This is a genomic window from Austwickia sp., from assembly GCA_016699675.1.
GTDB lineage: Bacteria > Actinomycetota > Actinomycetes > Actinomycetales > Dermatophilaceae > Austwickia.
This window is the reverse complement of record CP064985.1, coordinates 3,740,977-3,797,435: the sequence shown is the minus strand read 5'-3', so window position 1 is coordinate 3,797,435 and position 56,459 is coordinate 3,740,977. Positions and strand designations below refer to the sequence as shown.

57 protein-coding genes, 1 tRNA gene and 1 riboswitch (2 of these 59 only partly in view) are annotated in these 56,459 nt (G+C 71.9%); of the genes, 27 read left to right on the top strand and 31 right to left on the bottom strand.

What is annotated here, in order from left to right; translation table 11 throughout:
- On the top strand, positions 1-413 hold the 3' portion of the coding sequence (locus IPK37_17360; protein ID QQS00565.1) for a hypothetical protein. 25 nt of this gene lie to the left of the window's left edge; 413 of the gene's 438 nt are visible here — the last part of the coding sequence; the start codon falls outside the window, past its left edge; the stop codon is at positions 411-413.
- A 22-nt stretch (positions 414-435) separates the two neighbouring features.
- Positions 436-642: a hypothetical protein gene (locus tag IPK37_17355; protein ID QQS00564.1), complete on the top strand. Its 207-nt coding sequence runs from the start codon at positions 436-438 to the stop codon at positions 640-642.
- Between the two features lie 85 nt (positions 643-727).
- Here the strand turns inward: IPK37_17355 and IPK37_17350 are convergent, their stop codons facing one another.
- Positions 728-1,852 (bottom strand): alpha/beta hydrolase, encoded by a 1,125-nt coding sequence (locus tag IPK37_17350; protein ID QQS00563.1) that lies wholly within the window; start codon positions 1,850-1,852, stop codon positions 728-730.
- Positions 1,852-2,712, bottom strand: coding sequence for a class I SAM-dependent methyltransferase (locus tag IPK37_17345; protein QQS00562.1), 861 nt, complete (start codon positions 2,710-2,712; stop codon positions 1,852-1,854). Before IPK37_17345 ends, IPK37_17350 begins: the two co-directional genes overlap by 1 nt.
- A gap of 195 nt (positions 2,713-2,907) precedes the next feature.
- Between IPK37_17345 and IPK37_17340 the strand changes: the two genes are divergently transcribed.
- The 13 genes from IPK37_17340 (at position 2,908) to IPK37_17280 (ending at position 17,457) form a co-directional block, all read left to right on the top strand.
- A complete protein-coding gene (locus IPK37_17340; protein ID QQS00561.1) occupies positions 2,908-4,482 on the top strand; it encodes a proteasome accessory factor PafA2 in 1,575 nt (524 codons plus the stop codon).
- An 862-nt stretch (positions 4,483-5,344) separates the two neighbouring features.
- On the top strand, positions 5,345-5,617 hold the full coding sequence (locus tag IPK37_17335; protein QQS00560.1) for a hypothetical protein: 273 nt from the start codon (positions 5,345-5,347) through the stop codon (positions 5,615-5,617).
- Positions 5,618-5,780: 163 nt separating this feature from the next.
- Positions 5,781-5,987 carry a ubiquitin-like protein Pup gene (locus tag IPK37_17330; GenBank protein ID QQS00559.1) on the top strand — a complete coding sequence of 69 codons (207 nt, stop codon included), beginning with the start codon at positions 5,781-5,783 and terminating at the stop codon, positions 5,985-5,987.
- A 5-nt stretch (positions 5,988-5,992) separates the two neighbouring features.
- On the top strand, positions 5,993-6,937 hold the full coding sequence (prcB, locus tag IPK37_17325; GenBank protein ID QQS02976.1) for a proteasome subunit beta: 945 nt from the start codon (positions 5,993-5,995) through the stop codon (positions 6,935-6,937).
- Positions 6,934-7,710: a proteasome subunit alpha gene (gene prcA / locus IPK37_17320; GenBank protein ID QQS00558.1), complete on the top strand. Its 777-nt coding sequence runs from the start codon at positions 6,934-6,936 to the stop codon at positions 7,708-7,710. Before prcB ends, prcA begins: the two co-directional genes overlap by 4 nt.
- Position 7,711: 1 nt before the next feature.
- Entirely contained in the window at positions 7,712-9,091 is a 1,380-nt protein-coding gene (gene pafA, locus IPK37_17315) for a Pup--protein ligase (GenBank protein ID QQS00557.1), read from the top strand.
- A gap of 173 nt (positions 9,092-9,264) precedes the next feature.
- Entirely contained in the window at positions 9,265-10,311 is a 1,047-nt protein-coding gene (locus tag IPK37_17310) for an FKBP-type peptidyl-prolyl cis-trans isomerase (protein ID QQS00556.1), read from the top strand.
- Positions 10,312-10,405: 94 nt separating this feature from the next.
- Positions 10,406-10,798 (top strand): FKBP-type peptidyl-prolyl cis-trans isomerase, encoded by a 393-nt coding sequence (locus tag IPK37_17305; GenBank protein QQS00555.1) that lies wholly within the window; start codon positions 10,406-10,408, stop codon positions 10,796-10,798.
- Positions 10,799-10,870: 72 nt separating this feature from the next.
- A complete protein-coding gene (locus IPK37_17300) occupies positions 10,871-11,905 on the top strand; it encodes a WYL domain-containing protein (GenBank protein QQS02975.1) in 1,035 nt (344 codons plus the stop codon).
- 83 nt (positions 11,906-11,988) lie between these two features.
- On the top strand, positions 11,989-12,972 hold the full coding sequence (locus tag IPK37_17295; GenBank protein QQS02974.1) for a WYL domain-containing protein: 984 nt from the start codon (positions 11,989-11,991) through the stop codon (positions 12,970-12,972).
- A 60-nt stretch (positions 12,973-13,032) separates the two neighbouring features.
- Positions 13,033-13,518, top strand: a complete 486-nt coding sequence (tatA, locus tag IPK37_17290) for a Sec-independent protein translocase subunit TatA (GenBank protein ID QQS00554.1) — start codon at positions 13,033-13,035, stop codon at positions 13,516-13,518.
- 64 nt (positions 13,519-13,582) lie between these two features.
- Positions 13,583-14,335: a twin-arginine translocase subunit TatC gene (gene tatC, locus IPK37_17285; protein ID QQS02973.1), complete on the top strand. Its 753-nt coding sequence runs from the start codon at positions 13,583-13,585 to the stop codon at positions 14,333-14,335.
- A 137-nt stretch (positions 14,336-14,472) separates the two neighbouring features.
- Positions 14,473-17,457 (top strand): DEAD/DEAH box helicase, encoded by a 2,985-nt coding sequence (locus IPK37_17280; protein QQS00553.1) that lies wholly within the window; start codon positions 14,473-14,475, stop codon positions 17,455-17,457.
- Between the two features lie 65 nt (positions 17,458-17,522).
- Here the strand turns inward: IPK37_17280 and IPK37_17275 are convergent, their stop codons facing one another.
- Positions 17,523-18,449 (bottom strand): 5'-3' exonuclease, encoded by a 927-nt coding sequence (locus IPK37_17275; protein QQS02972.1) that lies wholly within the window; start codon positions 18,447-18,449, stop codon positions 17,523-17,525.
- Between the two features lie 81 nt (positions 18,450-18,530).
- Positions 18,531-19,013: a Cys-tRNA(Pro) deacylase gene (gene ybaK / locus IPK37_17270; protein QQS00552.1), complete on the bottom strand. Its 483-nt coding sequence runs from the start codon at positions 19,011-19,013 to the stop codon at positions 18,531-18,533.
- A 423-nt stretch (positions 19,014-19,436) separates the two neighbouring features.
- Here ybaK and lnt point away from each other — a divergent pair, with 423 nt between their 5' ends.
- Genes lnt through IPK37_17255 form a run of 3 tightly spaced genes read left to right on the top strand, consistent with a single transcriptional unit; the run spans position 19,437 to position 22,478 of the window.
- Positions 19,437-21,062: an apolipoprotein N-acyltransferase gene (gene lnt / locus IPK37_17265; GenBank protein ID QQS00551.1), complete on the top strand. Its 1,626-nt coding sequence runs from the start codon at positions 19,437-19,439 to the stop codon at positions 21,060-21,062.
- A 37-nt stretch (positions 21,063-21,099) separates the two neighbouring features.
- Entirely contained in the window at positions 21,100-21,942 is an 843-nt protein-coding gene (locus tag IPK37_17260; GenBank protein QQS00550.1) for a polyprenol monophosphomannose synthase, read from the top strand.
- On the top strand, positions 21,942-22,478 hold the full coding sequence (locus tag IPK37_17255; protein QQS00549.1) for an FxsA family protein: 537 nt from the start codon (positions 21,942-21,944) through the stop codon (positions 22,476-22,478). The genes IPK37_17260 and IPK37_17255 overlap by 1 nt, the downstream gene beginning before the upstream one ends.
- Positions 22,479-22,560: 82 nt before the next feature.
- Here the strand turns inward: IPK37_17255 and IPK37_17250 are convergent, their stop codons facing one another.
- Positions 22,561-22,920 carry an RNA polymerase-binding protein RbpA gene (locus IPK37_17250; GenBank protein ID QQS00548.1) on the bottom strand — a complete coding sequence of 120 codons (360 nt, stop codon included), beginning with the start codon at positions 22,918-22,920 and terminating at the stop codon, positions 22,561-22,563.
- Positions 22,921-23,225: 305 nt separating this feature from the next.
- Here IPK37_17250 and IPK37_17245 point away from each other — a divergent pair, with 305 nt between their 5' ends.
- Positions 23,226-23,399, top strand: a complete 174-nt coding sequence (locus IPK37_17245; GenBank protein ID QQS00547.1) for a CsbD family protein — start codon at positions 23,226-23,228, stop codon at positions 23,397-23,399.
- Positions 23,400-23,634: 235 nt separating this feature from the next.
- Positions 23,635-24,054, top strand: coding sequence for an acyl-CoA thioesterase (locus tag IPK37_17240; GenBank protein ID QQS00546.1), 420 nt, complete (start codon positions 23,635-23,637; stop codon positions 24,052-24,054).
- On the opposite strand, the gene IPK37_17235 is transcribed toward IPK37_17240, so the two are convergent.
- Positions 24,051-24,404 carry a VOC family protein gene (locus IPK37_17235; protein ID QQS00545.1) on the bottom strand — a complete coding sequence of 118 codons (354 nt, stop codon included), beginning with the start codon at positions 24,402-24,404 and terminating at the stop codon, positions 24,051-24,053. The two genes, IPK37_17240 and IPK37_17235, sit on opposite strands and share 4 nt — an antisense overlap.
- A 17-nt stretch (positions 24,405-24,421) precedes the next feature.
- The gene (locus IPK37_17230) at positions 24,422-25,186 is read right to left on the bottom strand and encodes a maleylpyruvate isomerase family mycothiol-dependent enzyme (GenBank protein QQS00544.1); all 765 of its coding nucleotides are present in this window, start codon (positions 25,184-25,186) and stop codon (positions 24,422-24,424) included.
- 93 nt (positions 25,187-25,279) lie between these two features.
- On the opposite strand from IPK37_17230, the gene IPK37_17225 reads away from it, so the two are divergent.
- From IPK37_17225 to IPK37_17210, 4 genes are all read left to right on the top strand, one after another.
- Positions 25,280-25,519, top strand: a complete 240-nt coding sequence (locus tag IPK37_17225) for an AbrB/MazE/SpoVT family DNA-binding domain-containing protein (GenBank protein QQS00543.1) — start codon at positions 25,280-25,282, stop codon at positions 25,517-25,519.
- On the top strand, positions 25,516-25,662 hold the full coding sequence (locus IPK37_17220) for a hypothetical protein (GenBank protein QQS00542.1): 147 nt from the start codon (positions 25,516-25,518) through the stop codon (positions 25,660-25,662). The genes IPK37_17225 and IPK37_17220 overlap by 4 nt, the downstream gene beginning before the upstream one ends.
- Positions 25,663-26,132: 470 nt before the next feature.
- Complete coding sequence (locus tag IPK37_17215; GenBank protein ID QQS00541.1) at positions 26,133-27,065, top strand: GNAT family N-acetyltransferase; 933 nt, start codon at positions 26,133-26,135, stop codon at positions 27,063-27,065.
- Between the two features lie 175 nt (positions 27,066-27,240).
- Positions 27,241-27,990 carry a DUF1275 domain-containing protein gene (locus IPK37_17210; protein QQS00540.1) on the top strand — a complete coding sequence of 250 codons (750 nt, stop codon included), beginning with the start codon at positions 27,241-27,243 and terminating at the stop codon, positions 27,988-27,990.
- A gap of 610 nt (positions 27,991-28,600) precedes the next feature.
- On the opposite strand, the gene IPK37_17205 is transcribed toward IPK37_17210, so the two are convergent.
- From IPK37_17205 to IPK37_17195, 3 genes are all read right to left on the bottom strand, one after another.
- Complete coding sequence (locus tag IPK37_17205; GenBank protein ID QQS00539.1) at positions 28,601-28,939, bottom strand: type II toxin-antitoxin system PemK/MazF family toxin; 339 nt, start codon at positions 28,937-28,939, stop codon at positions 28,601-28,603.
- Positions 28,936-29,136: a hypothetical protein gene (locus tag IPK37_17200; GenBank protein ID QQS00538.1), complete on the bottom strand. Its 201-nt coding sequence runs from the start codon at positions 29,134-29,136 to the stop codon at positions 28,936-28,938. Before IPK37_17200 ends, IPK37_17205 begins: the two co-directional genes overlap by 4 nt.
- Positions 29,137-29,393: 257 nt before the next feature.
- The gene (locus IPK37_17195) at positions 29,394-29,783 is read right to left on the bottom strand and encodes a DUF2695 domain-containing protein (protein ID QQS00537.1); all 390 of its coding nucleotides are present in this window, start codon (positions 29,781-29,783) and stop codon (positions 29,394-29,396) included.
- A 265-nt stretch (positions 29,784-30,048) separates the two neighbouring features.
- Here IPK37_17195 and IPK37_17190 point away from each other — a divergent pair, with 265 nt between their 5' ends.
- Positions 30,049-30,534 carry a hypothetical protein gene (locus tag IPK37_17190; GenBank protein ID QQS00536.1) on the top strand — a complete coding sequence of 162 codons (486 nt, stop codon included), beginning with the start codon at positions 30,049-30,051 and terminating at the stop codon, positions 30,532-30,534.
- Between the two features lie 2 nt (positions 30,535-30,536).
- Here the strand turns inward: IPK37_17190 and IPK37_17185 are convergent, their stop codons facing one another.
- Positions 30,537-31,202 carry a phosphatase PAP2 family protein gene (locus IPK37_17185; protein QQS00535.1) on the bottom strand — a complete coding sequence of 222 codons (666 nt, stop codon included), beginning with the start codon at positions 31,200-31,202 and terminating at the stop codon, positions 30,537-30,539.
- Positions 31,203-31,345: 143 nt separating this feature from the next.
- On the opposite strand from IPK37_17185, the gene IPK37_17180 reads away from it, so the two are divergent.
- Positions 31,346-32,860, top strand: a complete 1,515-nt coding sequence (locus tag IPK37_17180; protein ID QQS00534.1) for an Hsp70 family protein — start codon at positions 31,346-31,348, stop codon at positions 32,858-32,860.
- Positions 32,861-32,864: 4 nt separating this feature from the next.
- Here the strand turns inward: IPK37_17180 and IPK37_17175 are convergent, their stop codons facing one another.
- From IPK37_17175 to xerD, 20 genes are all read right to left on the bottom strand, one after another.
- The gene (locus IPK37_17175) at positions 32,865-33,854 is read right to left on the bottom strand and encodes a cation transporter (protein QQS00533.1); all 990 of its coding nucleotides are present in this window, start codon (positions 33,852-33,854) and stop codon (positions 32,865-32,867) included.
- Between the two features lie 160 nt (positions 33,855-34,014).
- On the bottom strand, positions 34,015-36,036 hold the full coding sequence (locus tag IPK37_17170; protein QQS00532.1) for an N-acetylmuramoyl-L-alanine amidase: 2,022 nt from the start codon (positions 36,034-36,036) through the stop codon (positions 34,015-34,017).
- A gap of 400 nt (positions 36,037-36,436) precedes the next feature.
- Complete coding sequence (locus tag IPK37_17165; protein QQS00531.1) at positions 36,437-37,669, bottom strand: pyrophosphate--fructose-6-phosphate 1-phosphotransferase; 1,233 nt, start codon at positions 37,667-37,669, stop codon at positions 36,437-36,439.
- A gap of 224 nt (positions 37,670-37,893) precedes the next feature.
- The gene (locus IPK37_17160; protein ID QQS00530.1) at positions 37,894-39,387 is read right to left on the bottom strand and encodes a glutamate--cysteine ligase; all 1,494 of its coding nucleotides are present in this window, start codon (positions 39,385-39,387) and stop codon (positions 37,894-37,896) included.
- 189 nt (positions 39,388-39,576) lie between these two features.
- On the bottom strand, positions 39,577-42,456 hold the full coding sequence (gene gcvP, locus IPK37_17155) for an aminomethyl-transferring glycine dehydrogenase (protein QQS00529.1): 2,880 nt from the start codon (positions 42,454-42,456) through the stop codon (positions 39,577-39,579).
- 82 nt (positions 42,457-42,538) lie between these two features.
- Positions 42,539-42,637: riboswitch (glycine riboswitch) on the bottom strand.
- Positions 42,638-42,706: 69 nt separating this feature from the next.
- Positions 42,707-43,297, bottom strand: a complete 591-nt coding sequence (locus IPK37_17150) for a MerR family transcriptional regulator (GenBank protein ID QQS00528.1) — start codon at positions 43,295-43,297, stop codon at positions 42,707-42,709.
- A gap of 257 nt (positions 43,298-43,554) precedes the next feature.
- On the bottom strand, positions 43,555-44,055 hold the full coding sequence (locus IPK37_17145; GenBank protein QQS00527.1) for a bifunctional nuclease family protein: 501 nt from the start codon (positions 44,053-44,055) through the stop codon (positions 43,555-43,557).
- 111 nt (positions 44,056-44,166) lie between these two features.
- Entirely contained in the window at positions 44,167-44,877 is a 711-nt protein-coding gene (locus tag IPK37_17140) for a MerR family transcriptional regulator (protein QQS00526.1), read from the bottom strand.
- A gap of 3 nt (positions 44,878-44,880) precedes the next feature.
- Complete coding sequence (locus IPK37_17135) at positions 44,881-45,282, bottom strand: FHA domain-containing protein (protein QQS02971.1); 402 nt, start codon at positions 45,280-45,282, stop codon at positions 44,881-44,883.
- Positions 45,283-45,560: 278 nt separating this feature from the next.
- A complete protein-coding gene (gcvH, locus tag IPK37_17130; GenBank protein ID QQS00525.1) occupies positions 45,561-45,950 on the bottom strand; it encodes a glycine cleavage system protein GcvH in 390 nt (129 codons plus the stop codon).
- Positions 45,951-46,089: 139 nt separating this feature from the next.
- Complete coding sequence (locus IPK37_17125) at positions 46,090-46,698, bottom strand: CDP-alcohol phosphatidyltransferase family protein (GenBank protein ID QQS00524.1); 609 nt, start codon at positions 46,696-46,698, stop codon at positions 46,090-46,092.
- Between the two features lie 83 nt (positions 46,699-46,781).
- Positions 46,782-46,855: transfer RNA gene (locus IPK37_17120), tRNA-Pro, on the bottom strand.
- 102 nt (positions 46,856-46,957) lie between these two features.
- Positions 46,958-48,478: a ribosome biogenesis GTPase Der gene (gene der, locus IPK37_17115; GenBank protein ID QQS00523.1), complete on the bottom strand. Its 1,521-nt coding sequence runs from the start codon at positions 48,476-48,478 to the stop codon at positions 46,958-46,960.
- A gap of 80 nt (positions 48,479-48,558) precedes the next feature.
- Positions 48,559-49,362, bottom strand: coding sequence for a (d)CMP kinase (gene cmk, locus IPK37_17110; protein ID QQS00522.1), 804 nt, complete (start codon positions 49,360-49,362; stop codon positions 48,559-48,561).
- 11 nt (positions 49,363-49,373) lie between these two features.
- Positions 49,374-50,492 (bottom strand): prephenate dehydrogenase, encoded by a 1,119-nt coding sequence (locus tag IPK37_17105; GenBank protein ID QQS00521.1) that lies wholly within the window; start codon positions 50,490-50,492, stop codon positions 49,374-49,376.
- 35 nt (positions 50,493-50,527) lie between these two features.
- Positions 50,528-51,418 carry an rRNA pseudouridine synthase gene (locus IPK37_17100; protein QQS00520.1) on the bottom strand — a complete coding sequence of 297 codons (891 nt, stop codon included), beginning with the start codon at positions 51,416-51,418 and terminating at the stop codon, positions 50,528-50,530.
- A gap of 404 nt (positions 51,419-51,822) precedes the next feature.
- Positions 51,823-52,338 carry an SMC-Scp complex subunit ScpB gene (gene scpB, locus IPK37_17095; GenBank protein QQS02970.1) on the bottom strand — a complete coding sequence of 172 codons (516 nt, stop codon included), beginning with the start codon at positions 52,336-52,338 and terminating at the stop codon, positions 51,823-51,825.
- Positions 52,339-52,541: 203 nt separating this feature from the next.
- The gene (locus IPK37_17090; protein ID QQS00519.1) at positions 52,542-53,375 is read right to left on the bottom strand and encodes a segregation/condensation protein A; all 834 of its coding nucleotides are present in this window, start codon (positions 53,373-53,375) and stop codon (positions 52,542-52,544) included.
- Between the two features lie 95 nt (positions 53,376-53,470).
- Positions 53,471-54,400, bottom strand: coding sequence for a ParA family protein (locus IPK37_17085; protein QQS00518.1), 930 nt, complete (start codon positions 54,398-54,400; stop codon positions 53,471-53,473).
- An 88-nt stretch (positions 54,401-54,488) separates the two neighbouring features.
- Positions 54,489-55,430 (bottom strand): site-specific tyrosine recombinase XerD, encoded by a 942-nt coding sequence (gene xerD, locus IPK37_17080; protein ID QQS00517.1) that lies wholly within the window; start codon positions 55,428-55,430, stop codon positions 54,489-54,491.
- 453 nt (positions 55,431-55,883) lie between these two features.
- Between xerD and IPK37_17075 the strand changes: the two genes are divergently transcribed.
- Positions 55,884-56,459 carry the 5' portion of a hypothetical protein gene (locus IPK37_17075; protein QQS00516.1) on the top strand. It continues 39 nt past the right edge of the window, so only the first 576 of its 615 coding nucleotides appear in the window; its start codon is at positions 55,884-55,886; the stop codon falls past the right edge of the window.

Below are 56,459 nucleotides of genomic sequence, written 5' to 3'. Positions count from 1 at the left end.
ACATCCGGGAGATCCTGGGCGCGACGCTGGGGGATGCGGGAGCCGCCGGCCTGCCGATCCCGGAGCCCACGTACGTCGACGCCTATCTGCAGTGGACGAAGAATCTCGGCGATCTCGTGCTGTTTCTCGTCGTGGTGCTGCTCGCGGGCGTGGTCGCGGGGGAGTGCCGGGCGGGTACGGCGGTGCTGGTGCTCACCAAGCCCTTGCCGCGCGCGGCGTTCGTGCTCACCAAGGCGGCCACCCACGCGGTCGTCCTCGCCGTGGCCGTCGCGGTCGGCACTGCGCTGACGTGGGTCGTGACGCGGCTGCTGTTCCCCGCCGCACCCGTCGGCCGCTGGCCGCGGCGGTCGCGGCCTGGCTGGCCCTCGGCAGCCTGTACGTGGCCCTCATGGTCCTCGCCTCCACCTGCGTGAACTCCACGGGGCCGCCGCAGGCGTGGGCCTCGCCGCCCACCTGCTGCTCACCCTGGCCGCTCTCTGGGCGCCGCTGAGGCGCGTCAGCCCGGCCGGGATGCGCGACCTGCCGGCGGCGCTGGCCGCGGGCCGCCCCGCGGAGGCGCTGGGCCCGGTCCTGTCGACCCTCGCGCTGGTGGTTCTGCTGTGCGCGGCCGCCGTCCTGGTCTTCCGGCGCCGCGAACTCTGAATCCGTGCTGTCCTCGCGCGGATCAATACCCCTACGGCAGGGGCCCGCCTCGGCGAATCAGCCAGCGCCCCGATGACGTTGCGGGTCAGGCGAGCAGGTAGCGGCCGATCTCGCGGGTGAGTTCCGCCCGGTGCCGGAACCCGCCGGGCGCCCCGGCGGGGAAGGACGCGAACCCGTGCACCGCGCCGGCGTACGTCGTGCTCACCACCGGCACCCCGGCCGCCTCGAGGGCCTCGCCGTAGGCGATGGCCTCGTCCCGCAGCGGGTCGAACTCGGCGGACTGGATGAGCGTCGGCGGCAGCCCGTCGAGTCGGCCGAGGGCGGGGGAGACGCGGATGTCGTACGCCGAGAGCGCGCCCTCCCCGAGCCCCAGGTAGTGCGCCAGATAGGTGTCGGTATCACTCCGGGTCATGATCGGGCCGCGCGCCCGGGCCATCTTCGAGGGGGTCAGCCGGGTCGAGTCCACGGAGGGGTAGATGAGGGCCTGGTGGCGCAGCCGCGGGCCGGCCGCCCCCGCCGTACCCGCCGTGCCCGCGCCGGACTCCGCCCGGTCGCGCAGCGCTTGGGCCACGACCGTCGCCAGGTTCCCGCCGGCCGAGTCGCCGCACACGGCCATCCGGTCCGGGTCGCCGCCGACCTCGGCGGCGTGCTCCCACAGCCACAGCGTCGCCGCCAAGGCGTCGTCGGCCGCCGCCGGGGCCGGGTGGTGCGGCGCGAGCCGGTAGTCGACGCTGGCGACCAGGGCGGACAGGCTGTCGGCGAGGTAGCTGCACAGCGGGTCGTACCCGCTCACGCTGCCCATCGCCCAGCCCCCGCCGTGGAAGAACACGACCATCGGGAGGGCGTCCGGGGTGGGGAGGCGGGCGCGCAGGTGCCGGCGCGGCCGGTACCGCCGGATCCCGATCTCGCGGCTGCCGCGTGGCCGGGTCTCCTCGTCCGGTCGGCCCGGGTCGCTCGGCCGCTCCGGATCGCCCGGGGGGCCACCGCCACCTAGCCGATCCGCGTCGTCGACCGTGGCCGTGCGGGCGTCGATGCGCACCGACGGCAGCACCGCCCCGGTGACCCAGGACACCGGGGGCCGCGGGGGCCGGACGTGGCCGCGGGCAGCCTCGATGGCGTCGTGGTCCATGGCCGTGACCGAGTCCCCGGTCCGGCGCGCGATCGCGTCGATGAGCCGCACCCGCCACGGCAAGTGCCGCGGTTCAAGCATCACCGGCGTCCAAACAACCCACGCAGCCCGCGCAGGCCGCCGCGGCTGGGCTGGTCGCTCCCGTCGCCGGCGATGAGCGGCTCCCGGGGCCTCGTGATGCGCCCGGCGGGCAGCATGCCCGCGTCGTCGCTGGATCCGGCCTGGTCGGCCGCGTCGCGGGGCGGCGGCGGGGTCACCAGGCGGTGCACCGACACGGCGTACGTCGCGTCGTTGGCGAAGGGTTCCCGACCCCACCCGGCGTACCGCTCCGCCGGCTCCAGCCCGGCGGCCGCCGCCGCGGCGTCGTACTCGGCCACCCCGACCACCGGCAGCCCCGCCGGCAGGTCGGTGGGGTGGATGCCGAAGCCGGCCACGACGAGACCGCCGCGCCTGGTCACCCGGGCGAGTTCGGCGAGGACGGCCGGCAGGGTGCCGTCGGCCAGGTACGGCACGACGTTGCCGGCCAGCACCACGACGTCGAAGCCGCCGGCGATGGCGGCCTGGGGCACGTCGAGTTCGGCCAGGTCGGAGAGCCAGAACGGGATCTTGGGGGCCACCTCGGCCGCCACCCGCAGCATGGACAGGTCGGCGTCGATGCCCATCACGGGGTGGCCCATCGCGTGCAGGGCGATCGCGACCCGGCCGGTGCCGCAGCCCGCGTCGAGCACGCGGGCGGTCGGCCGGTCCAGCGCGCGCTCGGCGAGGGCGTGCACGAAGCGCGCCTCCCCGTGGGCGTCCCGGCCGGCGGCCTCGGCGTCGGCGCTGGCCTGCGTCATCCGCCGCGCGTAGTCCTCGCCCGCCTCGCCGCCGGTGGCCCGCGCCCAGCGGGTCTGCGGCGCGACGGGCTCGTGGGTCCCCTGCTCGGAGAGATGCTCGGACATGGCGCTCACTCTAGGCGGGTGCTCCGACACCGCATGCTGAGCCCGGGCCACCGCCCGGTGACCCGATGCCGGCGTGCGTAGGCTGGCCGGCATGAGCGGCGAGGAAGCGCGGGTACGGCGGGTGCCGCTGACGATGCGGCGAGCCGGGGAAGCGCGACGAGCGCGACGGTCGAGCATGAGCAGGGGCGAACAACCATGACCGGGGTCGGCCGGGTGATGGGGACGGAGACCGAGTTCGGGATTTCCGTGCCGGGTCGGCCCGACGCGAACCCGATGGTGAACTCGGGGCGGGTCGTGCAGGCGTACGCGCAGGCCCACGGACACCGGCACCTGGCCCACCAGTGGGACTACGTGGGGGAGAGCCCGCTGATCGACGCGCGCGGCTGGGCGCTGAACCGCCGGGTGGCGCACCCCAGCATGCTCACCGACGAGTGGGCGGACGACCCGACGGTCGCGAACGTGATCCTCACCAACGGGGCGCGCTTGTATGTCGATCACGCCCACCCGGAGTACAGCGCGCCCGAGGTCACGAACCCCCGCGACGCCGTGGTCTTCGACCGCGCGGGCGAGCTGGTCGCGGCGTACGCCATGGATCTGCTCGCGGGCGAGGCGCCCGAGCAGGCTCCGGCGAACGACCCGCGGCACGGCGACCCGGTGGTGCTCTACAAGAACAACACCGACGGCAAGGGCGCCAGCTACGGCTTCCACGAGAACTACCTGATGACGCGGGAGACCCCGTTCGAGCGGATCGTCACGGACCTCACGCCGTTCTTCGTGGCCCGGCCGCTGATCTGCGGGGCGGGCCGGGTGGGGATCGGCGCGGAGTCCGGGGTGGCCGGTTTTCAGATCTCCTCCCGGGCCGACTTCTTCGAGCAGCGGGTCGGGCTGGAGACGACGTTCCGCCGGCCGATCATCAACACCCGGGACGAGCCGCACGCGACCGCGGAGCGGTATCGCCGCCTGCACGTCATCGTCGGCGACGCCACGTTCGCGGACGTGGCCGGCCTGGTGCGGATGGGCGCGACCAGCCTGGTGTTGGGGATGATCGAGGCGGGCGGGCTCGCGGCGTACGGCGTCCGCGGTGCCGACCTCATGCCGCACGATCCGGTGGCCGCGATGCACGTGCTGTCGCATGATCCGACCTTGCGGGCCACGGTGCGCACCGAGAGCGGCCGGACGATCACCGGGCTGCAGCTGCAGTGGGCCTACTACCAGCTCGTTCAGGGCCACCTCGCGCGGAGCACCGGCGGCGAGGTGGACCCCGCCACGGCCGAGGTGCTGCTGCGCTGGGAGGACCTGCTGACCCGGCTGGAGGCCGACCCGATGAGCGCGGCGTCGCTGGTGGACTGGGTGGCCAAGCTCAAGCTGCTGCAGGGCTATCGGGATCGCGACGGGCTGGCCTGGGACGATCCGCGGCTGGCGGCCATCGACATCCAGTGGTCGGACCTGCGCCCCGGCAAGGGCCTCGCGCGCCGGTTGGAGGCGGCGGGGCGGATCGAGCGGCTGGTCGGCGACGACGACGTACGGCGTGCGGTCGACACCCCGCCCGCGGACACGCGGGCCTGGTTCCGGGGGGAGTGCCTGCGGCGGTACGGCGACGCGGTCGTCGCCGCCTCCTGGGACAGCCTGGTGTTCGACGTGCCGGGGCGCGGGGCGCTGCAGCGGGTGTCGACGCTGGAGCCGCTGCGCGGGACTCGCGAGCGTACGGCGGCGCTGCTGGACCGCTGCCCCGACGTGGCCGCCCTGCTCGACGAGCTGACCGCGCACTGAGCCCTGCCGGAGCGGCCGGCCAGGTCAGCGTTCGAGCACCTTTCCTGTGGCGGCGCCGGGTACCGACACCGACACTCACTTCAGCGGGCGTTTCGTCGGGAACCGGCGTCGTCGGCGGCAACCGTCCACACCCCCGACGTGATCAGCGCCCATCCACAGGCCAACTGGCCTCCCGCCCGCCACCTTGCCGGGGGCGCCACCGTGACGTCATGACGACGACGGAGATCCTCGAGGAGCTGGGCCGGGTTGGTGTGATCTCGACCAGCTCGGCCATGTCGGCGGGGCTGACCGAGCGGGATCTGCGCACCGCCATACGCACCGGGGCACTGACCCGGCTCACGCGGGGGCGTTACGCGCTCCCCGTCACACCGACCGATAGCCCGGCGGCCGACCGGGCCCTGGCGCATCTGCGTCGGGCGGAGGCGATTCGGGACCGCTATGAAGGTCGAGCCGTGCTGAGTCACACGTCGGCCCTGGCGGGTCACGGCCTGCCCCTGTACGGCGTACAGCTCGGCACGGCGCATCTGACGTCGCGCGCAGGCCGGACGTACCGGCGTCGCCGCGACCACATCCTGCACCCCTGCGACACCTCCACAGCGGACCTGGCGACGAGCTCCCGGCTCGTTGTGCCGGCGGATGCGCTGATCCAGTCGGGCCGCTCTGCCGGGCCGAAGACCCTGCTCGTGGCCGGCGACGCCGCCCTGCACCGGAGGCTGGTCACGCCCGCGGACCTGGCGGCCGCCGCAGCCCCCGCGGCAGGGGGATTGCCGCCGTACGCGCGACGTTGGCCCGACTCGACGGACGCAGCGAGTCGCCGGGGGAGTCCCTGCTGCGGTGGCAGATCCAGTCATGGGGGATGGCTGTGGACCTGCAGGTCGAGGTGGTCACGCAGCATGGGCGGTACCGCCTGGACATGGTGCTCCGCGGCACTCGGGTAGCGGTGGAGTTCGATGGACTGGGTAAATACCCGGACCACCGGGCGCTGCGAGCCGAGAAGGAGCGCGAGGAGGACCTACACGCTGACGGGTGGTACTTCGTCCGGTTCATCTGGGCGGACCTCGGGCGGCCCACCCTGATCCGCGACCGGCTTCGGCAGGGCGTGCGCCTCGCCGGGGCAACCGTCGAGCAGCTTTGAGCCGGTTGCGCCGGCTAGCGACGCCAACACTCACTGCTGCGGGTGCTTTCGTCGGAACCCGGCGTCATCGGCGACAACCGGCGTCGTCGGCGGGTGCCGGGACCTCCACAGGGGTGACCGTGGGGCAACTAGGGTGGGCTGCAGCATCCGTCAGGAGGATTTCATGGCAGGCCAGGAGCAGATTCGCCCGCAACACGACCGCCCGGCGCCCGAGCCGCCGGTCGACCCCGGCCCGCCCGCCCCGCAGGCCGCGGCCCGCAAGGCCGAGCTGGACGCCGACATCGACGCGGTCCTCGACGACATCGACGCGGTCCTGGAGGCCAACGCAGAGGAGTTCGTGCGCGGCTTTGTGCAGAAGGGCGGCCAGTGAGGCCTTTGCCCACCGGCGCTGAGGGAGGGACCGGCCGAGGCGCGCAGGCAGGCCTGCCCCCGGCGTACCTCTCCGCGACCACCAGCAGCTTCGCCGCCTTCCTCGCCGAGCACGCCCCCGAGCTGCTGCCGGTCTCGCAGGCCGACGTCACGGACCTGCCCGGCCTGGCTGGACTGACCGGAGTGACCGGACCCGCGGAACTCACCGGCGCCGTCGGCGCCTTGGGCGCGGCGCACGGCACGACGATCGTGGCCGTCGCCTTCAACGGCGGGGTGGTGATGGCGGGGGACCGCCGGGCGACCGCCGGGCACCTCATCGCGAACCGCACCATCGACAAGGTCTTCGTCGCCGACGAGACCTCCCTGGTCGGCATCGCCGGGGTCGCGGGCGTGGCCACCGAGCTCGTCGCGCTCTACCAGGTCGAGCTCGAGCACTACGAGAAGATCGAGGGCGCCCCGCTCTCGCTGGAGGGTCGCGCCAACCGGTTGCGGACGATGATCCGGGCCAACCTCGGGCTCGCGCTGCGGGGGCTGCCGGTGGTCCCGCTGTTCGCGGGGTACGCCGACGCGCGCCCGGAGTCCGGCACCCCGGGCGGGGGCCGGATCTTCAGCTACGACGTGGCCGGCGGCTGCTACGAGGAGCACGCGTACGCCGGGGTCGGCTCGGGGGCCCTTTTCGCCCGCGGCGCCCTGAAGAAGCTGTGGCGGCCCGGCCTCGAGGCCGACGCGGCGCTGCGGATCGCGGTCGAGGCCCTGTACGACGCCGCCGACGACGACACCGGCACCGGCGGCCCGGACCTGGCTCGGCGCATCTACCCGACCTGCGGGATCGCCGACGCCGACGGCGCCCGCCTCGTCGGCGACGCCCAGCTCGCGGAGCTCGTCGCGCGGCTCGTCGAGGACCGCCGCCACCTCGAGGACGGCCGCGCCACTCCGGGAGCCGCCCGATGAGCATCCCGTTCTACGTCAGCCCGGAGCAGCTCACCAAGGACCGCGCGGAGTTCGCCCGCAAGGGCATCGCGCGGGGCCGCCCGGTCCTCGTCGCGAGCTGCGCGGAGGGCGTCCTGTTCGTCGCGGAGAACCCCAGCCCGAGCCTGCACAAGATCGCCGAGATCCACGACCGGATCGGGTTCGCGGGGGTGGGCAAGTACCACGAGTTCGAGACCCTGCGCGTCGCCGGCGTCCGGTACGCCGACCTGCGCGGCTACGCCTACGACCGCGCCGACGTGGCCGCCCGGGCGTTGGCCGGCGCCTACGCCCAGACGCTCGGGGCGACGTTCGCGCAGGAGAGCAAGCCGTTCGAGGTCGAGATCCTGCTGGCGCAGGTGGGCCGCGAGCCGGGCGCCGACGAGATCTATCGGGTCGGCTACGACGGGTCGGTGTTGGACGAACCCGGGTACGCCGTCGCCGCCGGCGCCCACGACCAGGTCAGCGCGGCGCTGCGCGACGAGCTGCGCCCCGACCTGCCGCTGGCGCAGACGCTGGCCCTGGCGGCGCGGGCGCTGCGCCGCGACGACGTACCGCCTGCGCCGCTGGAGGCGGCCCTGCTCGACCGCAGCCGCCCGCGGCGGACGTTCCGGCGACTGACGACCGACCTCACCGGCGACGCGGCCGGTGACCAGGCGGGTGGGGCGACCGGGCCCGCCACAGCACGTGGCGGCGCGGCCGATCACGAGGACCGCCGCCCGCGCAGCACCAATCCGCAGACCCAGCGGGGGAGTTGAGATGGACCGACGGATCTACGGGCTGGAGACGGAGTACGGGGTCACCTGCACCAAGGATGGCAGCAAGGCCCTGACGCCCGACGAGGTGGCCCGCTACCTTTTCCGCGGCATCGTGGCGGCCAGCCGCAGCAGCAACGTCTTCCTGCCCAACGGCGGCCGGCTCTACCTCGACGTGGGCAACCACCCGGAGTACGCCACCGCCGAATGCGACACCCTGCCCGACCTGCTGGCCCAGGACCGCGCCGGGACCGCGATGATGGTTGACCTGATCGGGCAGGCCCAGCAGCGGATGGCGCAGGACGGGGTCGTCGGCGACGTCTTCCTGTTCCGCAACAACGTCGACTCGGCGGGCAACTCCTACGGCTGCCACGAGAACTACCTCGTCTCCCGCACCTCGGACCTGCACGTGCTGGCGGACGCCCTGGTCGGCTTCCTGGTCACGCGCCAGCTGGTCTGCGGCGCCGGGCGCATCGTGCTCACCAAGGAGGGCCGGCCGGAATACTGCCTGTCCCAGCGCGCCGACGTGATGTGGGAGGGCGCCTCGAGCGCCACTACCCGCAGCCGGCCGATGATCAACACCCGGGACGAACCGCACGCCGACGCGGCTCGGCACCGCCGCCTGCACGTCATCGTCGGCGACTCGAACATGGCCGAGTCCAGCACGCTGCTGAAGGTCGCCGCGGCGGACTTGGTGCTGCGGGCGCTCGAGGCCGGCGCCCCGCCGCCGCCCGTCGCCCCGGCCAACACCGCGAGCGCGATCCGCGCCGCCGCCCGGGACCTGACCGGCCGCGCGACGTACGCCACCGTCGACGGCCGCACGATCACCGCGGTGGAGGCCCAACGCGCCTACTACGCGCTCGCCGCGGACCACCTCGCCCGGCACGGGGCGACCCGCCCCTGGGACGGCGACTGCCTCGCCCTCTGGGATGAGATCCTCACGGCGCTCGAGGACGGCGAACCGGGCCGCGTCGCCCGGCACGTCGACTGGATCGCCAAGCACGCCCTGCTCCGCCGGCAGGCCGAGCGTCACGGCCTGGCCTGGGACGATCCGCGGATGCTGCAGCTCGACATGCTCTATCACGACATCGACCCGGCCCGCGGGCTGGCGCTGCGGCTCGAGGCGGCCGGGGCGCTGCACCGCTGGACCAGCCCGGATGCGGTGGCCCACGCCGTACGCCGTCCGCCCGCCACCACCCGCGCTGCCCTGCGTGGGGCGTTCGTCGCGGCCGCGCAGGAGCATCGGCGCGAGTACACCGTCGACTGGACCCACCTGCGCCTCGACGGCAACGAGGGCCGTACGGCGATCTGCAAGGACCCGTTCGCCACGACCGACGACCGGGTCGACGCCTTGCTGGAGCTGATGGCCCGGGGCCGGAGCTGACGCCGCGCCAGCACGCAGGGGATCCACCGCGGCTCGCCGGTGATCCCCGCGTTCGGGTGCACCCGCACGCACGGGTTAGGCTGAGCCAACTCGTCATTGGCCCGGTAGGGCTGTGCCCACGTCGTCCCCCGAGCGTGCCCCGTATCCCTGGCGTCCCCCGAGAAGGTCATCCCGTGTCTGCCCAGACTCCCGTTTCCCGTCGCGTTCCCACCAGCAGCCGCAGCAAGCTGCTCGCCGCGGGCGTCCTGCCCCTGACCCTGCTGATCGGCTCGCTGGCCGGCTGCGCGGACGCCCCCACCCCTGCGGCCAGCGGCACGACAAGCTCCGGGGCCAGTGCGAGCAGCGACACCGAGCTGGCCAAGGTCACGGTCACGCCCGGCAAGGACGCCAAGACCGCACCCACCATCACGCTGCCCACCAAGCCGTTCCGGGTGAAGGAGACCAAGAGCCGCATCCTCAAGGCGGGCACCGGAGCGCCCATCACCGACCCCGGCATCGTGACCGCCAACTGGGCCCGGTTCTCCGGCGTCGACGGATCGACGATGGGCTCCTCCTACGGTGGCCAGCCCGCGGCCGTGCAGATCGCCAAGGACTCCGCCACGGTGCCGGGATTCGTGGACGCCCTCAAGGATCAGAAGGTCGGCGTGCAGGCGCTGCTCGCAATCCCCGCGAACAAGATCCTCAACGAGTCCCAGCTCACCCAGGGGATGACCCTGGACGACACGGTGCTCTTCGTGCTCGACACGCTCTCGGTCCAGCCTCTCCTCGACAAGGCCACCGGCACCGCGGTGCCCCCGAAGGCGGGCCTGCCCACCGTGCAGGTGCCCGACGACCCGAAGCAGCCCGCGAAGTTCACGGTGCCCAGCCCGACGCCGGTGAAGGAGACGGTGGTCCAGCCGCTGATCACGGGGGCCGGCCCGAAGGTCGGCAAGGGGCAGACCATCCTCGTCCGCTACACCGGAGCCACCTGGCGCACCCCGGACCAGCCCTTCGACTACTCCGGCAAGAGCGCCAAGACGACGGCGGAGTTCCCGATCGGCGCCGGCCAGCTCATCAAGGCCTGGGACAACAACATCCCCGGCCAGACCGTCGGGTCGCGGCTGCTCATCATCGCCCAGCCGGCGGACGGCTACGGCGCCAACGGCAACCCCGACGCCCAGATCAAGGGCGACGACGTGCTCATCTTCGTCATGGACATCCTGGGCGCCTGGACCCCCTAAGGTCGCCCGGATCCCGAGGTCGTCGGGCAGGCGCCCGGCAGCGGCCTGTGCCAGGCTGAAACCCCGCACCGCCAATCCCGCAGAGGAGCACCGCGTGACGACGTCCGACGCCTTCGGCCGCAGCAAGCCCGAGATCGACTTCCCCGGCGAGACCCCGCCGGCCGAGCTGGTCATCGAGGACCTCATCGAGGGAGACGGCGAGCAGGCCCGCGCCGGACACACCGTCGACACGCACTACGTCGGGGTGGCCTGGTCGACCGGCGAGGAGTTCGACGCCTCCTGGAATCGCGGGCAGACGCTGGAGTTCCCGCTCGGGGCCGGCCGCGTGATCCGCGGCTGGGACGAGGGCATCGCCGGCATGAAGGTCGGCGGTCGGCGCAAGCTGGTCATCCCGCCCCACCTGGCGTACGGCGACCGCGGCGCGGGCGGGGCCATCGCGCCGGGGGAGACCCTGATCTTCGTCGTCGACCTGATGGGCGTGCGCTGAGCGGCCGCGCTCGCGTGCTGGTTCCGATCGTACGTGTGATCGGGTAACGTCGGTGCCATGAAGGCCCCGCCGATGGTCGCGGCGAAGACCGAGCGGCTGCTCAACCTCGTGATCTGCCTGCTCTACACGCGTCGGCCGCTCACCCGCGCGCAGATCCGCTCGTCCGTGGCGCAGTACGCCGAGACGCCCTCCGACGATGCCTTCGAGCGGATGTTCGAGCGCGACAAGGAGGAACTGCGCGAGCTCGGGATCCCGCTGGTCACCGAGCAGCTCGACAGCTTCTTCGAGGACGAGCCGGGCTATCGGATCGACCGCCGGGAGTACGCCGTACCCGAGCTGCGCCTCGCCCCCGACGAGCTGGCCGTGCTGTCGCTGGCCAGCCGGACGTGGGCGCAGGCGAGCCTCGGCGGACCTGCGGCGCAGGCGCTGCGCAAGCTCGCCGCCGACGGGGTGGAGCGCGACGAGTCCTCGATCATCGGCATCGAGGCCAGGGTCCGCACGGTGGAGCCCGCGTTCGACGCCGTCCGGGCGGCGGTGGTCGACACCTGCCCGATCGCCTTCACCTACCGAACGAACCGGTCCGGCGAGGTCCGCGAGCGGCACGTCCAGCCATGGGGGTTGGCCAGCTGGCACGGTCGGTGGTACCTCACCGGTTACGACATCGATCGCGCCGACACCCGGGTCTTCCGGGTGGGCCGGATCGAGGGGGAGGTCCGCCGCGACGGGCCCCCCGGGTCGTACGTCGTGCCCGCCGGCCACCAGCCCCGCGCCCTGATCCGGCTGCAGGCCCGCGACGGGGAGCCGGTGACGGTCACCTGCCGGGTGCGCGCGGGTGCGGGGCACGCGCTGCGCCGCCGTGCCGAGTCGATCGCGCCTGCCCAGGGCGCCGCCCCCGCTTCCTCGGCGGAGCCCATGCCGGCTATGCCCTCCGCGGAGGCCGGCTGGGACCGGCTCACGTTGATCACGACCGATGTCGAGGCGCTGGCGGACGAGCTGGCCGGCTACGGCCCGGACGTCGTGGCCGAGTCGCCCGAGCCACTGGTGGCGGGCGTCGTGCGGCGGCTCCGCGGCGCGTTCGAGGCGCACGGCGCCGGGAGTACGTCGTGAGCCCGCGCGCCGCCAAGCCACGCGCTCCCCGCAAGCGCCCGCCCGCGGAGAGCGCCACGGACCGCCTGGCCCGGTTGCTCACGATGGTGCCCTGGCTGCTGCACCGCCAGGGGATCGACATCGAGCAGGCCGCGGCCGAGCTGCAGGTCAGCCGCGAACAGCTGGAGGCCGATCTGGCCCTGCTGTTCCTGTGCGGGACGCCCGGGGGCATGCCGGACGACCTCATCGAGGCGGACTGGGAGGACGGCCGCGTCTACCTCGGCAACGCCGAGGCCATTGCGCGGCCGTTGCGCCTGGGCCGCGACGAGGCACTCGCGCTCATCGTCGCCCTGCGCACCTTGGCAGACATCCCGGGCCTCACCGAACGGGACGCCCTCGACCGCACCCTCGCCAAGCTCGAGGACGCCATCTCCTCGGCCGCCGCCCCGACCGTGCAGGCGGCGAGCGAACGGATTCAGGTGGACATGGCCGAGGGCACCGAGGCCGCGACCCTCGCGGCCTTGCGCGACGCCCTCGCCCGCAAGCGCCGCGTCCACCTGCGCTATCTCGTGCCCGCGCGCGACGAGTCGACGGCGCGCGACGTCGACCCGATGCGGCTGACCAGCGCCGAAGGGCGCTGGTACTTCGAGGGCTGGTGCCACCGCAGCGACGCCGTACGACTCTTCCGGCTGGACCGCATCGAGGAGGTGAGCGTCCTCGACGAGCCCGGCGTGCCGCCCGACGGGGCCCGCCCCCGCGACCTGGACGCCGGCATCTTCCAGCCCGGACCGGACGACCTGCTGGTATCCCTGCGACTCGCGCCGTCCGCGGCATGGGTCGCCGACTACTACCCACACGTCTCCCACCAGCCGGACGACCAGGCCGGCAGCGGCAGCGGCGGCGGCGGGGTCAGCGAGCGCGGCACGATTCTGCGGCTGCACACCGCGGACACCGCGTGGTTGCGGCGGCTCCTGTGGCGCCTCGGGGGCCAGGCGATGGTCCAGGAGCCGGCCTGGTTGGCGGAAGAGGTGGCGCAGGGAGCTGCGGCGGCGCTGTCAGCCTATGGTCATGCCGAGCCCGTACACTGACGCCCGGACAGGAGCCGAGGTCGCGCCCCGTGGCGCCCTCGCCGACACGGAAGGTGTGCCATGCCGCAGTGGCTCGGAGGACCCGAACTCATCGTCATCCTCCTCATCGTGGTGGTCCTGTTCGGCTGGAAGAAGCTGCCGGATGCGGCGCGCAGCCTGGGTCGATCGATGCGCATCTTCAAGGCCGAGGTCGAGGAGATGAAGCGCGACGACGCGCCGAGCGCCGCCAGCCAGGACACCGTCCGCGGCGCCACCGTCGTGCCGCCTCCTGCCGCGTCCGCACCGACCACCACGCCAGCCGCCACCACGCAGCAACCCGCCGCGGGCGGCACCGAGACGCCCGCGGAGCGCGACGCCCGCCTGCGCGCCGAGGCCGAGGCGCGGATCGATGCGGAGGACGCCGCCCGCGCGCGCATCGAGGCGGAGGTCCGCGCCGAACGCGCAGCCCGCGCCGCCCGCGAGAGCGGCGTAGGGCCCGGCGACGACATGGCGCGCGGCCCGCACGACGACATGGCGCGCGGCCCGCACGACGACGCCGCGCGCTGAGCCCGTCGCGGTGGCCCGCAACCCCCTGCCGAGGCGACGCAAGAAGCGCGACCCCGAGGGTCGGATGGCCCTCGTCGAACACCTGCGGGAGCTGCGCAACCGGTTCCTGATCGCGGTGATCGCCATCGTCATCGCCACCGTCCCGGGGTGGAACCTCTACAACCCGGTGATGAGCGCGCTCATGGAGCCGATCCGAGCCCGCGGCGGCCAGGTCAACTTCCAGGGCCTCACCGATCCGTTCGCGCTGCAACTGCAGATCGCGATCTTCATCGCCCTGTTCATCTCCAGCCCGATCTGGCTCTACCAGATCTGGGCGTTCGTCGTGCCCGGGCTCACCAAGAAAGAGAAGCGCACCGCGGCGGCGTTCATCCTCACCGCGGTGCCGCTGTTCCTCGGCGGGACCTACCTGGCCTACCTCACGCTGCCCAAGGCCGTCGAAATCCTGCTCGGCTTCACCCCCGAGCTGGGCAGCAACATCATCGCCGCGGACCTCTACCTCAACTTCACGAGCAAATTCCTGCTCGCGTTCGGGCTGGCGTTCCTCTTGCCGATCTTCCTGGTCGCGTTCAACCTGATCGGGATCCTCCCCGCGGCGGCCATGTTGCGCGTCTGGCGTTTTGCCGTCGTCGGGATCTTCATCTTCGCCGCCGTGATGACCCCGACGCCGGACCCGTTCACGATGTTCTCGCTGGCGCTGCCGATGTGCGCCCTGTACCTCCTCGCCTACGGCATCGCCGCCCTCAACGACAAGCGCCGCCACCGCAATCGTCCCGACTGGGCGGACTCGCTCGGCGACGACGAGGCCAGCCCGCTCTGAGGCGTCGGCTGCGACCGCACCGAACCACGACGGGCCCGACTTATCCACAGCCCGACCGTTCACGACCTGCCCTTTTGGTGCCATGGCACCCTTTGCGCAGGTCACGAACGGTCACGCCCATGACGTAGCCTGGGCCCATGCCCAGCCCCGCCGAGCGGTACGCCGCGGCACGTGCTCGGAGCTCCTCGGTAGTCTTCGCCGATTTCCAGGCCGGCTTCGACTTTGCGCTCGACGACTTCCAGGTGCGCGCCTGCACCGCACTGGAGGCGGGCCGGGGCGTCCTCGTCGCCGCCCCGACCGGCTCCGGCAAGACGGTGGTCGGCGAGTTCGCCGTCCACCTAGCCCTCGCGCGCGGCCAGAAGGCGTTCTACACGGCGCCGATCAAGGCCCTCTCGAACCAGAAGTACGCCGACCTGTCGCGCCGCTATGGCGCCGCGAACGTCGGCCTGCTGACCGGTGATTCGGCCATCAACGGGCACGCCCCCGTCGTCGTCATGACGACCGAGGTGCTGCGCAACATGCTCTATGTCGGCAGCCCCACCCTGGACGGCCTGGCCTACGTGGTCATGGACGAGGTGCACTACCTCGCCGATCGGTTCCGCGGACCCGTCTGGGAGGAGGTCATCATCCACCTGCCGCCGCACGTCACCGTGGTCTCGCTGTCGGCCACGGTCAGCAACGCCGAGGAGTTCGGGGCGTGGCTGGGCGAGGTCCGCGGCACGGTCGAGGTGGTGGTGGAGGAGCACCGGCCGGTGCCGCTGTGGCAGCACATGATGGTGGGCCGCGACCTCTACGACCTGTTCGTGGAGCGCCGCGGGTCCAACGCCGACCGTGGCTCGACCGCACAGGTCAACCCCGATCTCGTCGCGGCCATCGAACGCTACCGCCGTGGCACCGACCGACGCGGCCGCCTGCTCGACGACGGTGGCCCCCGGGGCCGCCGGGGCACCCCGCGCGGGGGAGCGCGGGCTCTGGACGAGGCGACGTACGGCGGCGGCACTCGCCGTACGAAGGGACGCTCCCGAGGAGGCGGCGGCGACCGCCGCGAGCAGCGGTACGACGGCCGGGGCGAGCGGCGCGACGCGACGTACGCCGTACGGGGGGGAGACGCCCGCGCCGATGCGCCGGTGCCGGGTCCGGTACGCCGAGGCCCGGTGGCCTCCCGCGCCGAGGTGATCGACCGGCTCGACCGGGAGGGCCTGCTGCCGGCCATCACGTTCATCTTCAGCCGGGCCGGCTGCGACGCCGCGGTGGCGCAGCTGCTGGCGTGGGGGACCAGCCTGATCCCGGCCGAGGAGTCGGACCGGATTCGCCGCATCGTCGAGGAGCGGGTCTCGGGGCTCGCACCGGAGGACCTCGACGTGCTCGGCTACTGGGACTTCCTCGGCGGGCTGACCCGCGGGTTCGCGGCCCACCACGCCGGGATGCTGCCCACGTTCCGGGAGATCGTCGAGGAGCTGTTCACGGCCGGCCGGGTCAAGGCGGTGTTCGCCACGGAGACCCTGGCGCTCGGGATCAACATGCCCGCGCGCAGCGTGGTGCTGGAGAAACTGGTCAAGTTCAACGGCGAGGCCCACGTCGAGGTGACGCCGGCGGAATACACGCAGCTCACCGGCCGGGCGGGGCGCCGCGGCATCGACGTCGAGGGGCACGCGGTCGTGCTCTGGAACCCCAAGCTCGACCCGATCGCGGTGGGCGGGCTGGCGTCGACGCGCACCTACCCCCTGCGCAGCAGCTTCCGCCCCAACCCCAACATGGCGGCCAACCTCGTGGCGACCGTCGGCCGGGACCGCGCCCGCAGCGTGCTGGAGACGAGCTTCGCCCAGTTCCAGGCGGACCGGGCCGTGGTCGGGCTGACCCGCTCGATCCGGCGCAACGAGGAGGCGCTGGCGGGGTACGCCGAGTCGATGACCTGTCACCTCGGCGACTTCGGTGAGTACGCCGCGATCCGGCGGGAGATCTCCGACGTCGAGAAGGACGCGGTCCGGGCCCGCACGGCGTCCCGGCGTGCCGAGGTCGCGCTCGCTCTGGAGACGCTGCGGGCCGGCGACGTCGTGCTGCTGCCGGAGGGCCGCCAGGCGGGCCGGGCGCTGGTGATCGCCGCGGCCGCCACGCGGGGCCGGGACCCGGTCGTCACGGCGCTGACGGAGGACGCCCGGGTGCGCCGCATCCAGCCGGCGGACCTCGTCGAGCCGCTCGAACCCGTCGGCCGGGTCACCATCCCCAAGGCGTTCCACGCCCGATCGGCCAAGGACCGCCGGGATCTCGCCGCGACGATGCGGGCCCGGATCTCGCCGGACGCGCGACCCCTGCCGGGGTCCGGGCCCACCGAGGACGACGACGTTCCGGCCCAGCCGAACCGGGCCGTCGCGGCCTCCGCCGTCGAACGCCGCGTCGCGGAGCTGCGCCGCCGGCTGCGCGACCACCCCTGCCACCGCTGCCCCGACCGGGAGCACCACGCCCGCTGGGCCGAGCGCTGGTGGCAGCTGCGCCGCGAGACCGACGGGCTGCGGCGCAAGGTGGAGGGCCGCACCAGCTCGGTGGCCCGCACCTTCGACCGGATCTGCGACGTTTTGGCCGACCTGGGCTATCTCGACGCCGACGGGGCCGCCATCACGCCCGCGGGGCAGCGGCTGCGGCGGATCTACAGCGAGCGCGACCTGCTCGTCGCCGAGTGCTTGCGCCAGGGGCACTGGGCGGGGCTGACGCCGCAGGAGTTGGCCGCGATCGTCTCGGCGCTGATCCACGAGCCACGCCGCGAGGACGTCGGCAGCGCCTTCCCCCAGATGCCGAGCGGTGCCGTGGCCACGGCGTACGAGGCGATGCTGCGCTCCTGGAGCGACCTCGACGACCGGATGACGGAGCGGCACCTGCCGACCACCCCGGCGCCGGACGCCGGGATCGCCTGGATGACGCACCGCTGGGCGGCCGGGGCGCGCCTGGAGACCGTACTGCGGGACAGCGACCTGGCGGCGGGCGACTTCGTGCGCCGCTGCAAGCAGCTTGTCGACCTGCTCGATCAGATCGCCGTGGTGGCCCCGCAGCCGGCGCTCGCCGCCACGGCCCGCAAGGCCGTCGACGCGGTCATGCGCGGCGTGGTCGCGGCCGACCGCCTCGACTGATCCGGCATGGCCCCGACGATCCCGGCGGCAGGTTCACCGGGTGGTCCGACGGCTGGCCCACCCAACTAGTCCAGGCGCAGCGCCGCCAGCAGCCGGTTGAAGTTGGCCGTCAGCCGGTAGTCGACCGCGAGCTGCGACAGCAGCCGCGGATCCGCGACGGCCGTCGGCAGGGCGCTCGTCAGAGCGTCGATGTCGGCGGGCAGCGGGCAGTCCCGCGCCACCCGCACCACGGCCGGTGCAACGTCGAGGTAGCCTCGCGCGGCCAGCAGCTTCTTCGCGACGGCGCCCTTGAGCCGGATGTCCACGGCGTCGATGGCGGCGATCAGCCCCGCCAGATCCCCGAACGTCGCCAGCAGCGTCGCCCCGGTCTTCTCCCCGACGCCCGGCACGCCGGGTAGCCCGTCCGAGGGATCGCCGCGCAGCACCGCCAGGTCGGCGTAGGCGTCGCCGGTCGCCACGCCGTACGCCGTGCGCAGGTAGCCCTGATCCACCACCGTGGCGTCCCGGACCCCGCCGCGCGCCGTGTACAGCACCCGGACCCGCGCCGCGTCGTCGACGAGCTGGAACAGGTCCCGGTCGCCGGTGACGATGTCGACCGGCCGGCCGGCGGCGACCGCCCGCGTCGCCAGGGTGCCGATGACGTCGTCGGCCTCGTAGCCCGCCGCGCCCACCCGCGGCAGCCCCACCGCCGCCAGCGCCGAGACGATGACCGGCACCTGCGGCGCCAGATCGTCGGGGGTCTCCTCCGCCTCGGTGCTCCCGTCGGCGAGGCGGTGGGTCTTGTACGTCGGGATCGCCGCCACCCGAAACTCCGGGCGCCAATCGTCGTCCCAGCAGGCCACCAAGCCCGACGGGCGGTGCGCCGAGATGAGCGTGGCGAGCATGTCGAGGAAGCCGCGCACGGCGTTGTTCGGCGCTTGGCCGGGGTCCTCGCGCCGGTCGGGCACGCCGTAGAAGGCGCGGAAGTACAGGCTCGCCGCATCGATGAGCATGAGCGGGCCGACCGGACCTGCAGGCGGGTCGGCCGCGGGGGAGGGGAGCGTCGGGGACATGGGCGACACCTTCCGGGGCGGTCAGCGGGCGATCGGGGCGAAGGTCGCCGAGGTCAGGCGGGCGAGATCGGCGGGGGCGAGGGAGACGTCGAAGCCTCGACGGCCGCCGGAGACGTACGCCGTGTCCAGCGACCGCATCGACGCATCCAGCACGGTCGGCAGGCGACGGCGCTGCCCCAGCGGGCTGATCCCCCCCACGACATAACCGCTGCTCCGCTCGGCCGCCGCCGGATCGGCCATCGTCACGCTCTTCACCCCGAGGGCGCTCGCCATTGCCTTCAGATCGAGCTGGCGATCGACCGGGACGACCCCCACGGCGAGGCCCGCCGGCCCGGCGACGATCAGCGTCTTGAAGACCACCGCGGGGTCGAGCCCGAGCGTCGCGGCGGCCTCGGGGCCATAGGCGGGGGCGGCCGGATCGTGGTCGTAGGCATGCTGCCCGAACGCCACCCCGGCCGCGGCGAGCGCCACGGTGGCGGGGGTGCCCCGGTGGTCCTTCGGCATGCCCCCATGGTGGCAGGGCCGTGGCAGGACTGCGGAAGTTCGGGGCGCTACAGCGTGGAGCCGCGCGGGCCGGTGCGCCGCCGACCGCAGCAGGGGGAGTCGTGACGTCGGCCCCCCGACGCGCGCCCGGGCCGTTATGCCATCAACTCGTCGCCGGGCGAACTGAAGAACCGATCGGTCACCGGACAGCCCGTGGACATACGCGGTGAGCTGGGGTTTCATCGCTGCGGGGGATTACGGCCGGGAGTGACACGGAGCCGCAGCGGGCTAGGTTGAAACGAGTCGCGCGGCGAGCAAGCGCGCTGCGTGGCTGGACTCGAGGCTTCGGCGCCCAGTAGAAAACACCCCGGTTCGGGGGAAGGTACCCTCGGCGCCGTTAGCCAGGCCCTGTCCGGGGTCCCACGCCCCGGGCAGGGTTCGTCCATGTCGGGCCCCAGCACGCGAGGTAGCCTGACCGTCGTGCCGGCTCGCCTCCTGCTCAGCCTGCTCGGCGGGCTGCTGCTGTGGGGGGCCCAGCCGGGCTTCGACGTGTGGCCGGCGGCGCCGGTGGGGGTCGCCCTGCTGGCGTTGGCCTGCCGGGGCGCCGGCTGGCGGACGGGCGCATGGTGCGGCCTCGCCGCCGGCCTGGCCTGCTTCACCCCGCTGTTGTCCTGGACCGGCATCTACGTCGGACCGCTGCCCTGGCTGGCGCTGTGCGTGCTCGAGTCCCTGTACGTCGCCCTCGTCGGTGCCCTCCTAGGGGGGTTCCCGGTCCGGCCGGGCGCGTACCCCTGGCTGGTCGGCGCGGCCTGGGTCACCTCCGAGTTCCTGCGGAGCACCACGCCGTACGGCGGGTTCCCCTGGGCCCGCCTCGCCTTCGGGGTGGTGGACGCCCCGTTCGCGCAGGTCGCGGCCCTGCTCGGCGCCCCCGGCGTGACCTTCGCCGTCGCCCTGTGCGGCGGCTACCTCGCGGTGGCTGTGCTGCGGTGCTGGCAGGAGTTTGCACCCACCCGCCTGCGCACCCCGGCTGAGGCCTCGATGGGTGCCGGCGGTCGACGTACCGCTCCGATCCTGACGGCGCTCGCGGGGGCCGCCGCCGCCGTCTTACTGCCCCTGCTCATCCCCCGGGCGATCCCGGCCGGCGACGACCACCCCACGGCGCGCATCGTGGCCATCCAGGGCGACGTCCCCCAGGCGGGGCTCGACTTCAACGCCCAGCGCCGCGCAGTCCTCGACAACCACGCCCGCGTCACCGCGCGCGCCGCCGCCGACCTGCGGGCCCGCGGCGAGAGCCCGCCCGACCTGGTCGTCTGGCCCGAGAACGCCTCCGACATCGACCCGCTGCGCAACCCGGACGCCGCAGACGTCATCCGCGCCGCGGTCAGCGACATCGACGCGCCCACCCTCGTGGGGGCCGTGCTGTCCGAGCCGGTGGGGCACGTGACCAACGCCGCGCTGCTCTACGAGCCGGGGTCACGGCTGCCCAGCCAGCGCTACGACAAGCGCCACCCCGTGCCGTTCGCGGAGTACATCCCGCAGCGGTCGTTCTGGCGCACCTTCTCCGACAAGGTCGACCTCGTCGAGCGCGACTTCGTCGGCGGCGACGAGGTCGGCGTCATCCGGGTGCCCCGAGCGGGCGGCGACCCTGGCATCGCGGCGGGCGCGAACATCTGCTTCGAGGTGGCCTACGACGACCTGGTCCGCGACGGCGTGACCGCGGGCGCCAACCTCATCGTGGTGCAGACCAACAACGCCACCTTCGGCGAGACCCACGAGTCGGTGCAGCAGCTCGCGATCTCCCGGCTGCGGGCGATCGAGCACGGCCGCAGCGTGGTGCACATCAGCAACGTCGGGGTGAGCGCGCTGATCACGCCGGACGGGGCGGCGCACGGCCGGACCCCACTGTTCGAACCCGCCGTCCTGGCGCGCGACCTGCCGTTGCGATCCGTGCAGACCCCGGCGACCCGCCTGGGGGACTGGCCGGCGCTGCTCACCACCGGCGGAACACTGCTCGCGGCCCTTGCCACCGCACTCGGCCGCACTCGTAGCCGGACCAAGTCGGCCCCGTAGGATGAGCTGACCGGACTGCCCCCGAGCCGAGGACGAGATGCCCACCTTCTCCCGATTCCGCCAGGCCACCCCGTCGATGCCGGAGTGGGACCGCGCCCCGCTGGCGAAGATCGTCGTGCTGATCCCGACGTACAACGAGCGTGAGAACCTGCCGCTGATCACCGAGCGCATCCGGGCCTCCGTCCCGCAGTGCGACGTCCTGATCCTGGAGGACAACTCCCCGGACGGCACCGGCGAGGTGGCGGACAAGCTCGCCGCGAAGGACGAGAAGATCCAGGTGCTGCACCGGGCCGGCAAGGACGGGCTGGGGAAGGCCTACCTGGCGGGTTTCGAGTGGGCGCTGGAGCGCGGGTACGACGCGGTCGTCGAGATCGACGCCGACGGTTCGCACCGCCCGGAACACCTGCCGGCGCTGCTCGCCGCCGCCGAGAACGCCGACGTCGTGATCGGATCCCGTTGGGTCCCAGGCGGTTCCGTCGTCAACTGGCCGGCCCACCGCAAGGCGCTCTCGGTCTATGGCAACCTCTACATCTCCGTGCTGCTGGGGATGCCGGTGCGCGACGCGACCGCCGGCTACCGCGTCTACCGCACCGACGCGCTGCGCATCATGGGGCTGGACCAGGTCGAGTCGCATGGCTACTGCTTCCAGACGGACCTCACCTGGAAGGCGGTCAAGGCGGGCCTCAAGATCGTCGAGGTGCCGATCACGTTCGTGGAGCGGGAGATCGGCGACTCGAAGATGAGCGGCGACATCTTCCGCGAGTCGCTGCTCAATGTCACGTCGTGGGGCGTGAAATACCGCGCCCGGCAGGCCCGCGATTTCGCCCGCAAGGTCGCCGCGGGTCGCCGCGAGGGCCGCTGGCAGTCCCTGGACCAGTGATGGCGACCGCACCGCGCGGCGGCGGCGGTGGTCGCCGACGTCGTGGTCCGGGCCTGTCGGCCCTCCTCGTGGTGGCGCTGATCGTCGTACCGCTCGCCGAGATCGCCGTCATCTTCGCGGTGGGGCGGGCCATCGGAGGCTGGCCCACGTTCGGCCTGCTGCTGGCGGAGTCGCTCCTCGGGGCGTGGTTGGTCAAACGCGAAGGCCGTACGGCGTGGCGCGCGCTCACCGACGCCCTGCGGACGGGGCGCATGCCCGCCCGCGAACTCGCGGACGGCGCCCTGTTGCTGGTCGGTGGCACCCTGCTGCTCACCCCCGGCTTCCTCACCGACTTGGCGGGCTTCTTCTTCGTGGCCCCGCCCACCCGTCCGGTGGCGCGCCGGTTGCTGCAGGGCGCCGTCGAGCGCCGTCTGCTCGCCGGCACCGGGGGAGGGGGACCGTTCGGCGGGGGATCGGGTGGCCCCTTCGGTGGCGGCGGCTATGGCGGTGGCTCCGGCCAGGGCGGGCCTGACGTCATCCCGGGCGAGGTCCGCTGACCGAGTCGGACGTTCGACCCACAACAAAGGTGCCCCAGCGGCGAGCCGGGGCACCTCGGGTGCGGACGGAGGAGGTGGGCGGTCAGGCGGTCTGCTTGCCTGGGGTCGTCTCCCCGCGCGAGGCGCGCAGCAGTGCGAGGCGCTCTTCGAGCAGCTCCTCCAGCTCGGCGATGCTGCGTCGCTCGAGCAGCATGTCCCAGTGCGTGCGGGCCACCTTCGTCGGCTTGTCCTCGGGGGTGGGCCCGTCGACGAGCTTTGCCACTTGACCACAGCGGCACTCCCAGGTAGCGGGGATCTCCGCTTCGATGGAGAAGGGGAGCTCGCTCACGTGGTCGTTGGCGCAGACGTAACGTACGAGTTGACGCTCGGAGAGCACGACGTTTTCGTCGGTCTCCATGCTGAGGGCGGAAAGGTTGGTACCGCGCAGCGATCGTTCTGCCATGACTCCTCCGTCGGGCTGGCGTGATTGAGACGTGAATCAGCGTCTTGTCTCGGCGACGTTGCCGAGGCCGGAGCGGGGTCGTTCCCGGTGCTCACGGCGGGGTCCCCACCGGCGGACCAGTTGCGCGCCCGGGGACCTACGAAGAGTAGCGGCGGGAGGTCCTCCAGGGCGAACGACCTGAAGCGGCGATCCGTTCCCGGTGGACTCGACTGCGCCCGCGTGATGTAGGCGACGTTTCGTCGCGTTGGTTGCGGGTACGGGTCAGGCACCATCACGCACCATCCACCGACCGTAGGAGAAGCGACATGGGTCTGGACGACAAGATCAGCAACGCCGCCGAGGACCTGGGCGGCAAGGCCAAGGAAACCGCAGGTCAGGCGACCGGCGACCGCGACCTTGAGGCCGAGGGCAAGGGCGACCAGATCGCCTCCGACGTCAAGGGCGCCGGCGAGAAGATCAAGGACGCCTTCAAGCACTGAGGCCCGCGCAAGCACCCGCCACGGGGCTTTGCCGTCGTCAACATCGACGGTGAGCACTGAACACGCCAGCGCGTGACCGGGTGCTTGCTGGAGCAAGCGGAGGGGTCGGTCCCGACGGGACCGGCCCCTTCCGCGCGCCGGGCGAGAAACCGGCGCGGGCGGCGCGGGAGCGGCGCACGCATTTGCCCGGCGCCGCCGGTCCCCTCACCGGGTCGCGCAGGCCAGAATCGGGGACGTGGAGCACCGAATCGCGTTCAAGGTCTACTACGAGGACACCGACAGCCTCGGGGTCGTGTACTACGCCAACTACTTCAAGTACTTCGAGCGGGGCCGCTCCGAGTTCATCGGCACGTCGGGGCGCGAGATCTCGGACTGGAACGCGGCGGGATACGTCTTCGTCGTGCACTCCCTGGAGGCGCAGTTCCGCCGCTCGCTGGCGTTGGGGGAGACCTTCGACGTGGTGACGACCCTGGAGGTGCCCTCGCCGTACCGGTGTCGGTTCCAGCAGCGCATCGAGCGGCAGGGCGAGCTGTGTGTGAAGGCGCAGATCGACATCGCCTGCCTCGACGCGGCCGGGGGACTGATCGAGGTGCCGGCGCAGTTCCGCGCCATGGCGGTCGAGCCGGCGGCGCCGCTGCGCCGACCGGGCGGCTAGCGCTTCAGGGGGCTGTAGAACACCAGCCCGTTGCCCGTGGCGTCGTAGACGACCGCGCGCCGTTCATGCGCGTCGTCGTACGGGGCCTTGACGATCCCGCCGCCGCCCTCCTCGGCCGCCCGGGCCGCGGCGTCGACGTCATCGGTCTTGATCGCGACGACGACCTGGCCGGGGAGGGGGTGGTCCAGCGCGGTGGCGAGAGCGATCGTCACGGAGCCGCCGTCGATGGCGGCGAAGTGCGACCCGTCGCGAAACTTCAGCGCCATCCCCAGGGTCTCGGTGTAAAACCTGATCGAGGCGTCCAGGTCGTCCGTGCTCAGCATGATCATGCGTACGTCGTGCGTGCCCATCAGTGTCTCCGGCTTCGTTAGGTGACGTGGATCAGGTCCAGGATCTCCCGAGCCCGGCCCTCGTCGCCGATGGTCTCGATCGAACCCGGCGCGGCCCGATGCCAGGCGGTCAGGAGGAGGTCGGCGGCGGCACCCCGCAGGGCGGCATCGCCCCGGGCGTGCCCGCGTTCCACGGTGCAGCCCGTCTCGCGCAGGCGCAGCATCCATTCGCCCAGGCCGCCCAGGGTGTCGGTCGGCTCGGTGGCGTGCAGGTGCAGGCTGGCGCCGACAAAGTCCGGGGGAGTGCCGCTGCCCTTGGTGGTGAGGAACCGACCGACGAACACCTCCAGCCATTCGTCGATCCCGTCGGCGGCCAGGGCGGCGTCGACGGGGTCGATGGTGGCCGGGTCGATGGCGTGCTGGGCGTCCCACCGGTGCACGAGCACCTCGTGGGCTTGGCGGCGGAACCAGAAGGCGGCCGGGGCCGGCCCGTCGAACGACCGGCTCGGCTCGTCCGGGTCGTGGTGCGCAAGCTCGTCGAGCAGCGTCTGCAGGCACTCGGCGTACCAGGGCAGGATCGCCTGCCCCTGCGGCGGCCGCGGACCGGCGTCCGCCGGCCCACCCTCGGGGCCCTCGCGCAGGAACGAGGCGGCCCACGCGTGCACCCGTCCGACGTGCCCGATCAGCCGTTCCACCGTCCAGCCGGGGCACGCGTCGACCGGTCGCTGGAGCCCGTCTGGGGGTACGGCGGCGAGCAGCTCGCCTTCGCGACGGAGCCAATCCACATGTACGGCGGGATCCATGCTCGGCACCCTAGCCTGGCTGGTCGCGGCGGGTCGAGAAGGGCTTGATGGCCCCACACATGTCGCCTTACCATGAGGTAAGGAGGTCAAGCCATGAGTGTCGGAACCATGACGAGCAAGGGTCAAATCACGATTCCCAAGGATGTGCGTCAAGCGCTGGGCCTACGCGCCGGGGTCACGGTGAGCTTCACCCGGAACGCCGACGGAGACTATGTCATGAGAGCCGCGCATCAGTCCGCCGCCGATTTGGCTGGCGCCTTGCCGTATTCGGGTCCAAACCTGAGCGTTGCTGACATGGCCGACGCCGTAGCTCTCGGTGCCCTGGGGCGATGATCGGACTCGACACCAACGTCGTTGTGCGGCACCTGGTGCACGACGATCCGCACCAGAGCGAGACGGCAACGCGGGCATTCCAGCCCCTGACGCCCGGCGAACCAGGCTTCTTGACCACCGTCGTGTTGGTCGAGACCTACTAGGTTCTTACCCGGGGGTATCACCTCGAGGTATCGGCCGTGTTGAGGACGTTGGAGTCGCTGGTCGACAGCGGCGACATCACGACACAGGACGTGGATTGTGTCCGCGCCGCGTTGTCCGATGCGCGTCAGGGCGCGGACTTCGCCGATGCGCTGATCGGTCGGGCCTGCCGAGCCCATGGCTGCACCGCCGTCCTCAGCTTCGACCGAACCGCCCCAATCACGCAGCGCGACCCCAGCGGCGAACGGGATGGTCGCCCCACTGCAGCGCGTTTTCTGTAGCGCCGATAATCTACATTATGTCATATCTCAGTCGGTGTAATCCCGCATCAGATGGACCACCGGCCTGAGCGCCCAGCCCCACCGCCCGGCACCCGATCCCCGTTCACCAGAGCGTTCAGCGCGACCCGTGACTGTCGCCTTTGAGCGATAACGGTTTTGCTTGTGTTGGGTTGGCCGGGGATGCTCGCGCCATGCGAATCGCCAGGCCCTCGGCCGTGCAGCTGGCGTCTTCGGCGGTGTTGAGCGTCCTTCCGCTCACCGGTCCACCGGCCGGCGAGGTCGTAGCAGAGATCGAGGCGGGCCGTATGCGGCCTGAGTGGTCAGTCCTGGCGATCGACGAGTCCGGCGCAATCATCGGGCGAGCGATGTGGTGGGGCCGAGACGCGGTCGTACCGATCGCGTTGGACGTGTGGGACGTCGATGTGCACGTGCCCGATCGCGGGCGCCTGGCCAGGGATCTTCTCAAGGCGGGACACGAAGCCCTGTCGGGTGCAGGGGTTGCCGTCCCGCTGCCGCACACGATGCGACTGCCGATCGGCTGGCGGGACGATCCGACCCTCGTCGCCGAGGTCGACCTGAAGGCTCACGCCGCCGCGGCAGCAGGCCTGACGCGTATCAACGAGCGACTCCAGTTCCAGTGGGACGCGGATCGACCATTGCCGCCCAAACCCGACTCACTCGAGTTCGCGCCGGCCGGCGACGACATGTTTCGACAACTTTTTGCCGCCGCCGCCACGGGCTCGCTGGACGTCATGACCCGCCGCGAGCTCGAGACCAGCAGCCCCGACGAGATGGCCCGCGCCGAAGTCGTTTACTACCGGGCCTGCCCTGGTGACCGCGCTTGGTGGCACACAGCCGCCACCGTCGACGGCACCGTTGTCGGCGTCGCTATCCCGTCGGCAACCCCGAGAAACCGCAATGTCGGGTTTCTCGCTGTGCTCCCTGAGTACCGCGGCCGGGGGTACGTCAACGAGATCCTCGCGTTCATCACCCGCTTCCACGCCGAGCGGGGCGCCTCTTGCATCACCGCAACCACGGATGCCACCAACGCACCCATGGCTGCGGCCTTCCACCGAGCCGGCTACCGCTGCATCGAGACGCGCGTCGAGCTTGAAGGCCCTTGACGTCATCACTACCGAGGACCTAAGCCGAGGACTGATGCCTGCTGTTCGCCGGGCTCAGGCGTGCCTATACGTGCGCTCTTGATACGCAGGCTGTCCAATATCGCGTGACGGGATGCCTGCTCCCGACGGGGAAGGAATGGGCATCGGGTCTGCCGGCGGGTGAGAGGATCCTCCCGTGCCTCTCGACCTGTGGCGGCGCCTCCGGGAGGTGACAGGCCCGGACCGCACGCCCGAACGCAACTTCCACCTGGCCAATCTGCTCGCGTTGCATGCTGGCGTCCTCAACTCCGTTGGTTTCGTGGCGACCTCGACCTACACCTCGCACATGACAGGCCTGACCGCCGCGGTGGCCGATCACCTCGTCCGCGGTGATGTCCGCCTGGTCGGCCTCGGCCTGCTGGCGATCGCGACCTTCGTTGCGGGCGCCGCCACCTGCGCGCTGGTCTTCAATTGGAACCGTCGGCGCGGGCTGCGGAGCAAATACGCGGGAGTGCTGGTCCTGGAATGCACGATGGTGCTGCTCTTCGGGATGCTGGCGGATAGAGTCACGTGGGAGCATCGGATCTGGCTGTTCATCCCGGTGCTCTGTTTCACGATGGGGTTGCAGAACGCCGTCGTGACCAAAGCCTCCGACGCACAGATCCGGACCACCCACGTCACCGGCATGGTCACCGACATTGGCATCGAAGTCGGCAAGCTAATGTTTCGCTCGCGCCGGGCGGACCTGTCCCCCGTGGTCGCCAACACGACGCGGTTGCGGCATCACCTGGCCATCGTCGGATTGTTCTTTGCCGGTGGCGTGCTCGGCGCGTTCGGCTATCTCACGATCGGCTTCTACGCCCTGATCCCGGCCGCGATATGGCTCCTGGTGCTCGCGCTGCCCCCGCTGATTGCGGACCTGCGTGACGTCCGGCGGCGGCACTGATTCACGCCGAGTAGCCGTCCGCCCATCCGGCGTACCGCGGGCGTCGCGACCTGACCCACTGCCCCGCTGGCCGGACTGCAAACCAGCCCTGACCAGCCGAAACGCAGCATCGAACGTTGTCGTAGCGGCGCCAAGACCGTACGTGGCGGCGGAACGAGCAGCCCATCACGCCTGAGTCTCTCGGGCTTCGCATCGACTATGGCGGCGAGATCGGGATCTTATTGCAGCGTGCTGCGTCCGCTAATCACCGCGTGCGGATCCTGTCGCTGCCGACGACGCACGCCATGCACCTCGAAGCCCCGGAGAGCATGGCGGACATATCCGCGCCGCGTCCGACCCGTCTCGCTGGTAGCTCGTGTCGGCGCTCGGTTGAATTGCACCGTTTCGTGAGCGACGGCGATTTAGCCAACAATCTGGTGGCCAAATTGGCGCCAGATTGAGTCGCTCACGTAGAGCGATGTCTGCAGATGGATCGCTGCGAACCGGGGAATTCGCCTGATCTTGATACGCAGGGTGTCCAGTAGCCAAGCGGGCCCGCCTCTGAGGCCTTTCCGGCCTACTGCCTCGGCAGGTGTGAATTCGGTCCAGCATCGCTGGCGTGCCCTTCCTTCTAGCCCAGACGCCTCTGCGCGTCATGAACGCCGAGGTAGTGCGCGAGAGCCAATTCGACCTGTCCCAACTCAACGGGCACCAGGTAGTCAACGGGCTCCCCGACGATGTAGCGGACATCGATCGAGCGAACCTGGTCCACCAGCAAACGGGTGGGTTCGCCAGCCACCATCAGTTGGGGGCGGTGGACAGACGGTCCGGCCGAGGTGGACGTCGGCACCACAGTGGCGACAGACAGTGGCGAGTCTGAAGGCGAGACCACCAGCCCAAAACGCCTTCCTCCCTGCTCGTGGCCGCGTGGGCGACCCAGATCGATGCGATAGACGGCACCTCGGATCACCAGGCGTCGATCTCATTGCTGAGATCTTCTTCCTTCAACGTCTCGGCGTCGGCGCGGAACTGCATCAGCCACCGTTCGTGATCGAGGAGCCGAAGCGCCCGTCGCAAGGTGTCTGTGGTTGACTCGCCGGGTCGCGCTGCTTCGCGCAGGATGCGCTCATCCTCTTGGGTGGGGCGAAACCCAATACTGGTAGCCATTCCCCCAACTTACCTGCGTGTTTAACAATTGTCGAACGAGGCGCGGTCGGTGCTGCGCAGCGACTCCGACCCCCGGCGGCCCACCCGTGGGGTCGGCCGCTGGCGACCCAGGCGTCGATGTCGTGCCCAAGGCGGCGGCGGGAGTCGGCAATCCATATGGCGAGATCGCGGGGTGGGGGCTTGACGCCGTCAGCCTGGCAGCACGCGCGGACCGCCCACCACCTCAGGTCGTCGGCCGCCGGTTCCGGTCAGGGACATCACGCCGAGTAGCCGTCCGCCCATCCGGCGTACCGCGGGCGTCGTGACCACAGCGCGCACGGTTGGGTCGAGCCGGGCCGGACCCCGCGGCACGGCCCCAGCTCCGGCGGCGCGGCTGCCGGCTCGGCGAGGCACGCCAGCGGAACGTACGCGTTCATCAGCACCTCGCAGTCGCAGTAGCCGCCCATCGTGCCGAGCCGCCGCTCCAGGCCCGTCGCCCGGGGCGCCATCAGGTCGCGGTAGCGCCCGGCCCAGCGCAGCTCGCCGGTGCAGCCGTGCTGCATCATCCGATCGAGATAGCAGGCGAGGCATTCGCCCCGCCGCGGCCACGTGAGCGCCACCGACAACTGCCGCAACTCGACCTCTACCGCGTTCACAATGCTCTCCATCTCGTCCGCCTCCCGCCTGCTCCGACTCGCCCACCGGCGTCCGCCGGCCGTCCCCACCGTCCTACCCGGGGCCACCGACAACGCTGCGACCTGGGCAGACTCCTCCGTACGGCGCCGGCCGCTCGTCACGGCCTCCAGGGGCGCCCCAGGGGCGCCCCAGGGGGGCCTCAGGGGCGGGTCAGGGACTTCTCAGGGCCACGCCGGACGCGCGGACGAGCGCTCCCCTTCTAGCGTGAAGTCATCCCACCCCGTCAAGGAGCACCCGATGACCAGCACCGTCGCACCCGAGCCCGCAGTCGTGGCCTCCTCCACCGACCACGTCACCCGCTGGGTCGGACCGGGGGTCGACGGCAGCACCGATGCCGCTGCCCCGCGTCGCCTGGCCACCCCACCCCCCGTCCGCGTCGACCCACTGGTCCGCCAAGGAAACGCCTTCTACGTCCTGGTCCACGGCCTCCTGCACGTCGCGGCGGCCGCGGTCGCCTGGGGCAGCCTCGACCTCGGCATTCCCCTCATCACCATGCCGTCGCTCTCCCCCGCTCTCGCCACAGTCGTCCTGGCCGCGCTCGGGGTCGCCTTCGTCGGATCGGCGGTCCTGCTTACGCTCGGGCGCGGCTGGCGGACGCTGCTCACGGTGGCGACCCTCGGGTCCGCTGCCCTGTGTCTCGTCGCGCTGCCCGAGGCGGCCATCGCCCTGGGTGTCAACGGGCTCATCGCGGTGGGGCTCATCGCGAGCCGACCGCGCCGGTGACCCTATCCGACGCCTGACCCCACCCGGCGTACCGTTCGGTGGCTCCACACGCCCACGGCGACCCCGACGACCACGTCCGAGGGATGGTGCATCCCGCGGTACAACCGCGACCAACCCACCAGTGGGGGCACCCCGAAACGAATCGCTAGGGCAGCCAATTCCGTTGCCCGCGTGGCACGTTCAGCCACAAGATCCGCGATCGTGAGATGCAGGGCCGTCGTCGCCCCGGTGTGCCCGCTCGGGAAACTGGACGTCGGCGCCGGGCGATCCATCCGCACCACGTCCGGACGGCCGCGCCCCACCACGGCTGCGGCGGACATGAAGACCGCCGTCTCCAGCGCGATCGCGGCGAGCGGCCGGGCCGCCTGCCACGGACCTCCCCGAGCGCCCGCACTCCCCCGGCGCGCCGCCGTCAGCGCGGTCGCGGTCAATGCCGACGCGGTCAGGATCGTCGGAACGGTGTCGGAGTACGTCGACAGGGCCCAGGTCACGCGATCCAGAGTCGGAGTCCTACGCCCCTGCAGCCACCGGTTCACCCCGTCCTCGGCCGGCAGGCCACCCAGCGGACCGACGATCACCCGGCCCGCCACGGCGACCGTCGCGGTCACCCCCAACGCCTGCAGAGCTGCGCGGGTCAGGGCTGCGGAGCGAGGTTCGGGCGAGGCCACGGCCCTGACTGTACCGGCCCGGGCCCCGGGCGGAACCCGCGCGCGCTGCGACGGTCGAAAACGCTGGCCCACCTGGCGATTCGCCGATTCGAGCGACCGACCGGTCAGGGCAGCAGCGGGTCCCGAATTGTTAGGCTCGCCCCATGAATCTCGGCATCGACTTCGGGACTACTCGCACGATCGTGGCGTACGCCGACCGTGGCAACTACCCCGTCGTTTCGTTCTTCGACGCCGACGACGACACCCACGACTTCTACCCCTCGGTGGTCTCGACGCGTAGCGGACGGCTGGTGTGCGGTTTCGATGCCCTGGCCGCGGCGGCCGAAGGCGGGCCGCTAGTGCGCTCGTTCAAGCGGCACCTGGCCGCACCCGATGTCAGCGGGGATACCCCGGTCGTCGTCGGCGACGACACGTACCGTCTCCTCGATGTGCTCATCGCCTACCTCGGCAGTGTGCGCGAGGCCCTCTGCGAGCGCAGCAGCGTCGCCGACCATCTCCGGCGTTCCGGGGCCGGCCCAGTGGTCGTCGCCGTGCCCGCCCACGCGCACGGCGCCCAACGCTTCCTCACGTTGGAGGCCTTCCGCCGGGCGGGTTTCGACGTCACCGGCATGATCAACGAACCCTCCGCCGCCGGCTTCGAATACACCCACCATCGGGCGAAGACGGTGACCGCGCGACGGACCCGGGTCATCGTCTACGACCTTGGCGGGGGCACCTTCGACGCCTCGCTCGTGGCCGTCGACGGCACCAACCACGACGTGCTCGGTTCGCTCGGTGTCAACCAGCTCGGTGGGGACGACTTCGACGCGGTGCTCGTCGACTGTGCCCTCGCCACCGGCAAGCTCACCCGCGAGACGATGACCCGGCGGGCCTACCGGCAACTGGTGGACGAGTGCCGAGAGGCCAAGGAACACCTCTCCCCCCAGTCCAAGCGGATAGCCCTGGAGGTCGCGGGCGCGGATGTCGTCGTCCGCACCGAAGACTTCTACGACCGCGCCACCGAGTTGGTGGAGGCCAGCATCGACGCGATGGCTCCCCTGATCAGCGGCCTCGACAACGGCGAGCCCGATCTCACCGACATCGCCGGCATCTACCTCGTGGGAGGCGCAAGCGGCCTGCCCCTCGTTCCCCGCCTGCTGCGGGAACGCTTCGGCCGCCGGGTGCATCGCTCCCCCTACCCCGCCGCGTCCACGGCGATCGGACTCGCCATCGCCGCCGACGAGAACGCCGGGTATTCCCTGCACGACCGCCTCTCCCGGGGCTTCGGCGTGTTCCGCGAGGCCGTCGGGGGCCGCCAGCTGGCGTTCGACCCGATCCTGGACCGCGAGGAGGAGGTGCCCTCCACCGGAGAGCTGTCGATCACCCGGCAATACCGCGCCGCTCACAACATCGGGTGGTTCCGCTTCGTCGAATACAGCGACGTCGATGACTCCGGTCAGCCGCGGGGCGACATCATGCCGTTCGCCGAAGTCCTGTTCCCGTTCGATCCGGCGCTTCAGGAGCGCCAGGACCTGCGCGACGTCGCCGTCGTACGGCGTGAGCCCGGGCCACTCATCCAGGAGACCTACACCATCGATCAGCACGGGATCGTGCAGGTGCGACTCGCCGACCTGGACACCGGCTTCGAGGCGTCCTACCGCCTCGAAGCCACGCACTGACGGGTCATGCCCTGTCCGAGGTCTCGTCCCGGGGCGGCGTGTCCGGCCCCGTCGCGCCGATGGGCTGGTGGATCATGACCTCGGTGGGGAAGTCGTCATAGGCGCGAGGATCCTCCAGGGGCTCCAGGTGCACGATGAGCTGTACGTCGGGGAACGAGCGGCGCGATTCCTCCTCCACGTCCTCGACGACGTCGTGGCCACGCCGTACCGTCCACTCCCCCGGCACCAGCATGTGCACCTCCGCGAACTTCTGATGGCCTGCCTCCCGCGTGCGCAGCGCATGGAAGCGCACCTCCGCGCCGGCGAACCGCGCCAGCATGGCCGCAAAGGCCTCGTTCTCCTGAGCCGGCCACGCCGAATCCATCAGCCCGACCGTCGAGGTCATCAGCAGCCGATAGCCGGTGAGCACGATGTTGACACCGACCAGGATCGCGATGATCGGATCGAGGCGCTCCCAGCCCGTCAGCGCCACGAGCAGCACCCCGAGCACCACCCCTGCCGAGGTCCACACGTCGGTGAGCAGGTGCTTTCCGTCGGCGGTGAGGGTCAGCGACCGATACGTCCGACCGGCGCGCAGGAGGACGACCGCCACCGCCCCGTTGATCGCCGAGGCGAACACGCTGACGCCGAGGCCGATCCCCACGTTCTCCAGGGGCTGCGGCTCGAGCAGGCGCTGCACGGCCGAGTAGATGATGAAGGCCGCAGCCAGCACGATCATGCCGCCCTCGACGGCGGCCGAGAAGTACTCGGCCTTCGCATGACCGAACTGGTGCTGCTCGTCGGCCGGACGGGCGGCGACCGCGAGCACGTAGAGCGCCACAACGGCCGCGACGAGGTTGACCACCGATTCCGCTGCGTCGGACAGGAGCCCGACCGACCCGGTCAGCAGGTAGGCGCCCGACTTCAGTCCGATCGTCAGCAGCGCCGCCGCCACCGAGAGCCACGCGAACCGCGTGAGCCGGGACCGATCCGGTGCGTCCTGGGGAACTGTCACGTGCGTCAGTATCGTCCGCGACGAGGACGCGCCCAACTCAGGTGATCCTCAGGCGCGCAACGCCGTACGTCGAGCGTCCGCGAGCGACGCCGTCCACCGAGCGTCGACAAGCGACGCCGTACGCCGAAGAACGACGTACGGCGAGCGTCGGCGAACCCGCTTAGCCGGCGAAGACCTTGTAGCCGGAGAACGACTGCCCGATCTGGCGGAACGCCACGGTGCCATTGGCGGCCCGGGTTCCGAACGAGGCCGTGCCGTCGCCGGTGACGGCGAGGACGCCCGCCTTCCCGTCGCCCTTGGCGTTCGAGACGCCCGTGAGGACCTCGTAGTCGCTCCAGTCGCCCGGCTGGTTGACCTGGCCGGCGAAGCCGCCCCGGCCGGTGCCGGTGTAGACCACGCCGAGACCGTCGAAGGTCATGGCGATGAGGCTCGGCCGGCCGTCGCCGCTCCAGGAGCCGACGGCGGCGAAGGACTTGATACCGCCCCAGCCATTGCCGATCCGCGCCCCGGACTGGCTGAAGCCGCCCTTGCCGTCGCCGGAGTAGAAATACATGTTCCAGTTCGTGCGGTTCGTGGCGATGATGTCGGGCAGGCCGTCGCCGTTCCAGTCGCCGGGGGCGACGATCGTCTGCATGTCTCCCCATCCGTTGCCGATCTTGCGGGCGGTCTTGAAGCCGCCGCGGCCGTCGCCCGGGTAGAGCCAGAGGTCGCCGTTCCAGGCCGTGCGGGCGAGGATGTCCGGGGTCCCGTCTCCGGACCAGTCCCCCGCCACGGTGACCACGTCGAACTGCTGCCAGCCCTTGCCGCCGATGGGCTCGGGCTCGGTCATGTCGCCCTTGCCGTTCGGGCTGGACAGCATCAGCTGCCCGCTGCCGTCGCGCGCGAGGACGTCGGTGTCCGCCATCCCGTCGAAGTCACGGAAGACGCGCCCAGCGGTCGGCAGGGACGGTGTCGAGCCGCCCGAGCCAGAGGCCCCGGTCAGGGCGGCCACCTGCTGCCGGATGGACGGGATGAGCGGGTAGAGGTTCGCGCCCGGGCAGGCCGTGTAGTAGGTGTCCCGGTGGCCGTTGATGGTCGGCATCGTCTCGTAGCGCTCGGTCTTGTTGTTGTACCAAGTGGTCGAGCCCAACGGGTTGATCCCGTGCAGGCTCGCCTTCCACGCCAACAGCTTGACCAGGGCGGACCGGGCGGAGGAGGAGAGGACCTCCTGCTCGTAGTTGCCCAGCATGGAGACCCCTACGCCGCGGTCGTTGTTCGACAGATGGGCGGCGGGGAACACGGGCTGCTCGGGGTAGAGCCAGGCGCGACCCTGCCAGATGCGCCCGTACCGGTCGATGACGAAGTTGTAGGCGATGTCGTCCCAGCCCAGCGTCTTCGTGGCGTACCGGTACATCGCCCGCATCATGCCGGGCACCGCGGCCTGGTCGTAGTTGTTGCTGTCGGCGGTGTGGTGAATGACGATGCCCCGGGGCTCGTTGTCCTCGGGAGTGCCGGTGCGCCAGGTCTCGTCGGCGCCCCACTGCGCGCGGGTCAGGATGTCCGGCCGGGCGGTGACGGCCTGCGCGGCGCCGGGCTTGGTGGTGCCCACCGTGGCATCCGCGTCGGACGCGCCCGGATCGATGACCGTGAGCTTGGGGTCGACCGGCGCTGCGCCCGGGGAGCCGAGGACGCGGCCCTGCACCTCGGTGGCCCCGGTGACCATGTAGAGCTCGCTGCCCTGCCGCGTGGGCTTGCCCTTGGCGTTCTTCTTCGCGTCCGGCCCGGCGGACGCGTCGACGTCGACGTTCTCCCAGGCCCCCCAGTTCCCGTCGCGCTTGGACCGGATCTGCACGACCGACGGTGCGCCGGTGCCGGCCGCCCAGGTGACGGCGACCGCGCTGAGCTTGGCGTTGACGGCCTGGGGGGAGGTCGCCTTGAGCACCTGTACGCCGGCCGCGGGCAGCGCCTTGGCGCCCAGGCTGTCGGCGGTGACCTGGCGCTGCGCCTCGGCGAGTTCGCTGGCGGACAGCTTGGCCGCGGTGGCCGCCTCGGGCTGCGCCACGTCGACCATCGTGGTCTCCGATTGGCCGCCCGCGACGGGCTTCGGCGTCGGCGCGGCCGAGGTGAGTTCCATCGGGAGGACCACGAACAGGGGCGTGAGCAGCACCCCGGCCAGTACAGGGGTCAGTCGTCGCAGCCGCACTTGAGGATCTCCCTTGCCTTCGATTCGTTCGACGGCCTTCGCACCGCCGCCACCGGACGACGGCGGCACTGGCGTCCGCCATATTTATCCGGATCTTCCCGTCACAAGTGATTTGCGCAGGTAGGACTCGGTAGGCAGTTCGGCAGGTCGCCGGCGAACGTGAGCAAATGTAGGCATGCAGACTGTGCAGACAAGAAGCCAAATCCTGGCGGACCGTCCGGCTGACTGCGAACGGTCCGTAATTATCGGCCAGACGGCACGCAAACAAGCCCGGTGGTCATAGACCACCGGGCTTGGACCCTAAGTCGGACGTCCGTTCTAGTTATTCTCCGGCGTCACCGTTTTGAAACAGGCGTACGCCGTGGCCGGCTGCGGCCGCTGCGCGGCCGCAGCCGCGCGCTCACTGGCCGCCGGGGTGCTGCGCCTCGGGCCAGCCCTGGCCGATCTCGCGGAGCATGGTGGTGAACCACTCGGCGTGGAAGTCGAAGGCCTTGTGGCCCGCGATCCGGTCGAATTCGATCGGACGCAGCTCGTCCCCGTGGTCCTCGTCGTTGCCGATGACACCCGGCGTACCGGCCAGCGCGGAGTCGACCGCAAGATCCGTCATCTTCTTGATGAGCTGCAGGTCGAACTCGTTGGCCGGGGCCGAGCGGGAGAAGTAGCCGGACTTCTGGACGAGGACCTTCTCGGCGCCGAGCTGGGCCGCGAACTGCTTGCCGAACCAGGCCCCCGGGTTGATCTCGTCGAGGCGCACGTGCCCGAACGCGTCGCGGGGCACGTCCTCGCCGCCGGCCTCCATCTGCTCGACGATGTCGGCGACGCCGGCCCCCTCCGAGATGAACAGGTTGACGTTGCCCACCGTGTCCATGACGTGCTTGAGACGCTCGGCCTCACCGTCGATGTGCAGCTCGATCTCGGGCACGTAGCAGCCGTGGATGTCCCACGCCTCCCGGGACAGGCCGAACTCCGGCAGCCAGTCGCGAGTGTCGAGCCACTTGCGGTATTCGCGGGCCGTTGCGGCGGTCAGCCAGCCGCAATTGCGGCCCATGACCTCGTGGATGATGAGCATGCGCGAGCCGGCGTTGTGCTCGGCGATCACGTTCGCGGCGAAGCGCGCACCCTGTTCGGCGGCAGACTGCGCGCCCAGGCTCTGCCGGATCGGCACGATGTCGTTGTCGATGGTCTTGGGCAGGCCCACGACCACCAGGTGGTGCCCCGTCTTCTCCAGGTGAGCGGCGAGGTCGGCCGCCGTCGTGTTGGTGTCGTCGCCGCCGATCGTGTGCAGCACGTCGACGCCGTCGGCCGTCAGCCGCTCGGCGGCGTAGGCCAGCGGGTCGGTCCCGTCGTCGGGGATCAGCCCGCGCTTGATCAGGTCCTTGATGTTGGTCAGCTTCACGCGTGAGTTGCCCAGCGGCGACCCGCCGTACTGGTGCAGCAGGCCCGCGTTCTGCCGCACCGCATCGGTGACGTGCAGGATGTCACCCTTGAGCAGGCCCTGGTAGCCGTGCTTGTAGGCGATGATCTCGACATCCGGGGCGACCTCGCTGTATCGCTGGATGAGGCCACCCACGGCCGACGAGAGGCACGGGGCGAAGCCGCCGGCGGTGAGCAAGGCGACGCGACGTACGGACATGCAGCATCAACTCCCAGGTCGGACGAGTGATCTCGCGGCCCACCTTAGCCGTTTCAGACCCCCTCACCGCGGGACCGCGTCAGGCAGCCTGGCTGGCGTGAAGGACGCGCGGCGGCAGCCCACCCCGAGCGGGGCACGAGCGGGGCACGAGCCGGCCACGAAGGCCCCGGTGGCGCCGCGGGCGGCGCGGGCGGCGCCGCACGCCGCTCCTCGCGCGCCGGCCCTCAGTCCTGATCGATCGGCAGTCCCCAGGTGTGCACGGGCTCGTTGCTCTCGGCGTACTCCAGGTAGATCCGCAGCATCTCTCGCAGCGCGGTGGCTCGATCCGCGCCGCCGTCCTCGAGGCGCCGGACGCATTCCAGCTGCCACGTGGCGCCGTTCTGGCGCGACAGGCACCGCCCCTCGATGACTCCCAGATAGCGATCGGACGCCGCGGACGACACACCGGCCTGAGCGAGCCCGTCCTGGGCCAGCGGCAGCAGGTGGCGCAGGGTGAGCTCGTCCGCGGTCAGGGTCGAGTAGCCGGGCCAGTACATCCGCCCGAGCATCCCGTCCCGGGCCCCGTGGCGGAAGTTGGCTTCGGCGGCGGAGAAGCTCATCTGCGACCAGATCGGCCGCTCGTCGGCCGCCAGCACCGCGACCAGGCCGTAGTAGAGCGCCGCGTTCGCCACCATGTCGAGCGGCGTGGGGCCGGAGGGCAGCACCCGGTTCTCCACCCGCAGGTGGGGGCGACCGTCCGCGGTGTCGTAGATGGGCCGATTCCACCGGTAGACGGTGCCGTTATGCAGCATCAGCTCGGCCAGCTCGGGCGCCTCGCCGGCCTCGAGAACGCCGACCGGGTCCTCGTCGGACACCTCGGGCAACAGCGCGGGGTAATAGCGCACGTTGTCCTCGAAGAGGTCGAAGATCGACGTGATCCAGCGGTCGCCGAAGAGCACCCGGGGCCGCACGCCCTGGTTGGCGATCTCTACCGGGCGGGTGTCCGTGGCCTGCCGGAACAGCTCGATCCGCGTCTCGTGCCAAAGGGCCTTGCCGCAGAAGAACGGCGAGTTCGCCGCGACGGCCACCTGGGGCCCGGCGATCGCTTGGGCAGCGTTCCAGGCGGCGGCGAAGGCCTGCGGGGCCACCTGGAGGTGCAGCTGGAACGATGTGCAGGCCGATTCAGGCGCTATCGAATCGCTGTAGTAGGCCAGCCGCTCCCCCGTCGACCCCTCGAGATCGATGGAGATGTCCTCGCCGCGGGCGCGCATGATCGCCTCGTTCAGCGCGGCGTAGCGGGTGTTGTCGCTCATCCAGCCGTCGCCCAGGTCCTCCGGGAGGAGCGTGGGCAGGACGCCCACGGCGGCCGGTCGGCAGCCCAGCTCCGCGCCGGCCTGGCGCACCCGGTGCAGCCGGGTGACCAGCTCCTCTTCGAGTTCCTGCCCCTTGTCGCCCACCAGCACCCGGGGATCGACGTTGAGCTCGAGGTTGAATCGGCCCAGTTCGGGGACGAACGCCTCGTCGTCGAGGGCCGCGATGATCTCCGCGTTGCGGCGGCAGGGGCGCATGTCGTCGTCGACCAGACTCATCTCGACCTCGAACCCCGCCGTCGGGGCGTGGGCGTCGAATTGATGGCTGGCCAGCATGCGCTCCAGGACATCCAGGTCCTGCCGCACCTTCTCGCGATAGCGCTGGCGATCCTGGTTGCTCCAATCGGCGCCGCCAACCTCAGCCCCCATGGGAACCTCCCGGATCGAGACGAGGACACCCGGTGGACCCGGACACGTGCCCAGAGCAAAGCACACCCTAGGGCCTGGGCGCGCGGCGGCCCGCGCTTTGTGGCGCAGCGGTCGCGAGGCATGCGCCACATTGCTCCGGCGGGGCGCGCACCCCCGCCGCTCGATCCCGAGGCGCTCCGACCGGGGCCCTCAGTCCTCGAACGCCTCCGGTGGCGGGCAGGAACAGACCAGATTGCGGTCCCCGTAGGCACCGTCGATGCGCCGGACGGGCGGCCAGTACTTGCGCAGGGGATCCACCCCGAGGGGGTAGACGGCCGTGGCCCGGTCGTACTCCGCGGTCCAGTCCTGCACCAGACACGCGGCCGTGTGCGGGGCTCCCCGCAGCGCCGAGGCCGCCACCGGCCGGGCCCCGTCGGCGACCTCCTCGATCTCGGCACGGATCGCGATCATGGCGTCGCAGAACCGGTCCAGCTCGACCCGATCCTCGCTTTCGGTCGGCTCGACCATGAGGGTGCCTGCCACCGGAAAACTCATCGTCGGGGCGTGGAAGCCGTAGTCGATGAGCCGCTTGGCGACGTCGTCCACGGTCACGCCCGTGCGCTTGGTGATCTCGCGCAGGTCGAGGATGCACTCGTGGGCGACGAGCCCGCCGGGACCGGAGTAGAGGACGGGGTAGTGCTCGCGCAGGCGCGCGGCCACATAGTTGGCGTTCAGCACCGCGACCCTGGTCGCCTTGGTCAGGCCGGCATCGCCCATGAGCCGGATGTACGCCCAGCTGATCGGCAGCACCCCCATCGACCCGAACGGCGCGCCGGCGGCCGGGCCAGGGCTGGTGTCGGGGCCGGCGGTGGGGTCCAGCGGATGATTGGGCAGATACGGGGCGAGGTGCGCGCGGACACCGACGGGCCCCACGCCGGGACCTCCGCCACCGTGCGGGATCGCGAACGTCTTGTGCAGGTTGAGGTGGCTCGCGTCTCCCCCGAAGACGCCGGGCTTGGCCATGCCCACCAGCGCGTTCATGTTCGCGCCGTCGATGTAGACCTGACCCCCCGCCGCGTGCACCAGCTCGCAGAGTTCGGTGACCGTGTCCTCGTACACGCCGTGCGTCGACGGGTAGGTGATCATGACGGCGGCGAGGACCTCGCGGTGCGTGGTCACCTTCTCCCGCAGGTCCGCCATGTCGACGCTGCCGTCCAGGGCGGTCTTGACCACCACCACCCGCATCCCGGCCATCGCCGCGCTCGCGGCGTTGGTCCCATGCGCGCTGGCGGGGATGAGGCAGACGTCGCGCTGTTCGTCGCCGTTGGCCTCGTGGTAGCTGCGGATGGCGAGGAGCGCCGCGAGCTCCCCGGAGGCGCCGGAGTTGGGTTGGACGGTGACGGCGTCGTACCCCGTGATGCTCGCCAGCCAGGCCTGCAGCTCGGCGACGATGCGCCGGCTGCCCCGCGTCTGATCGCTGGGCGCGAAGGGGTGCAAGGCGGCGAACTCGGGCCAGGTAATAGCCTCCATCTCAACTGCAGCGTTAAGCTTCATCGTGCAGGAACCCAGCGGGATCATGCCCCGGTCGAGCGCGTAGTCGCGATCCGCCAGCTGGCGCAGATAGCGCATCATCTGGGTCTCGGAGTGGTACGTGTTGAAGACGTCCGCCGTCAGGAAGGCGCCGGTACGGCGGAGCGCCTCGGGCCACGCGGGCTCGTCAGCTGCGGCGCTCTCGGCCGGAGCCGCCACCCCGAAGGCCCGCAGCACGGCCTGGACGTCGGCGGACGTGGTGACCTCATCGAAGCTGAACGCCACGACGTCCTCCCCCGCGCGCCAAAGGTTGTAGCCGTCCTCGGCGGCCGCTGTCATCACCGCGTCGGCGCGGCCGGGCACCCGAACGGTCAGCCGATCGAAATAATGCTCGGCGGCCAGCTCGAATCCCGCGTCGGCCAGGGCCGCGGCGGCGGTCCGGGCGTGGCCATGAACCCGGCGCGCGATCCGGCGCAGACCGTCCGGACCGTGGTAGACGGCATACATCGCGGCGAGGACGGCGAGCAGCACCTGCGCCGTACAGATGTTGCTCGTGGCCTTCTCCCTGCGAATGTGCTGTTCGCGGGTTTGGAGTGCGAGGCGGTAGGCCCGCGCCCCGGAGGCGTCGACGCTGACGCCGACGAGGCGGCCCGGCATGGTGCGGGCGAGGGGTTCGCGCACCGCGAGGTATCCGGCGTGCGGTCCGCCACACGCCATCGGGACCCCGAAGCGCTGGGTCGTGCCGACGGCCACGTCGGCCCCCCAATCCCCCGGCGGGGTGAGCAGGGTCAACGCCAGGAGATCCGCGGCGGCCGTGACCAGCCCACCCTGCGCGTGCACGGCGTCTGCGAGCGGGCGCCAGTCCCGTACGGCGCCATCGGCGCTCGGGTACTGCACCACGGCGCCGAACACCGGCCGACCGCCCGCGAGCGCCGCCAGCGCGGCCTCGGAGTCGATGCGCGTCAGGTCGGCGACCAGGATCTCGAGGCGCAGGGGGACCGCCCGCGTGCGCATCACCGCGATCGTCTGCGGCAGGACCTGCTCGTCGATGACCAGCACCGCCTCCTTCGCGGCCTTCGTCGCCCGACGCATGAGGGTCATGGCCTCCGCCGCAGCGGTCGCCTCGTCGAGCAGCGAGGCGTTGGCGACGTCGAGGGCAGTCAGATCGGCGACCATCGTCTGGAAGTTCAGCAGGGCCTCGAGGCGGCCCTGGGAGATCTCGGGCTGATAGGGCGTGTACGCCGTGTACCAGGCCGGGTTCTGCAGGACGTTGCGCTGGATGACCGGGGGGATGACCGTGTGGTGATAGCCCAGGCCGATGAGGGAGGTCTTGAGCACGTTCTCGGCCGCGATGGCGCGCAGTTCGGCAAGCACGGCCTGCTCGCTCGCGGCGGGCTCGACGGGGAGGGGGTGGGGGTCTCGCAACCGCGCCGGCAGGGTGGCCTCGACGAGCGCCCCGAGGTCGGGCTGCCCCACGACCTGCAACATCGTGGCGATGTCCTCGTCCCGGGGACCGAGGTGGCGGGCGGCGAATTCGGGCAATGGGCTCGCGTGGGTCACTGGGCGCTCCTCGGGTCCGGGACCGCATCGGGCACGGTCCGGCGTGCTCTCCCCGCTTGTCACCCGGCGCGGCTCCAAGATGCCTAGTCACCCGGTCCTGGTGCCTGAGAGGTTCTGGGGATGCTTTGCCCCTTCGGCGCCCTGGCGAGAACTTCGACAGGGGCTCTCCCGCGCGACGTCGCGGCCACGTCAGGCTAGCACCGCCGACGCGTCGCCGAACCCCGCATGACCCGGATGCGCGGGAGCGAAATCAGCCGATCCGCCGCGCTCGCCGTCGCTGCGCCAACTGGTCGCCTTCGTCCGCCGGCAGGGCGTCGCCACCGTCGTCCAGGTGCTCGGTCGGCAGATGCGCGAGGTCGCCCTCGACCTCACGCCAGACACGTCCCACCGCGATACCGAAGACGCCCTGGCCGCCCTGCAGGAGGTCGATCACCTCGTCGCTGGACGTGCACTCGTAGACCGAGGCCCCGTCGCTCATCAACGTGATCTGCGCTAGGTCGTCGACCCCCCGTTCGCGCAGGTGCTCCACGGCGACGCGGATCTGCTGCAGGGAAACGCCCGTGTCGAGCAGGCGCTTGACCACCTTCAGGACCAGGACGTCGCGGAAGCTGTAGAGGCGCTGCGAGCCGGACCCGGCGGCCGTGCGAATCGACGGTTCCACGAGGTGCGTGCGCGCCCAGTAATCGAGCTGGCGGTAGGTGATGCCCGCCGCGCGCTGGGCCGTCGGGCCTCGGTAGCCAGCCGTCGCGTCGAGCTTGGGCAGGTCGTCGTCGAAGAGGACGCCCTGTGCGCCGCCGGTCCGACTCCCGCGACCGGCCTCCGCCTCGTTCGTAGGGCCCACGGCCCCTCCTTACCCACTCCGCCCGACCTGTCGGTCTTGGCTCGCGCCGCGGACCACCCGTGACGCTGTCACCCTGCGAGCCACACGCCCTTGTGGGCCACACTCTCCTGGAGGAACGTCAGACGCCCCCACCACGACCTGCGGTGATACTGCGACCGTACGAGGGGCGCACCGCCTCGTCAACGACCGTCGCGGCGACACGCCGACGCATGCATCTCACCGCCCTCTAGCTAACCTTCAAGTTGACCCTTAGGCCGCTATTCTGCGCGCCCCGGCGGGTCCGGAGCCCCCTCCGGGTGATCGAAGTCCTCGGCGGACACCTGATCCAGGAAGGCCCGGAAGCGCTCAACCTCGTCGTCTTCGTCGTCCGCCACGGCGATGCCGGCTTCCTCGATCAACGCCTCCACCGCACGGATCGGCGCTCCGGTGCGCAGCGCCAGCGCGATGCCGTCCGACGTCCGGGAGCTGACCTCGACGCCGTTGTCGAACACCAGCGTCGCGAAGAAGACGCCATCGCGCAGTTCGACGATGCGAACCTCCGCCAGCGAACGCCCGAGTGAGGCGATCACGTCGACCATGAGGTCGTGCGTCAGCGGCCGGGGCGGCACCACCCCTTGCTGGGCGTAGGCGATCGCCGCGGCTTCCGCCGCCCCCACCCAGATCGGCAGGTAACGATCGCCCTCCCGCTCGCGGAGAAGGACGATCGGCTGGTTCGTCGGCATCTCGACGCGGACGCCGAGGACATCGAGATCCTTCACCTTCTCTACAATACGTCCCCGGCCGCCCCGGCGACTGCGCGGAGGGGGCGCAAGCGCGCCCAGCGCCCCTCGGTGGTGACCCGCGAGCCCGCCCCACCCCAGCGATCGCCGCTACCGGTGGGCGAGGCCCGCCTTCACCAGGGCGGCGTGCAACCCCAAGCAGTGGTGCAACAGGTCGGCGCGCAAGTTCTCCGCGCGGTCGTCGTGCCGGCCCCGGGTATGCGCGAGCACCTGATCCGCGAGGCCGATCTCGCGGTCGGCCGCGGTCCGGAACGGACGAAGGTGGCGCGCCTCGATGCCGTACGACGCCAGCGCCGCGGCCGACGCGGCGATCGGCAGCGCGGAGGCGTCGAACAGCCCTTCCGCGTCGGGTCGGAGCAGCCCGTAGGTGACCAGCGCACCCAGCGTCTCCGCGGGGAGCCCGCTGCTGCGGGACACCTCGTCGGCCGTGAGCCGCAATGTCGACAGGTCGGTGAGGAAGAAGTCACTGGCCGGCACGTCCGTGTCTTCCGGGACGGTGGGCACGTGGGCCCGCGACTGCTGCGGCGGCGGTGCCTCCAGGCCGCGGTCCATGGCGTCGAGGGCGTCCCGAATGACCTTCAGGGGCCAGAACCGTTCGCGCTGCGCGGTCAGGATGTAGCGCAGCCGCTCGATGTCCTTTTCGCCGTACGCGCGATAACCCGAAGCGGTTCGCTCCGGTGCGACCAGACCCTCGGCCTCGAGGAACCGGATCTTGCTGATGCTGATGTCGGGGAAGTCGGGCTTGAGCCGGACGAGCACTCCGCCGATGGTGAGGCGACCGGCCGAGGAGGTGTCGGCCACGACTCAGCCGTCGTGTCGCGAGGCCGTGTAGAACACCAGGCGGAACTTGCCGATCTGCACCTCGTCCCCCGTCCGCAGACCGATGCGCTCGATCCGCTCGCGGTTGACATAGGTGCCGTTGAGCGAGCCCACGTCGCGCACCTGGAAGGCGTCGCCGTCCTGCTCGAACTGCGCGTGCTTGCGGGAGACGGTGACGTCGTCAAGGAAGATGTCGCTGTCGGGATGCCGGCCCACGGTGGTCAGCGGCGCGTCCAGAAGGAACCGAGCCCCCGCGTTCGGGCCGCGAAGGACCAGCAGGAGCGCCGTGCCGGGCCGGAGGGCGTCGATCGTGTCGTGGTCTTCGGTGGTCAGACCGCGGTCCAGCTCGACCTGGGCTTCGAGGTCCCCGAGTCCGGTGAAGCGCATCGTCGACGGGTCATGCCGGCGAGGGTCGTTCTCGCGGGGACGGTCGGTCACCGTCGGTCACCTTCTCTCAACGGGGCGTGACGATCACGCACGGCTACAGCGGTCGGTCGTGGCTCCAGCACCGAGCGCCCCGCAGTGAGCACGGTGCGCGGGTCCGGTCATGCTCAACACTCAGTGGAGGTCAAGGCTAACCGATGGTGTCGGTGCACTTCAGCTATGGTCCACGGGCCGACCGGCGCCGACCCCTCGCGGGGTGGTCGGCGCCGGCCGGCGCGAGGTCAGGTCAGTTGAGCCGTGTACGCGTCGGCGTCCATCAGGTCGTCCAGCTGAGCCGGGTCGGCCATCGTCATCTCGAACATCCAGCCCTCGCCGTAGGGGTCGGAGTTCACCAGCTCCGGCGTACCGTCGAGCGCGGCGTTCACGGCCGACACCTCCCCCGTGAGGGGGCTGTAGAGGTCGCTCACGGACTTGGTCGACTCGATCTCGCCGCAGGAGTCCCCCACCGTGACGGCGTCGCCGACCGTCGGCAGGTTGACGTAGACGACATCTCCGAGCGCATCCTGGGCGAAACTCGTGATCCCCACCCGGACGGTGTCCCCATTGCCCACGCGGACCCACTCGTGGTCGGACGTGTAGCGCAACTCCTGGGGATACTCCAGCTCGCTCATCTCGCTCCTTCAGGCGGTGATCTCCAGTGGCGGGCCCCGCCACCACGGTCGCGGAGCCGGCCCCGCCGGCACCGTCGAACCGCCTCCGAGACTAGGTGTGCCCCACCTGCCGTGCAACGAGTTCGGCCAATCCGACCGATCAGCGGACCTCGACCGATGGCTCGGACGGCGTGGCGAGCATTTCCCGTGCCTGGACGACGTACATCACCAGCGCGACCCAGTACAGCAGCAGCCCCCACGCCGCGAACGCCCAGGCGACCGGCAGCGCCCAGCCGCTCCACTCCGGTTGCCACTGGGCAAGCAGGAGCAACGGGAAGGCGTACAGCAGGTTGAACGTCGCCGCCTTGCCCACGAAATGCACCGGGAAGCCCCGGTAACCCACCTGGCGCACGCGGCGAACGAGGAGCGCGCCGATCACATCGCGCAGCACCAGCGCGGCCGCGAACCAGGGTGGGACGACGCCCCGGACGACCAGCCCGAACAGCGTGCTCACGATGTACAGCCGGTCCGCCAGCGGGTCGAGGACCTGGCCGAGTCGGGTCACGGTGTGGGTGCGCCGCGCGATCTGTCCGTCGAGGTAGTCCGTCGCCCCCGAGACGGCCAGCACCGCCAGCGCCGCGCCGTCCTCACCGGCCACGATCAGCCAGAGAAACAGCGGGACACTGAGGAGCCGGCCGAACGAGAGCACGTTGGGAATCGTCCACACGGCATCGGAGCGGGTCGGCTCCGGTTCCGTCCTTTCGGCCACGTCAGAAGCGTACGTCGTCGCGCGGTATCCCCGTACGCCGAGAGGGCGGGGCCCGAATCGGCCCCGCCCTCTCGATCGACCTGTCGGGACGACAGGATTTGAACCTGCGACCCCTTGACCCCCAGTCAAGTGCGCTACCAAACTGCGCCACGTCCCGGTCATCGACTTCGCCACGGCACCACATCAGAGCGGCGCTTGGCGAAGCGAGGACGAGATTACCGCACCCGGCCGGTGCCCGACGAATCCCCTCCCGCGGGCGTCAGGACTTGCGCCGACGCTTCTCGCGCACCCGGACGGAGATCTCCACCGGGGAGCCGACGAAGCCGAACTCCTCCCGCAGCCGCCGCTCCAGGAATCGCCGGTAGCCCGCCTCCAGGAAGCCGCTGGCGAAGACGACGAACCGCGGCGGGCGCGTCGCGGCCTGGGTGGCGAAGAGGATCCGGGGCTGCTTCCCGCCACGGACGGGGTGCGGATGCGCCGCCACCACCTCACCGAAGAAGGCGTTCAGCCGACCCGTGGGGATGCGGGTGTCCCAGGACTCCAGCGCCGTCTCCAGCGCCGGGACGAGTTTGTCCGTGTGCCGCCCGGTCCTGGCCGAGATGTTGACCCGCTGGGCCCACGGGACCTGCACGAACTCCCGCTCGATCTCCTTCTCCAGGTAGTAGCGCCGCTCCTCGTCGAGGGTGTCCCACTTGTTGTAGGCGATCACGAGCGCGCGCCCGGCGTCGATGACCTGCTGCACCACCCGGACGTCCTGTTCGGCGATCGATTCGCCGGCGTCGATGAGCACCACGGCGACCTCGGCCTTCTCCAGGGCCGTCTGCGTGCGCAGCGAGGCGTAGAAATCCGCGCCCCGGGTCAGGTGGACGCGGCGCCGGATGCCCGCCGTGTCGACGAACCGCCAGGTCTTGCCGCCGATCTGCACGTCCTCATCGACCGGGTCCCGGGTGGTGCCCGCCACCTCGTCGACGACCACGCGCTCTTCCCCCGCGAGCTTGTTGAGGAGGCTGGACTTGCCGACGTTGGGCCGCCCCACGAGCGCCACGCGACGAGGGCCCTCGCGGCGGTAGGCGCCGGAGACGGCGGACTTGTCGGGCAGCACCGCCAGCAGGGCGTCGAGGGCGTCGCCGGTGCCCCGGCCGTGCAGCGCCGAGACGGGGTACGGCTCCCCCAGCCCCAGGCTCCACAGGGCGGTCGCGTCGGCCTCGCCGCGCTGACCGTCGACCTTGTTGGCGATGAGCACGACCGGCTTGTGGGCGCGCCGCAGCAGCCGCACGACCGCCTCGTCCGTGTCGGTGGCGCCAACGACCGCGTCCACGACGAACAGCACGGCGTCGGCGAGCTCGATCGCGATCTCCGCCTGCTCCGCCACCCGCAGATGGATCCCGGAGGCGTCGATCTCCCACCCACCGGTGTCGACGAGGGTGAATCGCCGCCCCGCCCAGTCCGCGTCGTAGGCGACCCGGTCGCGGGTCACCCCCGGGACGTCCTCCACGACCGCCTCGCGCCGACCGATGATGCGGTTGACTAGGGTCGACTTGCCGACGTTGGGCCGACCGATGATGGCCACCACCGGTACGTCGACCACCTCGTCGCCCGCGCCCTCGGCGGCGCCCTCGCCGGCGAGCAGCGCGCGGTCTGCCTCGTCCAGCTCGAATTCATCCAGGCCGGCCAGCAGCGCGGCCGCGACCTGGTGGTCCTGGTCGCCCTGGTCGTCCCGGTGGTCCTGGTCGTCCTGCGAAGCCTCGAAGGCCTCGGCGGGGCCGGTCGGGTTGCTCACGTGCTCCTCGTTTCCCGCCTACTGGCGGTTCGGCGGACCTCCCATTGTGCCTGGTGTCCTCAGGCCGATCCCGCGGCGCCCTAGCGGACGTCCCTTGGTCCCGCGCTCTCGCGCCCGTTCGCGGGCTCGGCGTCCAGGGTGCGGCCCGCGGCCGCCGCGACCAGCGCCAAGACCGCGGCCACCGACTCGTCGACGTCGAGCGCGGACGTATCGAGCAGGGTGACCCCGTCCGCCGGCTGCAGGAACGTCGCGACCGTCGAGTCGTCGCGGTCGCGACGGACCACCTCGTCGCGCATCTGGTCGACCTGCGCCAGCCCCCCGTCGCCGTGGAGCTGCCGTGCCCGGCGCCGCAGCCGCGCGTCCTCGCTCGCCACCAGCAGCACCCGCACGTCCGCGTCGGGGGCGACGACGGTCGTGATGTCCCGTCCCTCGGCGACGATGCCGGCGCCGCGGGCGGCCTCCTGCACGTGGCGCCGTTGGCGGGCCACCAGCTCGGCGCGTACGTCGAGGTTGGTGGCCACCTGCGAGACCACCGTGGAGATCGCGCTCGTCCGGATGGCCTCGGCGATGTCGCGGCCGGCCACCAGGACGGCGGGCGACTCGGGGTCCGTGCCCATCTGCAGGGGCAGATCCCGGGCTGTAGCCGCCACCGCGACGGTGTCGGACAGGTCCACGCCCTGGTCGGCGCACCACCAGGCGAGGGCACGGTACATGGCTCCCGTGTCGAGGTAGGCCAGTCCCAGGCGCGCCGCGACCTGCCGGGACACGCTGGACTTCCCCGACCCCGAGGGGCCGTCGATCGCGACGACGAGGCCGGGGCCGAGCGGATCCCAGGACGCCGGCGGCCGGGGCGCGGGGGGACGAGGTGCGTCAGGCGAGGTCACGGTCCCCGAGCCTATCCGGCGGCCGTGGTGAGCCCGTCGCCGTGCACCGACCAGCCCAGCCCGCGGAGCACCTCGGCCAGGGGAGCCGCCGCGGCCGGGACGACGAAGACCTCGGCGACGCCCTTCTCCCGGCCGAGCTGATGCTCGATGCGCAGGTCCTCCATGTTGACCCCCGCGTTGCCGACGTCGGCGAGCAGCCTGGCTACCGTGCCCGGCTCGTCCGAGACGACCACCGTCACCACGCCGTACTGCGTCGGCGCGGCCCCGTGCTTTCCCGGGATGCGGGCCCGGCCCGACTGCCCCGCGGCGACGCACCGGGCGAGGACCGCGCGGGCACCCTCGGCGACCTCGGGATCCGCGGACAGCTCGCGCAGGGCCCCGACGACGGAACCCAGGTCCTCCTGCAGGGCCGCGAGGACGTCCGCGACCGCCCCGGCGTTGGCCGCGAGGATCTGGGTCCAGAGGGCGGGATCGCTGTCCGCGATCCGGGTCACGTCGCGGACGCCCTGCCCGGCGAGGCCGACCGCGTCGACCGGCAGGTCACGCAGCCGCGCCGCGACCAGGCTGGCGGCCACCTGCGGGGCGTGCGAGACGGCGGCGACCGCGAGGTCGTGCTCGTCCGGCGGCATGGCGATGGCCGCCGCACCCACCCGCTGCGCGAGCCAGGTCACCGCCTCGACGGCCTCGGCCGCCGAACCGGGATGCGCGCACACCACCCAGGGCCGCCCCTCGAACAGGTCGTCCCGGGCCGCCACCGCGCCGCTGCGCTCGCGGCCCGACATGGGATGGCCCCCGACGTACCGCGACAGCAGCCCCGCACCCGCACCCAGCCGCGCCGCCCGGCGGGCACACCCCGCGAGCACCGCCGACTTGACCGAGGCCACATCGGTGACCACGGCCTGCGGCCAGGCCAGCAACTCCTGGACGACCACGGCGGCGGCGACGTCCGGCGGGGCGGCGACGACCACGAGGTCCGGCTGGTCGTCTTCGCCGGCGACGCGGCCGGCGCCCAGGTCCCGGGCGAGGGCGACCGCTGTCGGCGAGGGATCGGCGAGCGTCACCTCGACGCCGGTCCGCCGCAGGGCCAGGCCGATGCTCGTCCCGATGAGACCGGTGCCGACGATGCGCACCCGGCGATTCCCAGAACGCACGCGGTCGCTCGAGGTCACAGCCCCGCCGCTTCGTAGAGCGCCGCGATCTCCTTGCCGTTGAGCGGCCGCAGCTTGCCCGGCTTGAGGTCCCCGATCCGCACCGGCCCCACGTTGGTCCGGGTCAGGCTCTCGACGGGGTGCCCGACGGCCTCCAGCAACCGCCGTACGACGTGCTTCTTGCCCTCGTGCAGCACGACCTCCACGATCGCTCGGCCGGGGACGGAGTCGATGAGGCGGAAGCCGTCGACCGCCACCGTGCCGTCCTCGAGCTCCACGCCCGCCCGCAGCGTCCGGCCGACGTCGTGCGCGACCGGCCCGGGGACCGTCGCGATGTAGGTCTTCGGGATGCCGTACGACGGGTGCTGCAGGCGATTCGCCAGTTCCCCATCGTTCGTGAGCAGCAGGAGGCCGTCCGTGTCGGTGTCCAGCCGACCGACGTGGAACAGTCGCTCCGGGCGGCCCTCCACGAGGTCGCCGACGCACGGGCGGCCCCGGTCGTCGCTCATCGTCGACACCACGCCCAGCGGCTTGTTGAGAGCCAGGTACACGCGGGTGGGGTCGAGGACGACCCGATCGCCGTCGACGCGGACGACCTGGCGGGCCGGATCCACGCGTACGCCGAGCTCGGTGACCCGATGCCCGTCGACCTCGACACGGCCGCCGGTGATGAGGGCCTCGCAGGCCCGCCGGCTGCCGATCCCGGCGCCCGCCAGCAGCTTCTGCAGCCGGATGCCGTCCGGGTCGTGGACGTCGACCTCGGGTGGCGGCGGCCCGCTGCGCCCCGCGGCCCCACGCGCACCAGCACCCGCGCCGGGCCCGGCCCGGCGCGCGCCGGGCCCGGGCTTGCGGGGGGTGTCCCCGGCCGCCCAGCCGGCTCGGCCGCCGGGGGCGGGCTTGCGTGGCACCGCCGGACGTGGGGCAGCGCCGCGCGAGGTCGCCCCGCGCGAGCTTGCGCCACTGCCCCGGGCGGCCTGGTCGCCCCCGCCCCACGAGTTCTCGCCCGCGGCGGCGCGTCCAGGGCCCCCGGAGCCGCGCGGCTGGGCGCCGCGGGGTTGGCTGGCGCGCCCTGCCGACGTACCGCCGGCGCCTCCCGATCCGGCGCGGCGAGGACGTCCGCCGTCGGGCGGACCCGCCCGGCGCACCCCACCCGCGCCGCGGGAACCGCCCGATCCGCCTGCGCCGCTTGACCCGCCTGACCTACGGCCGGCGCCGCCCATGCCACCCGACCGGCCGCCAGCGCCACCCGACCGACCGCCGGCCCCGCGCGGCCGCCCGCGGCCACCGTCGGAGCCACCCCGTCCCTGTCCCGTCATGCCCCACCTTCCCGTGCGATCTCCTCGATCAGGTCGGCGTCCGGCAAGTACGGCGCCAGTGCCGGCAGCTCGTCCAGCGAGCCGATGCCGAGCCGATCGAGCAAGTAGTCCGTCGTTCCGTAGAGGACGGCCCCGTGCTCGGGGTCCGTCCCGACCTCATGAATCAATCCGCGCGTCTGCAACGTCCGGACGACGCCATCGACGTTGACGCCGCGCACGGCGCCCACCCGGGCGCGCGAGACCGGCTGCCGGTACGCGACGACCGCGAGCGTCTCCAGCGCCGCCTGCGACAGCCGCGCCCGCTGCCCGTCGAGGACGAAGCGCTCGACGATCGGGGCGTAGTCGTGCCGAGAATAGAACCGCCAGCCGCCGCCGACGGGGCGCAGGGCGAAGCCGCGCCGGTCCCGGTCGTACTCCTCCGCGAGGTCCACCAGCAAGCGATGCACCTGGCCGTCCGGCAGGTCCAACACCCCGGCGAGGTCCTGCTCGCTCACCGGCTCCTCGACGACCATCAGCACGGCCTCCAGCGCCGCCCGGGGGCCGCCCGGCAGCGCCCACACGTCGACCTCCGGCGCTTCCTGCTCGGGGTCGAGCCCGCCGCTGGCCGGGTCGCCGTCGGTCGGCTCGCCGCCGCCCGCGGATTCCCGGGGGTCCTGGGCTCCCAGGTCGCCGTCGAGGCCGCTCAGATCCTCGTGGCCCCTTTGGTCACCGTCGGTCACGGCTCCTCCTGCTCCGCGGGCTCGTCGTACTCCTGCGCCAGCCGCTGCGCCAGCGCCTCGTCCGCACCGTCCGCGCCGGTCCACCGGACCGTGAGCGGGCCGAGGGACTCGGCCTGATCGAACGCCACGGAGCCGTCGCGGAACAGCTCGAGCACGACGAGGAAGCGGGCAACGATGACCAGGGTCGAGTCCGCGTCCTCGACCAGCTTGCGAAAGGCCAGCGCGCCGTGCGCCCGCAGGGCGCCCGTGACGAGGACGGACTGCTCGCGGACGCTCACCTTCGCGGCGTGCAGGTGCTCCAGCGCGACCGTCGGCGGCAGCTTGGGGATCATCGCCAGCGCGGCGATGCGCGCGAACCGGTCCGGATCGACGCCCAGGGTCAGCTCGGGCAACAGCCCGGCGAACCGTTCGTCGAGGCCGGCCTGGCGCGCGACGACCCGTCCCAGCGTGTCCATCCGTACGGCGAACGTGGCCGCGACCTCCTTGAAGGCCCGGTACTGCAGGAGTCGGGCAAACAGCAGGTCCCGCGCCTCGATGAGTTCGAGGTCCTCGTCGTCACCGTCCAGGCGGGGCAGCAGCCGGGCCGCCTTCAGGTCGAGGAGGGTGGCGGCCACGACGAGGAATTCGGTCGTCTCCGAGAGGTCCCAGTCGGCCCCCTCGCCCTGCTGGGCGCGCAGGTGCGCGATGAACTCGTCGGTGACGGCGGCCAGCGCGATCTCGGTGACGTCCAGCCGGTGCTTGCCGATGAGCCCCAGGAGGAGATCGAACGGGCCGTCGAACTGCTCCAGGTGAACCTCGAACGGCGCGGCGGGGGCCCGCCGGGTCAGCACGCCGCCCGGGGTCAGCGCCTCCTGCGGTGCGTCGGGGCCCAGGCCGCCATCCGGGTCGGCCTCGACAACGTCGCCGACGGCAGGAGCCTCGCCGATCAGGCCGCACCCCCGCGCGCGATCAGCTCGCGCGCGAGCTGCCGGTACGACTCCGCTGCGGCCGTGCCGGGGGCGTACGACGTGATCGGCTCGGCCGCGAGCGTCGCGTCGGGGAATTTCACCGTCCGGCTGATGACCGTGTGGAACACCAGGTCCTGGAAGTGGTCGACGACGCTGCGCACGACCTCGCGGCTGTGCAGGGTCCGCCCGTCGTACATCGTGGCGAGGATGCCGTCGACCTGCAGCCGCGGGTTCAACCGGTCGCAGACCTTCTCGATGGTCTCGACGAGCAGGGCGACGCCGCGCATGGCGAAGAACTCGCACTCCAGCGGGATGACGACGCCGTGCGCCGAGGTCAGCGCGTTGACCGTGAGCAGGCCCAGCGAGGGTTGGCAGTCGATGAGGACGACGTCGTACTCATCGAGGATCGGCCGCAGCGTTCGGGCGAGTACCATCTCCCTGGCCACCTCGCCGACGAGCTGCACCTCCGCGGCCGAGAGGTCGATGTTGGCCGGGACCACGTCGAGGTTCGGCACCCGCGTGTGCACGATCACGTCGTGGATGTCGTGGCCGCGCTCGACCAGCAGGTTGTAGACCGTGACGTCCAGGTCATGGGTGCGGATCCCGAGTCCCACCGAGAGTGCGCCCTGGGGGTCGAAGTCGACCAGCAGCACCTTGCGGCCCTGCTCGGCGAGCGCCGCCCCGAGGTTGATCGTCGTCGTGGTCTTGCCGACGCCCCCCTTCTGGTTGCACATCGCGATGACCCGGGCCGGGCCGTGCGAGGTCAGCGGTGCGGGGTCGGGGAAGCTCGGCATGGGACGGCCCGTCGGGCCCTGGGTGCCCAGGGCCGCCGACTCGGTGCCGGGGAGGTGCTCGTGCAGCAGGGCGCTGTCGGCGCCCACGTCGAGGTCGACTGCCTCGGAGCTCATGATCGCCCTCCAGTTGTGGGGGGACGCTCGGCTCACGCCGATCGTCACCCGCGAGGATATCAACGGCCGGAGGGCCGACGAATTCGCGTCAGCGGGCGCGCGGGTGGCTCTGCGCGTAGACCTCGCGCAGGTGCTGCACGGTGACCAGCGTGTAGATCTGCGTCGTCGCCACGGAGGCATGCCCGAGGAGCTCCTGAACGACGCGGACGTCCGCGCCGCCCTCGAGCATGTGCGTGGCGAACGAGTGCCGCAGCGTGTGCGGACTGACCGAGTTCTTCAGGCCGGCGCGCTCGGCGGCGCTCTGCAGGAGCGCCCACGCGCTCTGCCGCGACAACCGCCCGCCCCGCTGGTTGAGGAACACCGCCGCGCCGCCGCCGCCCGCGCCCTCCCGGGTGAGCTGGGGCCGGCCGCGGGCGAGGTAGGCCTGCAGGGCGTCGCGGGCGTACTGGCCCAGGGGCAGCACCCGCTCCTTGCCGCCCTTCCCCCGCAGCCGCACCGATCCCGCGTTGAGGTCGATGTCGTCGACGTCGAGACCGACCGCCTCACTGATGCGGGCGCCACAGCCGTACAGCAGCTCCAACAGCGCGCGGTCGCGCATGGCGACCGGGGTGTCACCGAGGCTCGCCGCCGCCAGGAGGCGGTTGACCTCGTCGGTGGTGATGGCCTTGGGCAGGCGCTGGACCGGACGCGGCGGGGCCACGTCGGCCCCGGGGTTGGTCGGGGTGATCTCCTCGGCGTGCAGGAATCGATGCAGACCCCGGACCGCGACCAGGCAGCGGGCCGACGAGGCGGCCGACAGGGGCACCCGGCCGTCGCCGCCGTCGCGCAGGTCCATGAGGAAGGCGCTGACGTCCTCCTGGGTCACCAGACGGATGTCGGCAATGCCGCGCCGGAGCAGGAACTCCTTGTAGCGGCGCAGGTCCCGGCCATAGGACAGCATGGTGTTGCGGGCCACCCCCTTCTCCACGCGCAAGTGGTCCAGCCACATGCGCATGGCGACATCGAGGTCCACCGGCTCGGCAGCAGTCATGTCAGGTCCCCCTCGGGATCACCGGCCCCCCGGCCAGTGAGTCGATCGTCCTACTCTCCACGAAATATGTCATGTCCCCTCCGTGCGGGCGGCACTCCTCCTGGAACGCGGCCCGCCGGCGCACGGGAAGTTCCACGGGACGCCGCCGTCGAGACCCATCCGCCGGTGCGTCGCAAGACCGGGAAATGGGCTTGCGGTCAACGAAATTCCGAGAAGCCCCGGAAACGGGCCAGCAGAGCGCGTCGATACATTCGGGACGTCCGGGAACGTTTGTGTGATCTCCATCACTTGAGAAGGGGTGTCGGTTGGGCCGCGTCGGGCGGACCTACCAGGCGCAGATCGAGCCCACCGGCCGCAGTTCCACCGCGATGCTCTGCGACGACAACGCGCCGCCGCCGCGTAGCGTGCCCCACAACGCCGCCCCGCCCGGACCGTACCCCCTGGGAGTTAGCCGTGATCTGGTATGCGCAGTCGCCGGCGCGACGATTCCGCCAACTGGCAGTGGACCTGGTGGTCCTCGCCTGGGTCGCGGGGTGCGTCGTCGTCGGCCGGATCGTGCACGGCGTGGTCATGCAGTTGGCCGCTCCGGCGTACGGGTTGCGCGACGCGTCCCTGCGCGTGGAGGACGGACTGACGCAGACGCGCGGTCGGCTCGGCGACGTCCCCGTCGTGGGCGACCGCCTCCGCAGCGCTCTGGAACCCCTGTCGGGAGCCAACGCCGACGTGACCCAGTCGGCCCTCGACTTCGTCGCCGCCGTCGAACGGGTGGCCCTCGTGGCCGGGCTCCTCACGGTGCTGCTGCCGCTCCTGACCGTCGTCGTGCCCTGGGCCTGGGTCCGGATCGGCTTCGCGCGCCGGGCCTCCAGTGCCCGGCGGCTCGCCGAGACGGCCGGTGATCTCGATCTGTTCGCCCTGCGCGCGCTCGCCCGGCAGCCCCTGCCGGTGCTGGCCCGGATCGACGCCGACCCTGCCGCGGCCTGGCGGCGTGGCGACACCGACGTCGTCCGGCGCCTGGCCGCCCTGGAGCTG

Excerpts from the sequence above, each read along its gene's own strand:
- IPK37_17350 (QQS00563.1), bottom strand. The coding sequence starts at position 1,852 with ATGCTTGAACCGCGGCACTTGCCGTGGCGGGTGCGGCTCATCGACGCG.
- IPK37_17345 (QQS00562.1), bottom strand. The coding sequence starts at position 2,712 with ATGTCCGAGCATCTCTCCGAGCAGGGGACCCACGAGCCCGTCGCGCCG.
- IPK37_17340 (QQS00561.1), top strand. The coding sequence starts at position 2,908 with ATGACCGGGGTCGGCCGGGTGATGGGGACGGAGACCGAGTTCGGGATT.
- IPK37_17330 (QQS00559.1), top strand. The coding sequence starts at position 5,781 with ATGGCAGGCCAGGAGCAGATTCGCCCGCAACACGACCGCCCGGCGCCC.
- prcA (QQS00558.1), top strand. The coding sequence starts at position 6,934 with ATGAGCATCCCGTTCTACGTCAGCCCGGAGCAGCTCACCAAGGACCGC.
- pafA (QQS00557.1), top strand. The coding sequence starts at position 7,712 with ATGGACCGACGGATCTACGGGCTGGAGACGGAGTACGGGGTCACCTGC.
- IPK37_17300 (QQS02975.1), top strand. The coding sequence starts at position 10,871 with ATGGTCGCGGCGAAGACCGAGCGGCTGCTCAACCTCGTGATCTGCCTG.
- IPK37_17295 (QQS02974.1), top strand. The coding sequence starts at position 11,989 with ATGGTGCCCTGGCTGCTGCACCGCCAGGGGATCGACATCGAGCAGGCC.
- tatA (QQS00554.1), top strand. The coding sequence starts at position 13,033 with ATGCCGCAGTGGCTCGGAGGACCCGAACTCATCGTCATCCTCCTCATC.
- tatC (QQS02973.1), top strand. The coding sequence starts at position 13,583 with ATGGCCCTCGTCGAACACCTGCGGGAGCTGCGCAACCGGTTCCTGATC.
- IPK37_17280 (QQS00553.1), top strand. The coding sequence starts at position 14,473 with ATGCCCAGCCCCGCCGAGCGGTACGCCGCGGCACGTGCTCGGAGCTCC.
- IPK37_17275 (QQS02972.1), bottom strand. The coding sequence starts at position 18,449 with ATGCTCATCGATGCGGCGAGCCTGTACTTCCGCGCCTTCTACGGCGTG.
- ybaK (QQS00552.1), bottom strand. The coding sequence starts at position 19,013 with ATGCCGAAGGACCACCGGGGCACCCCCGCCACCGTGGCGCTCGCCGCG.
- lnt (QQS00551.1), top strand. The coding sequence starts at position 19,437 with ATGTCGGGCCCCAGCACGCGAGGTAGCCTGACCGTCGTGCCGGCTCGC.
- IPK37_17260 (QQS00550.1), top strand. The coding sequence starts at position 21,100 with ATGCCCACCTTCTCCCGATTCCGCCAGGCCACCCCGTCGATGCCGGAG.
- IPK37_17255 (QQS00549.1), top strand. The coding sequence starts at position 21,942 with ATGGCGACCGCACCGCGCGGCGGCGGCGGTGGTCGCCGACGTCGTGGT.
- IPK37_17250 (QQS00548.1), bottom strand. The coding sequence starts at position 22,920 with ATGGCAGAACGATCGCTGCGCGGTACCAACCTTTCCGCCCTCAGCATG.
- IPK37_17245 (QQS00547.1), top strand. The coding sequence starts at position 23,226 with ATGGGTCTGGACGACAAGATCAGCAACGCCGCCGAGGACCTGGGCGGC.
- IPK37_17235 (QQS00545.1), bottom strand. The coding sequence starts at position 24,404 with ATGGGCACGCACGACGTACGCATGATCATGCTGAGCACGGACGACCTG.
- IPK37_17230 (QQS00544.1), bottom strand. The coding sequence starts at position 25,186 with ATGGATCCCGCCGTACATGTGGATTGGCTCCGTCGCGAAGGCGAGCTG.
- IPK37_17225 (QQS00543.1), top strand. The coding sequence starts at position 25,280 with ATGAGTGTCGGAACCATGACGAGCAAGGGTCAAATCACGATTCCCAAG.
- IPK37_17220 (QQS00542.1), top strand. The coding sequence starts at position 25,516 with ATGATCGGACTCGACACCAACGTCGTTGTGCGGCACCTGGTGCACGAC.
- IPK37_17215 (QQS00541.1), top strand. The coding sequence starts at position 26,133 with ATGCGAATCGCCAGGCCCTCGGCCGTGCAGCTGGCGTCTTCGGCGGTG.
- IPK37_17200 (QQS00538.1), bottom strand. The coding sequence starts at position 29,136 with ATGGCTACCAGTATTGGGTTTCGCCCCACCCAAGAGGATGAGCGCATC.
- IPK37_17195 (QQS00537.1), bottom strand. The coding sequence starts at position 29,783 with ATGGAGAGCATTGTGAACGCGGTAGAGGTCGAGTTGCGGCAGTTGTCG.
- IPK37_17190 (QQS00536.1), top strand. The coding sequence starts at position 30,049 with ATGACCAGCACCGTCGCACCCGAGCCCGCAGTCGTGGCCTCCTCCACC.
- IPK37_17180 (QQS00534.1), top strand. The coding sequence starts at position 31,346 with ATGAATCTCGGCATCGACTTCGGGACTACTCGCACGATCGTGGCGTAC.
- IPK37_17165 (QQS00531.1), bottom strand. The coding sequence starts at position 37,669 with ATGTCCGTACGTCGCGTCGCCTTGCTCACCGCCGGCGGCTTCGCCCCG.
- IPK37_17160 (QQS00530.1), bottom strand. The coding sequence starts at position 39,387 with ATGGGGGCTGAGGTTGGCGGCGCCGATTGGAGCAACCAGGATCGCCAG.
- IPK37_17135 (QQS02971.1), bottom strand. The coding sequence starts at position 45,282 with ATGCGCTTCACCGGACTCGGGGACCTCGAAGCCCAGGTCGAGCTGGAC.
- gcvH (QQS00525.1), bottom strand. The coding sequence starts at position 45,950 with ATGAGCGAGCTGGAGTATCCCCAGGAGTTGCGCTACACGTCCGACCAC.
- scpB (QQS02970.1), bottom strand. The coding sequence starts at position 52,338 with ATGGTCGTCGAGGAGCCGGTGAGCGAGCAGGACCTCGCCGGGGTGTTG.
- IPK37_17085 (QQS00518.1), bottom strand. The coding sequence starts at position 54,400 with ATGAGCTCCGAGGCAGTCGACCTCGACGTGGGCGCCGACAGCGCCCTG.
- xerD (QQS00517.1), bottom strand. The coding sequence starts at position 55,430 with ATGACTGCTGCCGAGCCGGTGGACCTCGATGTCGCCATGCGCATGTGG.